The sequence below is a fragment of the Effusibacillus pohliae DSM 22757 genome (genome assembly GCF_000376225.1).
In the GTDB taxonomy this organism is placed as follows: domain Bacteria; phylum Bacillota; class Bacilli; order Tumebacillales; family Effusibacillaceae; genus Effusibacillus; species Effusibacillus pohliae.
On sequence record NZ_AQXL01000109.1, the window covers coordinates 1 to 41,967 of the forward strand.

General features: G+C 54.5%; 35 protein-coding genes and 3 riboswitches. Of the genes, 32 read left to right on the forward strand and 3 right to left on the reverse strand.

Features of this window, described 5'->3' with window-relative positions:
• Positions 1-541: 541 nt before the first annotated feature.
• The 5 genes from C230_RS19600 to C230_RS0105895 all read left to right on the forward strand — a co-directional run bounded on the left by C230_RS19600 (position 542) and on the right by C230_RS0105895 (position 8,521).
• Positions 542-2,401, forward strand: coding sequence for a site-specific DNA-methyltransferase (locus C230_RS19600; RefSeq protein WP_211208007.1), 1,860 nt, complete (start codon positions 542-544; stop codon positions 2,399-2,401).
• Between the two features lie 2 nt (positions 2,402-2,403).
• A complete protein-coding gene (locus C230_RS19605) occupies positions 2,404-5,031 on the forward strand; it encodes a DEAD/DEAH box helicase (protein WP_051074217.1) in 2,628 nt (875 codons plus the stop codon).
• Positions 5,032-5,600: 569 nt separating this feature from the next.
• Positions 5,601-6,686, forward strand: coding sequence for a fatty acid desaturase (locus C230_RS19610; RefSeq protein WP_051074218.1), 1,086 nt, complete (start codon positions 5,601-5,603; stop codon positions 6,684-6,686).
• A gap of 78 nt (positions 6,687-6,764) precedes the next feature.
• Positions 6,765-7,925 (forward strand): sensor histidine kinase, encoded by a 1,161-nt coding sequence (locus C230_RS0105890; protein WP_018131112.1) that lies wholly within the window; start codon positions 6,765-6,767, stop codon positions 7,923-7,925.
• On the forward strand, positions 7,922-8,521 hold the full coding sequence (locus C230_RS0105895) for a response regulator transcription factor (RefSeq protein ID WP_018131113.1): 600 nt from the start codon (positions 7,922-7,924) through the stop codon (positions 8,519-8,521). Before C230_RS0105890 ends, C230_RS0105895 begins: the two co-directional genes overlap by 4 nt.
• 307 nt (positions 8,522-8,828) lie before the next feature.
• Here C230_RS0105895 and C230_RS21875 read toward each other — a convergent pair whose 3' ends face one another.
• Complete coding sequence (locus C230_RS21875; RefSeq protein WP_083910472.1) at positions 8,829-9,038, reverse strand: hypothetical protein; 210 nt, start codon at positions 9,036-9,038, stop codon at positions 8,829-8,831.
• A gap of 287 nt (positions 9,039-9,325) precedes the next feature.
• Here C230_RS21875 and C230_RS0105910 point away from each other — a divergent pair, with 287 nt between their 5' ends.
• From C230_RS0105910 to C230_RS0105950, 9 genes are all read left to right on the forward strand, one after another.
• Positions 9,326-10,486: a murein hydrolase activator EnvC family protein gene (locus tag C230_RS0105910; RefSeq protein WP_018131116.1), complete on the forward strand. Its 1,161-nt coding sequence runs from the start codon at positions 9,326-9,328 to the stop codon at positions 10,484-10,486.
• Positions 10,487-10,702: 216 nt separating this feature from the next.
• The gene (locus C230_RS0105915; protein WP_018131117.1) at positions 10,703-11,692 is read left to right on the forward strand and encodes an AAA family ATPase; all 990 of its coding nucleotides are present in this window, start codon (positions 10,703-10,705) and stop codon (positions 11,690-11,692) included.
• A complete protein-coding gene (locus C230_RS0105920) occupies positions 11,693-12,919 on the forward strand; it encodes a DUF58 domain-containing protein (protein ID WP_018131118.1) in 1,227 nt (408 codons plus the stop codon).
• A complete protein-coding gene (locus tag C230_RS0105925) occupies positions 12,903-15,104 on the forward strand; it encodes a DUF4129 domain-containing transglutaminase family protein (protein WP_018131119.1) in 2,202 nt (733 codons plus the stop codon). Before C230_RS0105920 ends, C230_RS0105925 begins: the two co-directional genes overlap by 17 nt.
• 21 nt (positions 15,105-15,125) lie before the next feature.
• A riboswitch (purine riboswitch) is annotated at positions 15,126-15,227 on the forward strand.
• A gap of 158 nt (positions 15,228-15,385) precedes the next feature.
• A complete protein-coding gene (gene guaA, locus C230_RS0105930) occupies positions 15,386-16,921 on the forward strand; it encodes a glutamine-hydrolyzing GMP synthase (protein ID WP_026174168.1) in 1,536 nt (511 codons plus the stop codon).
• A 20-nt stretch (positions 16,922-16,941) separates the two neighbouring features.
• On the forward strand, positions 16,942-18,324 hold the full coding sequence (locus tag C230_RS0105935; RefSeq protein ID WP_026174169.1) for an NCS2 family permease: 1,383 nt from the start codon (positions 16,942-16,944) through the stop codon (positions 18,322-18,324).
• Positions 18,325-18,455: 131 nt separating this feature from the next.
• On the forward strand, positions 18,456-19,046 hold the full coding sequence (locus C230_RS0105940; RefSeq protein WP_018131122.1) for a Uma2 family endonuclease: 591 nt from the start codon (positions 18,456-18,458) through the stop codon (positions 19,044-19,046).
• Positions 19,047-19,202: 156 nt separating this feature from the next.
• Positions 19,203-20,288 (forward strand): flavodoxin-dependent (E)-4-hydroxy-3-methylbut-2-enyl-diphosphate synthase, encoded by a 1,086-nt coding sequence (ispG, locus tag C230_RS0105945; protein ID WP_018131123.1) that lies wholly within the window; start codon positions 19,203-19,205, stop codon positions 20,286-20,288.
• A 115-nt stretch (positions 20,289-20,403) separates the two neighbouring features.
• Positions 20,404-20,910 (forward strand): DUF6147 family protein, encoded by a 507-nt coding sequence (locus C230_RS0105950; protein WP_018131124.1) that lies wholly within the window; start codon positions 20,404-20,406, stop codon positions 20,908-20,910.
• A gap of 71 nt (positions 20,911-20,981) precedes the next feature.
• On the opposite strand, the gene C230_RS0105955 is transcribed toward C230_RS0105950, so the two are convergent.
• Both C230_RS0105955 and C230_RS0105960 read right to left on the reverse strand, forming a co-directional pair.
• Positions 20,982-21,770, reverse strand: coding sequence for a DUF4367 domain-containing protein (locus C230_RS0105955; protein WP_018131125.1), 789 nt, complete (start codon positions 21,768-21,770; stop codon positions 20,982-20,984).
• The gene (locus C230_RS0105960; protein WP_018131126.1) at positions 21,739-22,338 is read right to left on the reverse strand and encodes an RNA polymerase sigma factor; all 600 of its coding nucleotides are present in this window, start codon (positions 22,336-22,338) and stop codon (positions 21,739-21,741) included. Before C230_RS0105960 ends, C230_RS0105955 begins: the two co-directional genes overlap by 32 nt.
• Positions 22,339-22,421: 83 nt before the next feature.
• Here C230_RS0105960 and C230_RS0105965 point away from each other — a divergent pair, with 83 nt between their 5' ends.
• The 18 genes from C230_RS0105965 to C230_RS22410 all read left to right on the forward strand — a co-directional run bounded on the left by C230_RS0105965 (position 22,422) and on the right by C230_RS22410 (position 41,026).
• The gene (locus C230_RS0105965) at positions 22,422-22,712 is read left to right on the forward strand and encodes a hypothetical protein (RefSeq protein ID WP_018131127.1); all 291 of its coding nucleotides are present in this window, start codon (positions 22,422-22,424) and stop codon (positions 22,710-22,712) included.
• Positions 22,709-22,864, forward strand: a complete 156-nt coding sequence (locus C230_RS22405) for a hypothetical protein (RefSeq protein WP_018131128.1) — start codon at positions 22,709-22,711, stop codon at positions 22,862-22,864. The genes C230_RS0105965 and C230_RS22405 overlap by 4 nt, the downstream gene beginning before the upstream one ends.
• A gap of 111 nt (positions 22,865-22,975) precedes the next feature.
• A riboswitch (purine riboswitch) is annotated at positions 22,976-23,077 on the forward strand.
• Between the two features lie 214 nt (positions 23,078-23,291).
• Positions 23,292-23,780, forward strand: a complete 489-nt coding sequence (gene purE, locus C230_RS0105975; RefSeq protein WP_018131129.1) for a 5-(carboxyamino)imidazole ribonucleotide mutase — start codon at positions 23,292-23,294, stop codon at positions 23,778-23,780.
• Positions 23,777-25,105, forward strand: a complete 1,329-nt coding sequence (purK, locus tag C230_RS0105980; protein ID WP_018131130.1) for a 5-(carboxyamino)imidazole ribonucleotide synthase — start codon at positions 23,777-23,779, stop codon at positions 25,103-25,105. Before purE ends, purK begins: the two co-directional genes overlap by 4 nt.
• A 36-nt stretch (positions 25,106-25,141) precedes the next feature.
• A complete protein-coding gene (gene purB / locus C230_RS0105985) occupies positions 25,142-26,503 on the forward strand; it encodes an adenylosuccinate lyase (protein ID WP_018131131.1) in 1,362 nt (453 codons plus the stop codon).
• 20 nt (positions 26,504-26,523) lie between these two features.
• The gene (gene purC / locus C230_RS0105990) at positions 26,524-27,243 is read left to right on the forward strand and encodes a phosphoribosylaminoimidazolesuccinocarboxamide synthase (RefSeq protein ID WP_018131132.1); all 720 of its coding nucleotides are present in this window, start codon (positions 26,524-26,526) and stop codon (positions 27,241-27,243) included.
• The gene (purS, locus tag C230_RS0105995; RefSeq protein ID WP_018131133.1) at positions 27,240-27,488 is read left to right on the forward strand and encodes a phosphoribosylformylglycinamidine synthase subunit PurS; all 249 of its coding nucleotides are present in this window, start codon (positions 27,240-27,242) and stop codon (positions 27,486-27,488) included. The genes purC and purS overlap by 4 nt, the downstream gene beginning before the upstream one ends.
• Positions 27,489-27,492: 4 nt before the next feature.
• Complete coding sequence (purQ, locus tag C230_RS0106000; protein WP_018131134.1) at positions 27,493-28,173, forward strand: phosphoribosylformylglycinamidine synthase subunit PurQ; 681 nt, start codon at positions 27,493-27,495, stop codon at positions 28,171-28,173.
• Positions 28,166-30,544: a phosphoribosylformylglycinamidine synthase subunit PurL gene (gene purL, locus C230_RS0106005; RefSeq protein WP_018131135.1), complete on the forward strand. Its 2,379-nt coding sequence runs from the start codon at positions 28,166-28,168 to the stop codon at positions 30,542-30,544. The genes purQ and purL overlap by 8 nt, the downstream gene beginning before the upstream one ends.
• Positions 30,529-31,944 carry an amidophosphoribosyltransferase gene (gene purF, locus C230_RS0106010; protein WP_018131136.1) on the forward strand — a complete coding sequence of 472 codons (1,416 nt, stop codon included), beginning with the start codon at positions 30,529-30,531 and terminating at the stop codon, positions 31,942-31,944. The genes purL and purF overlap by 16 nt, the downstream gene beginning before the upstream one ends.
• Before the next feature lie 36 nt (positions 31,945-31,980).
• Positions 31,981-33,066, forward strand: coding sequence for a phosphoribosylformylglycinamidine cyclo-ligase (gene purM / locus C230_RS0106015; protein ID WP_051074219.1), 1,086 nt, complete (start codon positions 31,981-31,983; stop codon positions 33,064-33,066).
• Positions 33,063-33,791 (forward strand): phosphoribosylglycinamide formyltransferase, encoded by a 729-nt coding sequence (purN, locus tag C230_RS0106020; RefSeq protein ID WP_018131138.1) that lies wholly within the window; start codon positions 33,063-33,065, stop codon positions 33,789-33,791. Before purM ends, purN begins: the two co-directional genes overlap by 4 nt.
• Before the next feature lie 51 nt (positions 33,792-33,842).
• Positions 33,843-35,450 carry a bifunctional phosphoribosylaminoimidazolecarboxamide formyltransferase/IMP cyclohydrolase gene (purH, locus tag C230_RS0106025; RefSeq protein ID WP_018131139.1) on the forward strand — a complete coding sequence of 536 codons (1,608 nt, stop codon included), beginning with the start codon at positions 33,843-33,845 and terminating at the stop codon, positions 35,448-35,450.
• 437 nt (positions 35,451-35,887) lie between these two features.
• The gene (gene purD, locus C230_RS0106035) at positions 35,888-37,159 is read left to right on the forward strand and encodes a phosphoribosylamine--glycine ligase (protein WP_018131141.1); all 1,272 of its coding nucleotides are present in this window, start codon (positions 35,888-35,890) and stop codon (positions 37,157-37,159) included.
• A gap of 428 nt (positions 37,160-37,587) precedes the next feature.
• Positions 37,588-37,752: a C39 family peptidase gene (locus C230_RS23860; RefSeq protein ID WP_083910475.1), complete on the forward strand. Its 165-nt coding sequence runs from the start codon at positions 37,588-37,590 to the stop codon at positions 37,750-37,752.
• Positions 37,753-37,835: 83 nt separating this feature from the next.
• Positions 37,836-38,621 carry a hypothetical protein gene (locus tag C230_RS0106040; RefSeq protein ID WP_018131142.1) on the forward strand — a complete coding sequence of 262 codons (786 nt, stop codon included), beginning with the start codon at positions 37,836-37,838 and terminating at the stop codon, positions 38,619-38,621.
• A gap of 160 nt (positions 38,622-38,781) precedes the next feature.
• Positions 38,782-38,896: riboswitch (TPP riboswitch) on the forward strand.
• Positions 38,897-39,046: 150 nt separating this feature from the next.
• Positions 39,047-40,828 (forward strand): phosphomethylpyrimidine synthase ThiC, encoded by a 1,782-nt coding sequence (thiC, locus tag C230_RS0106045; RefSeq protein ID WP_018131143.1) that lies wholly within the window; start codon positions 39,047-39,049, stop codon positions 40,826-40,828.
• Positions 40,829-40,855: 27 nt separating this feature from the next.
• Positions 40,856-41,026: a hypothetical protein gene (locus C230_RS22410; RefSeq protein WP_018131144.1), complete on the forward strand. Its 171-nt coding sequence runs from the start codon at positions 40,856-40,858 to the stop codon at positions 41,024-41,026.
• Positions 41,027-41,967: the final 941 nt, after the last annotated feature.

Genomic DNA, 41,967 nt, shown 5'->3' on the forward strand with positions numbered 1-41,967 from the left:
GTGCGTTCATGGGTTCGCTCGTAGGGTTCCGCTTGGATCTGCTCCGATGCTTGCTTCTGTAAGAGTTGGTTCAAAAACGACTGCATGAGAGATGGAGCCAGTTTGCCATGTGTTGTAAGCAGTTGGTGTAATTCTTCTGCGGAAAGGGTAAGATGGAAGTGAGTCATTTCGATTCCTCCTTGGGATATTGTTGTAGACAAACTCCATGATTCCCAAAAAGAGGATTGAAATGACTCTTCCTATTTCAGATCCTTTTTACACATAATACCGGACACAACTTCGTATGTTCCAACGATGCACCCCAAATAACCGTCATCCGTGATGATTCTGGCTCGTTGTACGTCAAACCTTTTGCATAAGAACGTATCCGTTCCGCTTGCGTTTCCAAATCGTAGCCGTGTTCCACCTGTCCTTCCGTAGACATGCGGCAATAGCCAAAATAAACCTCCCTGCATACGTTCTTTGCGGCGAATTATGTAAAGCGCTTCTTCCTTCAAATCCGCATAAAACACGAGAATTTTAGTAAGGAACAAAAATTCATATGTTCTTTTTGCAAATTCATCGTAACACTCCGAAACGCTTCCAGTCTAAAGTGGGATTGCTGATAGGTCTGGAAGGTATTTCACCAATGTTGGCGAATAAAAAGCGATGTGGGTACATCTCGATTGAAATAATTGTATTATTATCAAGAGAGACTACTACTTCTTTAGGAAGGGTTGCAAATATGCCGACTTTAGATTGGATTGGAAAAAAAGCTGTTGTTAATCATCATAATCAGATTCATTATCACTTATTGAACGCCCAACCAGAATATTCAGTAAACCCCGAACAAGCCAATGGTAATTTACTTATTCATGGCGACAACTTAAAGGCGATTAAGGCATTACTACCTTATTATTCCAAAGAATGTAAGTTCATTTATATAGATCCCCCTTATAACACAGGTAGTCCGAATCAACTTTGGCATTATAACGACGATGTGGATAGTCCTGAAATACGTCAATGGTTAGGGGAAGTCGTTGGGCCGGACATGGAGGACTTATCCCGTCATGATAAATGGTTGTGCATGATGTACCCTCGTTTGAACTTACTTAAGAAATTACTCAGAGACGATGGATTTATTTGTGTGCAGATCGACGATAACGAAGCCGCAAATCTCAAGGCAATAATGGATGAAATATTCCTTCCTTCGAATTACCTAGCAACTATTTATGTGCAGGTCAGGTATGCTGATAAAACACTAACACAAGATATGGATTTCCATAAACAAATTGAACAGATTCTTGTGTACCGTGCTACACCAAAGGCTAAGCCAAAATTGATTGAGACGGAGTACAAATTAGATAAATTTAAGTGGTATGTTCGTGAGAAAGCTCCAGGTAGAAAAACAATAATTGGCGGCAAAGAAGTAGTGATTTTCAAAAGTAATGAGTACGAGATTTACGAAGGCGAACCTTCTCCCAAAGGGCTTAAGGAAATATGGGCTTCTGGTTCAGTTCTTAATAACAACTCATCAGGACGCTTCTTTAGAGATTACTTAAATGGTCGCAAGGATATTGACGGTCTTGGAGTTCTCTACAAGGTATACGGTATTGGTGATGACTCGTATGATTACCGCTACTTCACTGGCCCTAAGAGAGCGAATGCCATTAGAGGAAAGTATTATCAAGGTGTTCCAACTGATGTATTGGAGTCCGAAGGAGAAACTACAAATAAAAATCCAATACCGAATTTCTACGATATGGCTGGGGACTTCGGGAATTGCCGTCACGAAGGTGGGGTCGAGTTCAACGGAGGAAAAAAACCAGAACGGCTTCTGGCTATGCTGTTAAAACACTTCACCGATGAGGGTGATATTGTGGTTGATTCCTTTGCCGGTAGTGGAACAACCGCGGCCGTTGCGCAAAAGATGCGTCGTAGATGGATCGCCATTGAAATGACCGACATATGCTTCACACATACATTGCCTCGCTTAACAAGAGTGGTGAATGGTGAGGACTTCACAGGTGTTTCCAAGGAATATGAATGGGAGGGTGGGTCTGGTTTTGTCTTTTGTGAACTAGGTGAAAGCCTGTTTAACGAGGTCGGCCTCTTAAAAGACAGAGTGACCTATAAAGATCTGGCACGACATATCTTTTTCACGGAAACAGGGGAGCCTTTAGGGGATATTTCTGATAATCGTAATAACTTTATCGGAGAGTCAAAAGGGAAATTGTACTACCTCTTTTTCGACGAAAGTGGACAGGATACTTTCTTGACACAGGAAATAGTCGATAGTCTTCCCCCGTTTGATGGTAGACAAAGAATCATATTTGCAAACGGTTGTCGGGTCAGTTCCTCATTACTTAACGTATATGGAATAGTTTTTAAACAAATACCATATGAGATAAAGGTGAAATAAATATGTTGAATCTAAAGAAATATCAGGAAAGGGCTTTAAACACACTTTCTAATTATCTCAAACTCTCGAGGGCTGTGGGAGCAAGTGAGGCTTTCTCCCAAATAACTGGTCGACCTTACGTATCTGTCCCTCAATTACCGGGAATGCCTTATGTCTGTTTACGGATACCTACAGGTGGTGGAAAAACCCTTATGGGATGCCACGCTATCGACATTGTCAAGAGCGAATTCTTACACGTTGATCATGCTCTCGTATTGTGGCTAGTCCCTACAATCCAAATCCGTGACCAAACTCTTGCTGCTCTTAAAGACGAGAGTCACCCATACAGACAAGCACTTAAAGGTACCATTAACGGACCGATTACCGTTCTGGATATTACAGAGGCTTTGTTCGTTCAACGAAACGTGCTTGACAGTGAAACATGTATCATTGTATCCACGTTAGCAGCACTGCGTATTGAGGATACTGATGGGAGAAGGATTTACGACGAAAATGGCTCACTTATGCCTCATTTTACTGGATTAAATGATGCAGTTTTGGATTCGTTAGAGAAGAATCAGGACGGCAAAATTATTTATTCACTGGCAAATGTTCTGAGGGCTCGAAGGCCTATGGTAATCATGGACGAGGCCCATAACGCCCGTACAAACTTGTCTTTTGAAACTCTGGCAAGATTTAGTCCTTCTTGTGTAATTGAGTTTACTGCGACCCCTCAATCAACTCATCATCCTCAACGGGGTGAATTTGCTAGTAACGTACTTGTTAGCGTGTCCGCCGCTGAACTTAACGCTGAATCAATGATTAAAATGCCGATTAGGCTGGAGACTAAGAATGACTGGAAGGAAGTTATTGCGGATGCTATTGGAAAGCGAAAGCAATTAGAGAGTATAGCCCGCAAAGAGGAGCGGGAGACTGGGGAACATATTCGGCCTATTGTTCTATTCCAAGCTCAGCCTCGTTATCAAGATAGAGAAACGATTAATGTGGACATTTTATTGCAATCGTTAATGGAAGATTTCAAAATACCTAGGGATGAAATTGCGATTCATATTGGAGATCAAAAAGAACTTGACGGCGTCAATCTTTTTGACCCTACTTGCAAAATTAAGTTTGTAATCACGGTATCAGCACTTAAAGAGGGGTGGGACTGTTCATACGCTTATGTTCTCTGTTCCGTAGCTGAAATTGGTTCGGCTACTGCTGTGGAACAGTTGGTAGGGCGTATATTGCGTTTGCCAAATGCTAAAAAGAAAAATCACCAAGAACTTAATAAAGCGTATGCTTACGTTTCTTCCACAAAGTTTGCTGAGACGCTTGAAGCTCTTACTGACGCACTCATTGAAAATGGGTTTGAGAAATTTGAAGCACCACTCATGATCGAACCGCCGACACCCGAACCTGACTTGTTCGACTTTATTGTAACTTCGGAGATTGTAGAAGAAGAACCAGACCTTGACGATCTACCAGAGGAGATAAAGAAAAAGGTCACTTACCAATCAGAATCTAAAACCCTTGAATTCACTGGTTCAATGTCTGAGGAAGAAAAAGAAAAGATTGAGAAGTGCTTTAAAACTGAAAAAGGTAAGAAAGCAGTTTGGAATTTGTTTACGAAAAGTCGTAGAAAACCAAGTCCAAGTGATGGAACAGGTGAACCACGACCTGAGTTTCCAAAGCAACAGACTAAGACTACGTTTAGTGTCCCCTATCTGGTATATAAAAGCGGGGAGCAAATAAGAATTTTCGAGGAAACGATTTTCTTAAACACTAACTGGGAACTTGCCACTTGTGATTACAAGTTGTCCGAAGAAGATTTCTCTCTTAAACATAAAGGAATAGGCCAGGTTGGGGAAATAACGGTTACGGATCAAGGGAAGGTTGAAAGCAGGTTTATTGAAGATTTAACTGAACAGCTCTCTTTATACATCGATAATAGAGGATGGACGATTGCAGAGTTAGCTAACTGGTTAGACCGTAAGATTCCTCATCCTGATATTTCGATCAAGCAGTCTACGTTGTTTATATACAAGGTAATTCAATACCTGATCAAGAAGCGAGAATTCGATCTCGACACCTTAGTTTATTTCAAGTATAGATTACGTGACGCTGTGGAGAAGCTGATTGACCGTCATCGCCAACAAGTACGAAAACAAGCGTATCAGACTTGTTTAAATCTCGGGGATGATACGTTATTTGTGACAGACGAATTTGTTTTTACTTTTGATAAAGACGTATATCCAGCAAGTTGGTATTATGATGGGCATTTTAAGTTCAATAAGCATTACCATAAACTAGTGGGAGAATTGAAAAATACCGGAGAGGAGTTTCGCTGTGCCCAAATAATTGATTCACTCCCCCAGGTTAAGCACTGGATTAGAAATATTGACGGTCAAGAAAAGTATAGCTTTTGGTTACAAAAATCTAAAGGTCGTTTCTACCCGGATTTCGTTGCTGAACTTAATGATGGGCGGCTTTTAGTGGTTGAGTATAAAGGTGACCATATTAAGGACAACGAGGATTCGGAAGAGAAAAAGGCAATAGGGGAATTGTGGGCGGCAAGAAGTAATGGTAAATGTTTGTTCTATTGGGCAATAAAAGATAACGTTGAAAACCTTAGAACTTTTATTAGTTGAGCCTTGTGAAAGTCCCCAGAAAAACCAATATCTCGGATGGGAATGGTGACCGGATTATTTTTGTATTCTTGGAAGTTCGTTAAACTAAAATCACAAGCCCACATTCACAGACATCCACCTTTAGAAAGTTGACTAAACCAAAGAAGTGACTTAGTTAGAGCCTAAATGGAAGGATGATTTCCTAGGGTGAAGTAGAGATTATTCTTATCGGCGTGGAGTTAATTTCACCTTGATTTGCAAATCCAACTGCAAATCAAACGCCTACAAATGGTCGTGAAACAACGTGAAATCCAATCTAAAAACGCCCGAGAATACGGGCGTTTCGTGATCTTGAGCAATTCAATGTGTCTGCTTAAAATGTTCGCCGGACAAGGACATGATGTAATAATTTGAATTTAAAACGCAAAGGATCCGTAACGTTGTTGTACGACCTGTATGACATTTGTCATATGCTCCTCTTGACGTTTATGAATTCAGGAAAGCGCACATATTCCCCTATAATGAAGGAAAACAAAGAAATGCATCAATGCACGAATTCGCGCAACGGATTCGGTGGGGAGGATTACATCATGTCGGCATCCCATCTTGCCAACCTGAAAAAAGAAGTGAGCGCTTTTCAGAAAACCGATACGAAATTGAGCCTGCTGCAAGTCGTCAATACTGTCGTGCCGCTGGTTTTGCTCTGGTGGGCCGCGTACGCCAGCCTGTCCTTTTCGTACGGGCTTACGTTGCTGATCGCGGCCGTCGCTTCCGGCTTTTTGATTCGGACATTCATTATATTTCACGACTGCTGCCATCAATCGTTTTTCAAAAGCCGCAAAGCCAATGACATACTCGGCACCATTACCGGAGTGCTGACACACGTGCCCTACTGCCAATGGAAGCACGACCATTCTGTGCACCACGCGACGAGCGGCAATCTTGCCAAAAGAGGCATCGGGGATATTTGGCTGCTCACGGTGGAAGAGTATGCGGCTTCCCCCCTGTGGCGGCGCATCTTCTACCGTTGTTACCGAAACCCGCTCGTCATGTTCGGCTTCGGTCCGATTGCGGTGTTTCTGGTTCAATACCGGTTCAACCGCAGGGGGGCGCCTCGCAAGGAACGGATCAACACCTACTTGACCAATCTGCTGATTGCCGCCATGTACGCGCTGCTGTACCAAGTGGTCGGTTGGCAGGCATTGCTGGCCGTGCAGGGACCGATCTTTTTCCTGTCCGGCATGTTCGGTATCTGGCTGTTTTACGTACAGCACCAGTTCGAACGCTCCTATTTTGAAAAGGAAGAAGAATGGGATTATGTGCAGGCCGCCGTGGAAGGCAGTTCCTTTTACAAGCTGCCCCGACCTTTGCAGTGGATCACCGGCAATATCGGCTTTCATCACGTGCATCATTTGAATCCGAGAGTGCCGAACTACCATCTGGAAGAAGCGCATCTCGCTGTTCCATTCTTGCAAAAGGCGACCACGATTACGCTCGCCACCAGCCTGAAATCGCTGCGGTACCGGCTTTGGCATGAAGCCGAGAAAACGTTTGTAAGTTTTAAAGAGGCCGGACCCATAATCCGCGGTATTCGTGCTGCCGCTCCTGAACGCCCCAAACGCAAGGGCAAGGCGGCCGCCGCGGCAAAAATCGCCGCAGGAGCCCGGACGGACTGAGAGGGAAACCGCTGTAAAGTTTGTGTAGTATAATATACACACATGCTGTTTCAGCGAAAGAAACCGGAGGAAAACACCATGCGCACAGTGCTGCAAAAACTAAATGCCATGTTTCGAAAAAATACTGGGCTCAGCCCCTACGTGTGGATCGTTTTCTACATTCTTCCGTTTTACTTCATTTTCCGGACTTCTTCTCTTTATCAGGTGGCGATCGGCATCGCGATGGTCATCCTGTTTTTCGTTTGCTACCTGTTGTCCTTTTTTTCAAAAGGTTGGCTTGTGTATTTCTGGACGGGTGTGCAAATTGTCATCTCCACAGCGATGGGTTTTCTGTACGGTTACATTTATTTTTCGCTGTTTCTGGCGTTTTTCATCGGAAATTTGCGTAACCGGGCAGCGTTTTTCACACTGTATGCAGTGCATCTGATCAGCACGCTGGCCGCCGTCAACTATGGGTTTGCCAAGCAAGATCCCGAGTTCATCAAGCAGCTTCCGTTTGTACTGCTCAGCCTCATCGCCGTCATTTTGCTTCCAGTCAGTTCCTACAACAAAAACAGGGAGGACAGGTTAATCGGGCAGTTGGAGAACGCCAACAAACGCATCGCTGAACTTGTCAAACTGGAGGAGAGACAACGGATCGCCCGCGATTTGCATGATACACTTGGTCAAAAACTGTCTCTTATCGGATTGAAAAGCGATTTGGCCCTGAAATTAATCAGGAAGAATCCGAAACAGGCGGAAGCAGAAATGCGCAATGTGCTGGAAACGGCCCGTGCCGCATTGAAGGAAGCCCGGCAATTGGTGACACGAATGCGGGGAGCCAAGCTGGAGGACGAAATTGAGCGCGCCCGCCAACTGCTGACGGCCGCACAGATCGAATTTGAAGTGGAAGGTGACCCCAGTCTCACAAACACGTCTTTGATTAATGAAAATGTTGCGTGTATGTGCCTGAAGGAAGCGGTCACCAATATCGTAAAGCACAGTGGTGCGACCCGATGTACCGTTTCCATCGACTCTACCCCGATCGAACTGGTCGTTCGCGTCAGGGACAACGGTTTAGGTTTCGTCCCCTGGACAGCGAACCTCCGGGGGAGCGGACTGAGAGGGATGAAAGAAAGATTGGAGTTTGTCAACGGCAATCTCGACATACGTTCGGAGGAGAACGGGGAAGGAACGACGGTCATCATCACGGTGCCGAACATGCCGAAACGACCTATGGAACAGGGGGCGGGCGTATGATCCGGGTCCTTATTGCTGAAGACCAGAAAATGCTGCTTGGCGCGCTGGCCGCACTGCTGGAATTGGAAGAAGACATCGAGGTTGTCGGCAAGGCGGCTAACGGAGAGGAAGCGGTACGCCTCGCTTGTCTACTTCAGCCCGACGTTTGCATCATGGATATTGAAATGCCCGGCATGAGCGGTCTGGACGCCGCGGAGCAGTTGAAGGGAGCCGGGCACAAGGTGATTATTCTCACCACCTTTGCGCGTCCGGGGTACTTTGAACGTGCGGTGAAAGCGGGCGTTCACGCATATTTGCTGAAGGACAGCCCGAGCGAAGAACTGGCCGAAGCGATCCGCGGCGTGACGGTTGGCAAGCGGATTTTTGCGTCCGAATTGGTGGAAGTTGCCTATAACGACGACAATCCCCTGACCGAACGGGAACACGAAGTGCTGATGCTGATGGCCGAGGGAAAAAGTACAAATCAAATCGCAAGCGAGCTTTATCTTACCACAGGGACGGTGCGCAACTACATTTCCGTCATTCTCAACAAGCTGCATGTCAGCAACCGCATTGAAGCGATCAAACGCTTCAAGGAAAAAGGATGGTTCAAATAACGTGCGGAAAAAGCAGTTTTTCGTGCACGGTCTCGCTTTGCGTTACTCATCGTAATGGTATGGGAGGATAGCTGACAAGAATGGAGACCGCCGGCCAGCTGAATGGTATAGTTACGATAACCTCCACTTTTTCCTGTCGGTACCTGGTTCAGGTGCCGTTTTATTTTTTTACAAACATGTCTGACGGTATGACCATGCTATCGAACACAGAGGGGGCCCATCCCACGGTCATTCCGATCACTGTTGGGACAGCCCCATCTGGCTCACAAGAGGGGATCCGGTCCGAGCGTCAATTGAAGGTGTAGCGCTACAACCGTTCCTGCCGGTGTTCTGCAAGATCCCCAAGCGACAGCGGCCTTCTGATCTCCGCAGGTTCGCCCGCTTCCAGCGGACGGGTGATTTCCAGCATCGGCGGATCGTTGGTGGCACCTGTCAGATCTTCAATCGGACTCATTTCGGACGGAATGCCCAAGTTGAGCATCGCTTCTGGATACAACTCTTGTGGATCGCGTCCCAATTCCCTCACCCCCAAAACATATGATTCCCTCCAACAGGAGTGATATGAGAGCGGTTGCGCCGTCCGATCGGTTCCCGTTGAAAGAAACTGCAATTCCCACTGGTAATCACCAAAATTCGGCAGAAACAGACTTTTTTCGCCAAAAATGTGGCCGTTTTGCGAAAAAATTGGACAAACCGACAGGAGATTTGCGAAATCCGTCGAATACGTATCGATGTGTGAAAATTGAACCGCGATCGGGAGTCTGCTTTCGATGCGCTGAGAATCCAATGGAAAGGGGAGCGATCATGGCAGCAAAAAAGCTGATGGCCGGCTTTATCGCGGGCGCCATCTTACTGACGCCGCTTTTAACGACGGCGCAGGCCAGCATTGAATCGGACCAAAAACGACTCGACGAACTTCGTCAACAATATGACCAGCGTTTGAAGCAAATTGAACAGCTGCGTTCCAAGGAACAAGACTTGCAAAAGCGGTTGGCAGCCGTCAATCAGCAAATTGTCGAACTGAATCAACAGATCGATGCACTGCAAGCGGAAATCAACGCAGGGGCGGAGAAAATCCGCCAGATGGAAATAGAGATCCAAAAGACGCAGGAGAAGCTGGAAGCCCGCAAAAATCTGCTGAAAGAGCGGCTGCGCGTGGTGTATGAAGAAGGAGACGTTTCCTATCTGGAAGTGCTGTTTGCCTCGACTGACTTCAGCGATTTTATCGACCGGATCAGCACGCTGTCGCTGGTGGTGAACCAGGACAAGCGGCTGGTCGAAAGCATCAAGCGGGAGAAGCAAAAATTGGACGACATCCAGGCGGATCTGAAACGGGAGCAAGCGGCCCGCGAGGTGCGGCAGAACGCATTGCTTGCCGCCAAGGCGGAACAGGATAAAGCGAAGGCGGAACAACAGTCGCTCTTGGCACAGGTGCAGCAAGACCGCAAGATGACGGAAGAGCAGGCGCGGAAAGAAGCGGCTGAGATGCAGGCGATCGAGGCGCAACTGGTGGCCGCGATTCGGGCTCAGCAGCAAGCAACCGGCGGAAAGCAGATCGTGGCCAGCGGCAGCGGTTGGTTGTGGCCGGTGCCTTCATCCCATGTAATTTCCTCCGGATACGGACCGCGTTGGGGCAGTTTCCACAAAGGAATTGACATTCCCGGTCCAATAGGCACTCCGATCGTCGCGGTCGACAACGGAATCGTCCGTTTCGCCGGCACCGCATCCGGCTTTGGCCACTGGGTCGTGATCGAACACGCAAACGGCGTAATGAGTGTATACGGTCATATGTACGGCAACGGTATTTTGGTTTCGCCGGGGCAGGAAGTCAAGCGCGGCCAGCAAATCGCGCTGATCGGCAATGACGGCGAATCGACCGGCCCCCACCTGCATTTTGGCGTGGCGACCGGTATCAGCGGCAGTTCGATGAATTACGTCAACCCAATGGGGTATGTCAGTCCGTAACCGCACCACCCTCATGTGTGTCTCACATGGGGGTGGTTTTTTGTCGGCACATTTTTCCCGTAGGCGATACGGAGTCCGCCGTGGTAGGCTAATGGTAGCAAGCCATCCGTTTCTGCATGGAAATATTTTTCAAAAACCGGAAGGGATCGGCCGGAGAGAGAGCGAATTTTGAAACAGACAGATTTTCAGGTGAAATGACTGGGGGGATCGAGCAGCATGAGACTCGCTGAGGAACAACCGTTGGTGGATTCTAACTATGACCAACCGCACGCTTTGTTGCGGCAAGTGGCGGAAAATGTGGAACAGGTGATTGTCGGCAAATCGGACGCCGTACATCTCTGCCTGGTCGCCTTGTTAAGCGAAGGCCACGTATTGCTGGAAGATGTGCCAGGGGTAGGGAAGACGATGCTCGTTCGCGCGCTTGCCAAGTCGCTCGGATGCTCGTTCAAGCGCATCCAGTTCACCCCTGATTTGCTTCCGTCCGATGTGACCGGCGTCTCGATCTATAATCAAAAAACGCTGGAATTCGAATTCAGGCCCGGCCCGGTGATGGCCCATATCGTGCTGGCGGACGAGATCAACCGCACGTCGCCGAAGACGCAATCGGCGTTGCTGGAGGCGCTGGAAGAAGGCAGCATCACGGTCGACGGGGTCACGCACGAGCTGCCGAAGCCGTTCATGGTGATGGCGACGCAAAACCCAATCGAATACGAAGGCACGTTTCCTTTGCCGGAAGCGCAATTGGATCGCTTTCTGCTGAAAATCAGCCTCGGCTATCCGGCTCTCCGCGACGAGATCGATATTTTGGCAAGACAAGAAAAAGGACATCCGATCGAAACGATCGGGCAGGTGCTCGATCTGGAAACGCTGCGCCGGCTGCAGGAAGCGGTCCGGAATGTGTATGTCGAACCGAGCATCCGCGAATACATCGTCAACATTGCGGTCGCCACGCGGGAACATCGCGACGTCTACCTGGGCGTGTCGCCGCGCGGTTCGATCGCGTTGCTGAAAGCGGCGATGGCGCTGGCGTTTACGCTCGGCAGGGACTATGTGGTGCCGGATGATGTGAAACGGTTGGTGCCGATTACGTTCGGTCATCGCATGATCCTGAAAAGCGAAGCCCGCTTGTCCGGCGTCACGGTCGATCAAGTGTTGCGCGACGTGATGCGCGGTGTATCTGTACCGATAGCGAGGGAGCGAAGATAGGTGCTGAAAAGGGCAAGCACGTTTGGGCTTTGGCTGGTGATTCTCGCGTCCGCCTATTCCTACGCGAAATTTCAGGGCGGTTACGCATCGTGGTTTCTGTTTTTTGCAACGGTTGTCATCGCTTTATACGTGTTCCTGACAAGCCGTTTCGCCGGTCGTAGGCTGGCGAGCGAAAGGCATGTGTCGGCAACGAAATTGACGGCGGGCGGCGAACTGGAAGTCGATCTGGATGTGCGGTCGCACTCCCGGTGGCCGTTGGTCTGGTTAGCGATCGAGGACCAGCTGCCGCAGCGATTGCTGGTGTGGGGGGCGGAAAGCAAGCGGATTTTTTTCCCGGGATTTGAAAAACGGGTTCGCATGCGGTACACGATTCCGAATCTGCAGCGGGGAAAATACGTTTTGCAGGATACGGTTTTGCGAACCGGGGATCTGTTCGGGTTCTGCCGGAAACAGGTCGTGCATCGGCGAGCGGATGAGGTGACCGTCTATCCGAAGGTGGTTCCGATCCGCTCCTGGCACACGGTGAATCCGTTCAATGCCGGCATGTCGTTCTCCCAGAACCGGATGGCGGAGGATACGACCAACGTGCTGGGGGTGCGCGATTATGTGCCGGGCGACCGGCTGTCCCGCATTCATTGGCGGGCGACCTCCCGGACAGGTGCGATCAAGTCGAAAGAGTTTGAGCTGCATGTGACGAACGAGCTGATGTTTTTTCTCAACCGCAACAAAGCGGATTACGCGGCCGGCGGGGCGTCCGTGTTTGAAACGGCGGTGACCGCAACCGCCTCGCTGATCCGCTACGGACTGGAGAAAAAATATGCGGTCGGCCTGGTTTCCTACGGATGGGAACGAATGGTGCTGCCGCTGTCCCGCAGCCAGGAACATTTTGTCAGAATTATGGACCATTTGGCGCTGGTGCAGCCGGATTCCGCCCTGCCGTTTAAGGAAACAGTCTTGCAGGAAGTGAACTATCTGCCGCGCGGCTGCACGACCGTCATGGTTTCACCGGTGCTGAACGCAGAAATGGTAAGCCTGATCAGTTTTCTTGACTATCGGAAGATCAAGACCGAATTTTTCCTGCTCAAGAATGTGGCGATGATTTCCGCGGAAGAACGGCAGTGGATCGGAAAATTGGCCTTGTTCGGCGTGCACGTCCATCTGGCGGGCAGCGAACAAGAGCTGCAGGAAGCGGTAAGGGGGCCGGTGGCGCATGCGGCATACAACTAGATGGATCACAGGCACCTGGACGAGGGACTGGCTGCTGACAACCGCTTTATTCGTCTGGTTGTACCAACTGTTGTCCCCGCTTGGAAAGGCGGGCGGGGTGCCTGACATGTTCGGATTTTATCTGTTTGTCGGGCTGTGTCTGCTGTTTGACCTTTTGCTCCCCTGGCGGAGTGCCAGAATCGGTCTGAAACTGGCTGCCGTATTTGCGTTCATGCACCACTTTTATTACACCGGCTCACCGGTCTGGCGGCCGAACTGGCTGCTCGATGTGTTGCGAACGGCCGCCGACGGAGCGTGGCTGGCGTTGCAGCAGAAACTCGCGCAGGTGCCGGAGAATTCGCAAACCTTGTATTTCCTCCTGTTTCTCTGGCTGACCGCGTCGGTGTACCGCAATGCGCTGCAGAGCCGGGGCTGGCTGTTCGTGCTGCTGTTCATCGGCGAAGTGGTGATCGGCGTGATTGACACATTTTTTCCGCCCGACGCGTCCGGCTTTGTGGTTCGCTACTTCCTGATCGGGTTTCTGCTGCTGTCGCTGTCACAGCTTCCCGAATTGGAAAAATGGCTGCGGGTCTCCGAGCGAATGCGCGGGTGGCCGCTCAAATGGATCGCCTGGACGCTGGCCGTCACACTGGCCGCTGTCGGCAGCGGCATGGCCGCTCCCAAATATCCGCCGGCCTGGCCGGATCCGGTCTCGTTCCTCGAGAGCAAAACGTCGCGCGAAAATCACAGCGGACCGAAGAAGATCGGCTACGGAGCGGATGACAATCACTTGGGCGGTCCGTATGTGATGGACGATACGGTGGCGTTTACCGTCATTACCAATCAGTCCGGCTACTACCGCGGCGAGTCGAAGCTGATTTATACAGGTAAAGGGTGGTTGAACGGCTCAGGAGGCGGGTTTTCGCTGGATGATTTCGATTTCGCACGCGCGGCGAACCGCTTCCGAAATGGGTACGCTTTGAACGAGCACATCAAGACCAAAACGGTGGAGCAGGAGATCCGGGTGGAGAACGGACAGTACAGTACGCTGTTCGGACAGTATCAGGCGATGCAGGTTCAAGCAATGCCAGATGCGGGGAGCGGTCCCGAGTTCGCTTCGTTTTTCCCGATAGACTGGCGGCTTTCCGGTAATTTGCGGGCTGGGCAGACGTACAAGGTGGTGTCCCAGGTACCCTATTACGATCTGGATGGAGTTCGCCAGCGAGAAAGGACGGCAGGGCCGCTGCCCAACTTGCCTGAGCTGCTGCAGTTGCCGCCCAATCTGCCGCCCCGTGTCCATAATCTGGCCCTGCAAATCACGGCGGGCAAGGCGGGCGATTATGAAAAAGCGAAAGCGATCGAGCAGTACCTGCGCACCAATTATATGTACGAAACGCAGGATATCCCCTTCCCGGCTGACGACCAGGATTTTGTCGATCAGTTCCTGTTTGAAAGCAGGAAGGGATATTGCGACCATTTCTCCTCTGCGATGGTGGTGTTGGCCCGGGCGGCCGGGTTGCCGGCCCGCTGGGTGAAAGGATTCACGGAGGGCGAGCAGGACCCGATGTTCTCTGCAACGGACGGCCGGAAAAAATATGTCGTTCGCAACCGCAACGCCCACTCCTGGGCGGAAGTGTACATTCCGGGAACCGGCTGGCTGCCGTTTGAGCCGACGGCCGGTTTTTCGCAGCCTGTGGTGATGCAGGACCTGCCGGTTGCCGTGCCAAATACGCAGGCGGCAACGCCGCAGCAACCGGAACGCACGCAGAGGCCGGAAGTGCAGGACACCAGCGTCGACGTGTCGCATGAAATCGACTGGCAAACCGTCGGTACAGTCACTCTGTGGATCGCGGTGGTCTTGTTGGCGATCGGGTTTCTTTTCCGCAGGCGGTTGCTGGCAGCGTTTTATGTGCGGCACTTCGCGCGAAAAGAGGCCGATGAGAACTCACAGATCGTTGTCGCGATCGAACGGCTGCTGCGAGTGCTGCAGCGGTTCGGCTGGAAGCGGGAGCCCGATGTGACTGTGAGGGAGTTCGGGGCGGAATTGGCGGACAGCGGCTACAAAGGAAGCGAATGGGTGATGCTGGCGCGGATTTTTGAGCGGGTGCGCTACGGAAACAAGCGGCTGCCGAAAAAGGAAATTGGAGAATTGCGAGAATTGTGGGGACGGATCGTTCGGAAGATAGGGCGAACGAAGAAACGTTGACTTGGCTTGAATGTTCGCGTAAAATGATGTCGAAAACTGGCTCGTATAATTTCGGGAATAGGGCCCGAAAGTTTCTACCAGGTCACCGTAAATGACCTGACTACGAGGCGGCTGTTCGTACATAAAAGCCCAGCCATTCCGCGGTTGCAGGGGCGGGTTATTGGCGAGATGTACAACACCGGATGCCTCGTATGCGCCATTGAATCTTCGTGAATCCTAGTGAAGAGCGAGGCGGGCAACTGGTGTTTTTTATTTTGGCTGAGGGGTTGAGAGCGAACGTTATGAAACCGCATGAATCTGTTGTCGTACTGGATTTTGGCGGGCAGTACAACCAGTTGATCACCCGCCGGATTCGCGAACTGAACGTGTATTCGGAATTGTTGCCGCCGACTGTGACGGCCGAACAGTTGAAACAGATGGATCTGAAAGGGATCGTATTTTCCGGCGGGCCGAATTCGGTGTATGCGGAGGGAGCGCCGAAAGTCGATCCGGCCATTTTTGAGCTGGGGATTCCGATTCTCGGCATCTGCTACGGGATGCAGCTGATCGCCTATCACTTTAACGCAAAAGTGGAGCGGGCAGCCGTTCGCGAGTATGGAAAAGCGATCATGCACGTACAGTCTGATGCTGTTTTATATAAAAGGCAGCCGCGGGAACAGCAGGTTTGGATGAGCCACAGCGACCTGGTGCTGGCGCCGCCTGCCGGGTTTCAGGTGGATGCGTCCACCCAGCATGCACCGGTAGCGGCGATGAGTGCGCCCGATCGCAAACTGTACGCGGTACAGTTCCATCCGGAAGTGAATCACTCGATCCACGGCATGGACATACTGAGAAATTTCCTGTACGAAGTATGCGGCTGCCAAGGATTGTGGACGATGGGCTCGTATGTGGACGAAGCGATCGCAGACATTCGGGCGACCGTCCGTGACAAAAGGGTGTTGTGCGCGCTGTCCGGCGGCGTTGACTCGTCGGTGGCGGCCGTGTTGGTGCACCGGGCGATCGGCGACAATCTGACCTGCATGTTTGTCGATCACGGTCTGCTGCGCAAGAACGAAGCGGACCTGGTGATGCAGACGTTCGCCCAGGAATTCAAAATGAACGTCGTCAAAATCGACGCGCGGGAACGGTTCCTGCGGCGGCTGGCGGGCGTCACCGACCCGGAGCGCAAGCGCAAGATCATCGGCGAAGAGTTCATCCGCGTGTTTGAAGAAGAATCGAAGAAGCTGGGCCACTTTGATTTTCTGGCACAGGGGACGCTTTACACAGACATTATCGAAAGCGGTACGGCGACCGCCGCAACGATCAAGTCTCACCACAATGTGGGCGGTTTGCCGGAGGATATGCAATTTGAACTGGTGGAACCGCTGAAATCGCTGTTCAAAGACGAAGTGCGGGCGCTCGGCACCGAACTGGGAATCGCCGACGAGATCGTCTGGCGTCAGCCGTTTCCCGGTCCCGGATTGGCGATCCGGATTATCGGCGAAGTGACGGAGGACAAGCTTGAACTGTTGAAAGAAGCCGATTGGGTGGTCCGTGACGAAATCAAACGGGCCGGCTTGGATCGGGAGATCTGGCAGTATTTTGCCGTGCTGCCGGATATCAAGAGCGTCGGGGTGATGGGGGACGAACGCACCTACGCCTATACGATCGGCATTCGCGCCGTCACTTCCAGAGACGGAATGACTGCCGATTGGGCACGGATTCCGTATGAGGTGCTGGAAAGGCTGTCGACCCGCCTGGTCAATGAAGTGCCGAATGTCAACCGGGTCGTATATGACATTACTTCGAAACCGCCGGCGACGATTGAATGGGAGTAAAAGGAGGCGCAGAGCTTATGATGGAACGTCTTTTCCAACTGCGGGAGCACGGGACCAACATCCGAACCGAACTGATTGCCGGGGTCACCACGTATGTCACGATGGCCTATATCCTGTTTTTGAATCCATTGATTCTGTCCGCCACCGGCATGGACAAAAATGCGGTGTTTTTCGCCACGGCAGTCGGTTCGGCGCTGGTCACGCTGATGATGGGGCTGTTCGTCAACTTCCCGGTGGCACTGGCACCGGGCATGGGGTTGAACGCCTATTTTGCGGTCGTGGCGGCGCAACAGGGCGGTGTGGTGTCCTGGCAAGTGGCTTTGGGTGCGGTGTTTGTATCGGGGCTGATTCTGATTTTGCTGACCGTGTCCCGGATCCGGCAGCTGCTGGTGGTGGCAGTGCCGGATTCGCTCAAGTACGCGATTACGGTCGGGATCGGGTTGTTTATTACGATCATTGGGCTGAAACTGGGGGAAATCACGAACATCGTATACCTGGGAGGGCCGTCGGCCGGGGCGGTTGCCAAGGGCACGCCGGTCACGTTGAAATTTTTCGAGTGGAACCTGACAATCGCCCATTTTGTGGAAAATAAGGTGGCGCTGCTGACGCTGATCGGCTTGGTAATCACGGCCATTCTCGCGGTGGCGCGGGTAACGGGCGCTTTGCTGATCGGGATTTTGCTGACGACGCTGATCGGGATTCCGATGGGTGTTACCAATACGGAAGCGTTTTTCAAAACGCCCTGGATTCCGAACTTTTCGCAGTTGTATATCGGCAGCCTGGATATTAAAGGCGCCTTGACCGGCGGATTTTTCGAGATCGTGTTGGTGTTTACGTTCGTCGCTTTGTTTGACACGTTCGGCACGCTGATTGGCACGGCGGATAAAGCGGGCCTGTTGCATCGTCCCGATTCGGAGCAAAAAATCGGCCGGGCGATGGCAGTCGATGCGACCGGCGTATCGCTCGGGGCGCTTTTGGGCACGTCCACCATTACCGCGTACATTGAGAGCGCTTCCGGGATCGCGGCGGGAGGCCGGACAGGGCTCACCTCCGTGACGACGGCCATCCTGTTCCTGCTGTCGGTGTTCCTGTTGGGACCGCTCGTGGCGATCATTCCGGATGCGGCCACCGCACCGGTGCTGGTGATCGTCGGCGTGATGATGATGAGCGCCGTGAAAAAGATTGATTTTGATGAACTGGGGACGGCGATTCCGGCGTTTCTGACGATCGTCATGATGCCGTTCACCTATTCGATTGCCAACGGGATCGGCGCCGGCATTGTGTTCTACGTGGTGTTGAACGCGTTCCGCAACCTGTTCACAAAAGAGAAAGTGAAGATCCACTGGTTGATGTGGACGCTCGCAGTATTGATCGTATTGCGGTATATCTTTATTACCGAGTAGCGGACGGCCTGTTCTAGGCCGGTTGACGGTTCGGCTTTGTGCGCCGGACCGTTTTTTTTTGATGACCAAGCCGGTTTTCGTGATGCTCGCGCGACATGGTGTATAATACTGTCAAAAGGGAGGTGCGCGGGATGAGCATGCCGAAATTGGAACCGGAACGCAAATATTCCTACAGCGACTACTTGAAGTGGGATGACGGCGAACGCTGGGAACTGATCGACGGGATTCCCTACAACATGACGCCGGCGCCGGCGGAAAAGCATCAGCGGATTCTGGGGGAACTGGTCACTGAATTTGCAACGTATCTCAGGGGCAAGACCTGCCGGGTGTACGTGGCCCCGTTTGATGTCCGCCTGTCGGAAGCGGACGATGACGACCAGACCTATAACGTGGTGCAGCCGGATCTGGTGGTGATTTGCGACCGGAACAAAATCGACGAACGGGGATGCAAGGGGGCGCCCGATCTGGTCGTTGAAATTTTGTCACCGGGATATGCGGCCAAGCGGGACAAACTGCACAAGTTTCACCTGTATCAAAAATATGGGGTGAAGGAATACTGGATCGTCGATCCCTTGCATGAAAATGTGGACGTTTACCGGCTGGAAAACGGAAAATACGGCGAGCGGCAAGTGTATACGAAAGAGGAGCGGGTGCCGGTCGGCATCTTTGAGGATTTTGCAATCGACTTGCAGATTGTGTTTGCGGGCGGGGAAGCGGAGTAGGCTTCCTTTTTTGATCAAGAATGATCAACTCGGCTTTGCCCGCATGGACGCGGGCGCTGTTAGCCGAGTTTCTTCTATTGGCCGCTGCCTCTGGCCCGATTTTTCCGGAACGGGTATAATAGGTACGGACATCTTACAGATGGGAGACTGTACGGTATGTATCACAGAAAAGAAACGCGTCCCGTGAAAGTGGGCAATCTGACGATTGGCGGCAGTGATCAGGTGATCATTCAGAGCATGACGACGACCAAAACGCACGATGTGAAAGCGACGGTCGAGCAGATTCATCGCCTGGAGGAAGCCGGCTGTCAGGTGGTTCGCGTAACAGTGAACAATGCGGAAGCGGCCAAAGCGATCAAAGAGATCAAGCGGGAAATCTCGATTCCGCTGGTGGCCGATATTCATTTTGACTATAAATTGGCGCTCCGAGCGATCGAAAACGGGATCGACAAGATCCGCATCAATCCGGGCAACATCGGCCGCCGCGAGAAAGTGGAAGCGGTCGTGAAAGCCTGCAAAGAGCGCAACATTCCGATCCGTATCGGTGTCAACGCGGGCTCGCTGGAGAAGCACATCCTCGAAAAATACGGCTATCCGACGGCGGAAGGAATGCTGGAGAGCGCGCTTCACCACATCCGCATCCTGGAGGAACTCGATTTTCACGATATCGTGGTGTCGATGAAGGCGTCGGATGTGCCGCTGGCGATCGAAGCGTACAAGAAAGCAGCGGAGTCGTTCAACTACCCGCTGCATATCGGAATCACGGAGGCGGGCACCCTGTTTTCGGGGACCGTCAAGAGCGCTGCGGGTCTTGGCACCCTGCTGTGGATGGGGATCGGGAACACCATCCGCGTATCGCTCAGCGCCGACCCGGTCGAGGAAGTGAAAGTCGCCCGGGAACTGTTGAAAACGTTCGGGCTGGTCTCGAATGCGGCGACACTCGTATCCTGTCCGACCTGCGGCCGGATCGAGATCGACCTAATCAGCGTCGCGAACGAGATTGAAGAATACCTGGCGAAGATCAAAGCCCCGATTAAAGTTTCGGTGCTCGGCTGTGCGGTGAACGGTCCTGGCGAAGCGAAAGAAGCGGACATCGGAATCGCCGGCTCCGTCGGCGAGGGGCTGTTGTTCCGGTACGGCGAGATCATCCGCAAAGTTCCCGAAAAGGATCTGGTGACGGAACTGAAAAAAGAAATCGACCTGCTGGCGGAAAAATATTATAAAACAGGTTCACTGAAGTAAACGGACGGCACCTTGCAGTACTGGGGTGCCGTTTGCTGCACCAACCGAACGTGGAAGCAGGAATGATTCGGATGTGCGCAGAAAGTAAATGAAAAATCCGCAAGGAGGGACATGCATGGCCAGGTGGAAACGGATGGTCATCTGGATGTTTGCGGTGGGATTGGCTGCGCTTCTGCTGCAACCGGCAAGCGGCTTGGCGGCCGGGAAAAAACCGCCCGCTCCGATGGAAGGCACGCCGGCCAGCCAGCCGCATTTCGGGTACGGCAGCCTGTCATTCGGTTCATTCACGATTCAATCCACTCAATATTTGCAGAGCGGGGAAACGTTTATCGGAGCTTCCGGCACCCGCGTGACGGTCAGCGGCAACACGCAAGCCTACACGGCGGTGGATACGATCGCGATCGACCTGTATCTGCAAAAGTGGGATGCCGCCCAAGGGAGATGGACGGATGTGGCGTATGTCGGCCAATTTAAGGACTATGCCTCTTCGTTCGTATACGGTGCAAAGGATCTGTATGTAACCGGTGGGTACTACTATCGAACCCGTGGTGTGCACTGGGTGAATGAGGCTGGGGTGATCGAGCAGGGGGGTAGCGTCTCGACCTATATTTATGTGCAGTAAACGTTTCATTGATGCAGGGTGAAACCGGGTGTAACAGGTGAAGCGGGGCGCCGCAAGGCGCCCGCCGTCTCTCAGAGAGATTCTGCGATCTGCAGAATCTCCTGTTTGGTGAGGTTGCCTTCGATTGAAAAGTAGGTATCCTGTGTCACCCAGATCAGCTCGGTCACCCCGTTTTTGTATGTCAGCAGAACTGCTTTCTGCCCGTGTACGGTGACATCTTCCACTTTCGTATCGTCCCGGTCGACAAACGCTCCGGCGCCAAATTGCGGCCCTGTCATTTTTTCGTTGATGTGGAACCGTCTCTGAGATCCTGCGTAGTTCAGGTAGATTTCCTGGCTTTTTTCCGTCCGTTTTTTCAGTACCGTCACGTCTTTCAGTGTGAATTCGGCAGGCACCTGCTGCGGTAGCCGGATCGGGAACCCGGCGGCTTGCCGCGCTTGTTCCAGGCTCATGTGCAGCGATTGAATTTCCGACCCTTCGATGATCCTGGCATTGGCAGCGGATGGATCGTCCGGCGGCGTATCCGCCTGTTTTGGTTGCGGATCCCCCGACCTGATAAACAACTGCACGACAGACCCTTCGATGCGGTGGAAAATGTCGGACAACCGGGCGAATGCGAACCCCTGCTGCGGCAGCCAGGCGGTTGCCGCGAATAGGGCCAGCAACACGGCGGCGGCGTAGACCGCTTTTTTTCGCCCGGGAAACATCGCCCCGGACATCCGGCCGGTTCCGTACAGACGGCTCCGCACCTGTTCCCACGCTTCCGATACCGGCACGGGGGGCGGCGTGTCGGCGCGGATTTCCTCCTGCACCAGTTCCTGCAGCAAACTATCGAGATTGGGCTTTCGTGAAGTGGCCATTCGAATCACCTTCCCTCTCATTCCACCGTTTTTCAACGGCCAGTTTCAATACCTGTCTGGCCCGGCGAAGCCGCGTTTTGACCGTGCTGACACTGACGTTCAACGCGTCGGCGATTGCTTGTTCTTTCCACTCATACCCGTATTTCAAAATCAGAACCTGTGTGTATTCCGGTTTCAGCTTTGCCAGTTCCTCCCGCAATATCTCTTTTATGATGTTCTGTTCAACGATCGTCTCCACCGGCAGCTGGAATTCGTGTTGTGAAGCCATCTCATTTATATAGACGTCATCTGCGACAAAATCGGTTCGTCTTTTTATTTTTCGCAGATGGTCGAGCGCCGTCCGGGTGGCGATGCTGATCAGCCAGGCTTCCATTTTGTTGCCGTCTTTCAGTTTGTGGATCTGGCTGAACGCTTTCAAGAATGTTTCCTGCACGATGTCCTGGGCGAGGTGCGGATCCCTGACCATCAAATAGGCGGTGTTGTACACCCGCTGGTAAAACATTTCGAATAGAATTCGCTCGGATTGTGTGTCTTTTTTGCGCAGTTTGGCAAGCAGGCTCTTGATCAAGTGTATCCCCTCACAGTCAACCTTCCGGTCCAATGGAACGCCCCGGCGCATTTTCTGTCCATAGCGCGGGATGAGTGTGCCTTTTGTATTCCACTTGCTGCAGCGAAATCCTGCCAGAATTCGGAAAAATGGGGGATTCCCGCCGTCACGGCAATATTTCTCTCATTATACCATGGATGGTTGGTCCGTTTTGGAAATTGTTTTCCTCTTCATTGTTTTTGGGGCGAGGTGGCAACCGTCGGTCTGATCAGCCTGGTGCGGACGCTGCCGATGCTGTGGAACTCTTTGGCCGTGACTTGGACGAGCCGAAAGCGATGCTGATGAAAATGATCGTGGAAGGCATTATGAACACCAACATGCTGTGGGATGTTTGATTGCCGGCAAATCGCTGATCGGGATTCTGATCGTCGGATTGGTGAGCATGAAAACGCCGCTGCCGGAGTTGAAACTGTTGGGGCAAACCGGCGCGCTGGTGCTGTTCCTGCTGCTGGCCGTTTGGGTCGGCTGGGTGGCAACCCGCGGGTAAACTGGCTGCGGTGAACAAGGTGCATTACGAACGATTTCCTTATGCGTGAAAACAATGTTCGTATTTTCATTGACACCGCTTCCTGCGATTGGTACACTGTGATTAGGGAAGCCGACAAACGAATAGGACTCTCGTATATCCTCGGGAATATGGCCCGAGAGTCTCTACCCGGTTACCGTAAATAACCGGACTACGAGTGAAAGCGGATCTAGGGTTCCGGTCGATGCCGCCAAAATGACGTCGCTCTGTCCATTTTGGCGGAATTGATGCTGGTCCGAGCGATTCGCATGCCGTGTTGCGGCATGACACCGAAGGGACAAAAGCCCAGGCGGGCAGGTTTCGCTCGCTCACGAGAGAAACTTGCTCGTGCCGGGTTTCTTTTTTTGTGACATGCAATAATAAGGGTGAGACGGATGGAGGTGCCAACATGCAAACACCGCTGGTGGGCGTGATCATGGGCAGCCAGTCGGACTGGGAAACGATGCGCGAGGCGTGCACGATCCTGGATGAATTGGCGGTTCCTTACGAGAAAAAAGTGGTCTCGGCGCATCGGACGCCGGATCTGATGTTTGAATATGCGGAGACAGCGGTGGAGCGCGGTTTGGAAGTGATCATTGCCGGTGCGGGAGGAGCGGCCCATCTGCCGGGCATGGTGGCGGCGAAGACGGTGCTGCCGGTGATCGGCGTCCCGGTAAAATCGGCCGCGCTGAACGGGCTGGATTCGCTGCTGTCCATCGTTCAGATGCCGGCGGGCGTGCCGGTGGCAACGGTGGCGATCGGCAAGGCGGGAGCTGCCAATGCGGGTTTGCTGGCGGCTCAGATTTTGGCTGCCACCCGACCGGAACTCCGGCAGCGGCTGGAAAGACGGCGGGCGGACATGCGGCAGCGGGTAATCGAAAGCGGGGATCTCACATGACCGATCGGACGATATGCGTTTCAGGCGAAGGACAGGCCGGGTGTTTACAACAAGAGCAGCGGCTTGGCGAGAAGGAGCGTCAGGCGGAGGATGAGTACACGGGGCGGAACAAGCGATCGGCTCAAGTTGATGGGCGGACGCCCCGGCAGATTCTCCCCGGTGCCACCATCGGCATCCTTGGCGGCGGTCAATTGGGCCGGATGATCGCCCTGAAAGCCCGCGAGATGGGCTATCGGATCGTCACCCTCGATCCGGCTGCCGACTCGCCGTGCGGGCAGGTGGCCGATGTGGCGTTCACCGGGCCGCTCGACGATTTGGCGATCGCCCGCGAGATGGCGCGCGTTTCTGATGTCCTCACCTATGAGTTTGAAAACGTGAGCGACGAGTTGGTGCAGGTATTGCAGCGGGAAGCATACCTGCCGCAAGGAGGAGAGATTCTCCGGACGACCCGCCACCGGATCCGGGAAAAAACGGCACTGCAGGCGATCGGTATCCCGGTGGCTCCCTGGCGGCCGGTCGGTTCGCGCGAGGAATTGCGGCAGGCGGTGGCGGAACTGGGGCTGCCGGCCGTATTGAAGACGGCGACCGGCGGCTATGACGGAAAAGGGCAGTACGTCCTGGGAGAGCTGTCCGACATCGAAAAAGCCTGGCAGACACTGGGCAGTGCAGGACGGGCGGACTGGTCGAAGGAAGAGACCGGAGTCGAGACCCAGTCAGCCGCAAGCGGGTCGGAGCTGGTGCTGGAGGGGTGGGTCGATTTTGCCAAGGAACTGTCGGTGATCGCCGCCCGCAACCCGAACGGCGAAGTCCGCACGTTTCCGACGGCGGAAAACATCCATCGTGAAAATATTTTGCATCAATCGATCGTGCCGGCGCGGATCCCTGCAGAAACCGATCGGGCGGCGCAGGAGCTGGCCAAACGGATCGCGGAAGAACTGGACGTGGTCGGCCTGATCGCCGTCGAGATGTTCTGGCAGGAAGGCAGCCTGCTGGTCAACGAACTGGCACCGCGTCCGCACAATTCGGGCCATTACACGATCGATGCCTGTGCGACCTCCCAGTTTGAGCAGCATGTGCGAGCGATCTGCAATCTGCCGCTGGGCGAAACGCGGCTGTTAACGCCGGTTGTCATGGTCAACATCCTCGGCGAACATGTGGAGCCGGTGCTGGCCAAGGCCAACCGGCTGGGCGACGGGATCAAGCTCCACCTGTATGGCAAAGCCGAGGCCAAGCGGAAGCGAAAAATGGGGCATCTCAACGTGCTGGGGCGAACGGTCGAAGAGGCACTGGCGAAGATCGAACAGCTCGGGATTTGGAACGGTTGATCCATCATACGCGAATGCAGGGAAAGGAAGTTGCAGATGGCGATAAAAGCAGTCTCCCCACTGGACGGCCGCTATCGGGAACAGTTGGCCGGCCTGGAAAACTACGTATCGGAATGGGCGCTGATCAAGCACCGCGTGCACGTGGAAGTCGAGTGGCTGGTCAAGATGTCGGAAACTGCGGAGATCCGGGATGTGCGCCCGTTTACGCAGCAGGAGACCGAGTTTCTGCGGCGGCTGGCGTCCGATTTTGATGAGGCGGCCGCGCTGGAAGTGAAGGAAATCGAGGCGACCACCAAGCATGACGTAAAAGCGGTGGAGTACTACATCAAGCGGCGGATCAGGCAAACGACGCTGGCGGACGTGGCGGAGTTCGTGCATTTTTGCTGCACGTCGGAAGACATCAACAACCTGGCTTACGGTTTGATGATACAGGGCGCCATCCGGCAGATCTGGCTGCCGCTGGCGGAAAAATTGGCGGAGGCAGTGGCCGACTTTGCCGATCAGACGAGAGACGTGCCGATGCTTGCGCATACGCATGGGCAGCCGGCCAGTCCGACCACGGTCGGGAAGGAACTGGCCGTTTTTGTCCGCAGATGGCAGCGGCAGTTGGCGCAGATTCGCAATCTGGAGTACCTCGGCAAGTTTAACGGCGCGGTCGGTAACTTCAACGCGCACGTCGCGGCCTATCCGGACGCTTCGTGGGAAGAGATTGCCCGCTCGTTTGTCGAGGGATTGGGATTGACCTATAACCCGCTGACGACACAGATCGAGTCGCACGATTATCTGGCGGAAGCGTTCATGGCGATCGCCCGCTTCAACAGCATCGCGATCGATTTTGACCGGGACATCTGGTCGTATATCTCGTTCGGCTACTTCAAACAGCAGGCGGTCGCGGGGGAGGTCGGCTCGTCGACGATGCCGCACAAGGTGAACCCGATCCATTTTGAAAACTCGGAAGCGAACCTCGGCATGAGCAACGCCGTGCTGGAACATCTGGCGCTGAAACTTCCCGTATCGCGTATGCAGCGCGATCTCACCGATTCCTCCGCCTTGCGCAACATCGGGGTCGGCATCGCCCATTCCTGCATCGCCATCCAGGGAGCGCTGCGCGGGCTGAAACAACTGTCGGTCAACGAACAGGCGCTGGCGAAGGATCTGGACGAAAATTGGGAAGTGATCGGCGAAGCGGTGCAGACCGTGATGCGCAAGAACGGGCATGAGAATCCTTACGAGAAACTGAAAGACCTGACCCGCGGCGTGAAAGTGGACGCCGACGTGATGCGCTCCTTTATCGAGGGATTGGAACTGCCGGCTGATGACAAAGCCCGCCTGCTGGCGATGACACCGGCCACGTACACCGGACTCGCAAGCAAGCTGCTGCGTCATATCGGCAAGTAATGCAGAGAGGGGGAACGGCGATGCCGGTGAAAGGCGAGCTGTTGTACGAAGGGAAAGCGAAAAAGGTGTACCTGACGGATCAAGCGGATCAGGTGATCGTTGCGTACAAGGACGATGCGACAGCGTTTAACGGCGAGAAGAGAGGGACAATCGCCGGCAAAGGGGAGATGAACAACCGGATCGCTTCGATTTTTTTCCGGATGCTGGAAGCGAAAGGGATTGCCACCCATTACATCGGCACCTTATCGGAACGGGAGATGCTCGTCAAAAAAGTGCGGATCCTGCCGCTCGAAGTGGTGGTCCGCAATATCGCCGCCGGCTCGCTCGCAAAGCGGATCGGCTGGGAAGAGGGGACGATCCTGCCGAAGACGGTGGTGGAATTTTATTACAAAAACGATGAGTTGGGAGACCCGCTGGTCAACCGGTCGCACATCGAGGTGCTGCAACTGGCTACACCGGAACAGGTGCAGCAGCTGGAGGAATTGGGACGGCAGATCAACGTCTATTTGAAAGGATTTCTGGCCGACAAAAATCTGCTTTTGGTCGATTTCAAGCTGGAATTCGGCATCGACGTGGACGGCAACCTGCTGTTGGCGGATGAGATTTCGCCTGACACCTGCCGGTTCTGGGATGCGGACACGAAGGAGCGGCTCGACAAAGACCGGTTCCGCCGCGATCTGGGAGCGGTCGAGGAAGCGTACGAGGAAATTTTGCGACGACTGGGAGGATATGAGCGATGATCCTGGCAAAAATTCATGTCACACTGAAGCCGTCCGTGCTCGATCCGCAAGGGTCGGCCGTCACCAAGTCGCTGCATGCGCTTGGCTATGACGAGGTGGAGGACGTGCGGATCGGCAAGTTCATGGAAGTGAAAGTAAACACGAACGACCGAAAGACGGCGGAAGAACGCATCACCGAAATGTGCGAAAAGCTGCTCGTCAACACGGTGATCGAGTCTTACACCTTCGAATTGACGGAGGTGTGAGCGCGTGAAATTTGCGGTGATTGTGTTTCCTGGCTCCAACTGTGACGTCGATGCGGTGAAAGCGGTGGAGGATGTGCTGGGCGAACCGGTGGAGATGGTGTGGCACCATGCGACCGACCTGTCCGGTTATGACTGCATTGTGCTGCCGGGCGGATTTTCCTACGGCGACTATCTGCGCTGCGGAGCGATCGCCCGCTTCTCGCCGGTGATGGAAGAAGTCAAGAAAGCGGCGGCCGACGGCCGGCTGGTGATCGGCATCTGCAACGGATTCCAGATTCTGACCGAATCCGGCTTGCTGCCGGGGGCGCTCAGGCGCAACAACCATCTGCAGTTCAACTGCGAGATCTCCCCGCTGGTGGTGGAGAACGCCGATACCCCTTTTACCCGGGACTACAAACAAGGGCAAGTGATCCGCATCCCGATCGCGCACGGCGAAGGCAACTATTACGTGGATGACGAGACGCTCAAGAAGTTGCAGGCGAACAACCAGATTGTGTTTCGCTATTCCGGCAAAAATCCGAACGGTTCGGTCGACAACATCGCCGGCATCTGCAACGAAGCGGGCAATGTGCTGGGTATGATGCCTCACCCGGAACGGGCGGTGCACGACTGGCTCGGCTCAAGCGACGGCCGTGCGCTCTTTACATCGATTTTGCGGAACTGGAGGGAAAAGCACGGTGCCTAATACAGCGAAGCAGGAAACGGTTCGGCAGGAACCGACCCCGCAGCAGATCGTCGACGAGAAAATCTATCGCACATTCGGACTGACGGATGACGAATATCAAAAAATCGTTCAGCTGCTGGGACGGCAGCCCAACTATGTGGAGACCGGTATCTTTTCCGTCATGTGGTCGGAACATTGTTCGTACAAAAGCTCGAAACCGGTGTTGAAGCGGTTTCCCACATCCGGTCCGCGGGTGCTGCAGGGTCCCGGCGAAAACGCCGGCATCGTCGACATCGGTGGCAACCACGCCGTCGTCTTCAAGATCGAATCGCACAACCATCCGTCCGCGATTGAACCGTATCAGGGGGCTGCCACCGGTGTCGGCGGCATTATTCGCGACGTGTTCACGATGGGCGCCCGGCCGATCGCGCTGCTCAACTCGCTGCGCTTCGGCCCGATCGAAAACAGTGCGCGCAACCGATATCTGTTCGGCCATGTGGTGGAAGGCATCGCCGGCTACGGAAACTGCATCGGCATTCCGACCGTTGCCGGGGAGGTTGTGTTCGACGAACGGTACACGCACAACCCGCTGGTCAACGCGATGTGCGTGGGGATTATCGACAAGGACAAGATTACGAAAGGCAAGGCGTCGGGCGTTGGCAATCCGGTGATGGTGGTCGGAGCCCGCACGGGCCGCGACGGGATCCACGGGGCGACGTTCGCGTCGGCGGAAGACCCGCATGCGAAAGAACGTTCCGCCGTGCAGGTCGGCGATCCGTTCATGGAAAAATTGCTGCTGGAAGCCTGCCTGGAACTGATTGCAACGGGAGCGGTCGTCGGCATCCAGGACATGGGCGCCGCCGGCATGACCTCTTCCTCGTCCGAGATGGCTTCCCGCGCGGGCTCCGGGATTGAACTGGATGTGGCGCTCGTCCCCCGCCGCGAGGAAGGAATGACGCCGTACGAGATCATGCTGTCCGAATCGCAGGAACGGATGCTGGTGGTGATGGAACGAGGAAAGGAGGCGGTCGCGCAAGCGATCTTCAAAAAATGGGGACTGGAAGCGACCGTCATCGGCCGCGTCACGGACGACGGCATGCTGCGGGTGAAGGAAGGCGCGCAGGTGGTGGCGGAAATACCCGTATCGGCGCTGGTCGATGACGCGCCCGTCTACAATCGTCCTGCGAAGCGGCCCGCCTATCTGGACGAGACGGAACCTTTCGATATAAACAGCCTGCCGGTTCCGAACGACCTGAACGAGACGCTGCACACGCTGCTCCGCCAGCCGACGATCGCCTCGAAAGAGTGGGTGTACCGGCAGTATGACTATATGGTACGGACGTCGACAGCCGTTCGTCCCGGATCGGATGCGGCAGTCGTGACGATTCGCGGCACGCGTAAAGCGCTGGCGATGAAAACGGACGGCAATGGCCGATACGTCTACCTCGATCCGGAAACGGGCGGCAAGCTGGCGATTGCGGAAGCGGCCCGCAATGTGGTCTGTACGGGGGCGGAGCCGCTGGCGGTGACCGACTGCCTGAACTATTCCAACCCGGAAAAGCCGGAGGTCTTCTATCAATTCGAAAAATCGGTCGATGGCATGGCGGAAGCGTGCCGCGTGCTGGAAACGCCGGTGATTTCCGGTAACGTATCGCTCTACAACGAAACGAATGGAATCGACATCTACCCGACCCCGATCATCGGCATGGTCGGTCTGGTACACGACGTTGACCATATCACCACCTCCGACTGGAAAGAGGAAGGCAATGTCCTCTATGTAACGGGAGTGACCAATCCGGATATCGGAGGATCGGAATATCTAAAGGCGGTGCACGGCCGGGTGGCAGGCAAACCGCCCGCAATCGACCTTGCATTGGAAAAATCGGTGCAGCGCTTCACGCTCGCCGCGATTCAACAGGGACTCGTCCGCTCGGCGCACGACTGCGCGGATGGCGGTTTGGCAGTGGCGCTGGCGGAATCGGCAATCGCCGGCGGTAAGGGAGCGGTGGTCGAACTGGCGATTGGCGATGCGGCGGCGACCACGGGATCCGACGCTGCTGGTTCGGTGACGCAGCCGGCGGGTGCAGGGAAAGCGGGCGAGGGAGCGGCCACCACAGTATCGACGCCACAGGCGGTCGGATTTGCGCCGGGGCTGCGGCCCGATTTTGCCCTGTTCGCAGAAAGTCCGTCCCGCATCATTCTGGAAGCATCGCCCGCGCAGGCGGAAACACTGGAACGGTTGGCCCGCGAGCACAATGTTCCGCTGACCCGCATCGGCCGCGTGGAAGGCGCAAAACTGGTGATCCGCGTCAATGGCGAAACGGTGGTTGACGAGCAGGTGGAACGGTTGGCAAGCACATGGAAAGGAGCCATCCCATGCATCATGCAATGATGTCTGACAAATGGCACGAAGAGTGCGGCGTGTTTGGGATCTTCGGGCATGACAAGGCGGCCGAGCTGACCTACTACGGTCTTTACGCCCTGCAGCACCGCGGGCAGGAGAGCGCCGGCATCGCCACGGTCGACGGCCGCAAAATGTATTCCCATAAGGGCATGGGGCTTGTGGCCGAGGTGTTTGACCAGGACGTGCTGCGATCGCTGAAAGGGCATGCGGCGATCGGACATGTGCGCTACTCGACGACCGGCGATTCCTCCGTTGCCAACGCGCAGCCGCTGACGTTCGGTTTCCAGCGGGGCAACATGGCGCTCGCGCACAACGGCAATCTGATCAACGCCCATCAGATCCATGGCCGGCTGGAGCGGCAGGGCAGCATTTTCCAAACCACCAGCGACACCGAGGTCGTCGCCCATCTGATCGCCAAGTCGGGGCTGCCGACGATCGAGGAGAGCATCAAGGAATCGCTGTCGGTCGTGAAAGGCGCGTACGCATTTTTGATTCTGACCGACGACAAGCTGCTCGCCATGCGCGATCCGCACGGACTGCGGCCGATGGCGCTGGGCCAGTTTGAGGGGGCGTATGTGGTCGCTTCTGAAACCTGCGCCTTCGATACGATCGGCGCGGAATACATCCGGGACATCGAACCGGGCGAGATGCTGGTCATCGACCGCGACGGCATGCGGTCCGAGCGATTCGCCAGCGTCGGCAAAACGGCCATGTGCACGTTCGAGTATATTTATTTCGCCCGTCCCGATTCGGACATTGACGGGTTCAACGTGCACTCCGTCCGTAAAAAATTGGGCAAACTGCTGGCGGAAGAACATCCGGTCGACGCAGACGTGGTGATCGGCGTTCCCGAGTCTTCGATTTCGGCCGCGATCGGCTATGCAGAAGCGACCGGGATTCCGTACGAGATCGGCTTGATCAAGAACAAGTACATCGGCCGGACGTTCATCCAACCCAGCCAGGAACTGCGCGAACGGGGCGTGAAGCTGAAGCTGTCAGCCGTCCGCGGGGTGGTGGACGGCAAGCGGGTCGTGCTGATCGATGATTCAATCGTGCGCGGCACGACTTCCAAGCGGATCGTCCAAATGCTGCGGGAAGCGGGAGCGAAAGAGGTTCACCTGCGCATCTCCTCGCCTCCGGTCACGCACGGCTGCTTCTACGGCATCGACACGTCCGCCCGGGAAGAGCTGATCGCGGCCAACAAATCGATCGAGGAGATCCGCGAATACATCGGTGCCGATTCATTGGCCTACCTGTCGGAAGCGAAGATGATGCAGGCGTTCGGCGTGGAGGACTTGTCCCAGCACAAATATTGCAACGCCTGTTTCACCGGGCGGTATCCGACCGAGATCTATGAAGGCCTGCAAAAACATGTGTTGGAAAGGTAGGGGGCGAACGTGTCGGGACACAACGATATTCGCGATTTGCAAACCAACCGCGCAGCCGGTTCGCAGCAAGCTGCCGGAGTCGATGCCTATGCCCGGGCAGGCGTGAACATCGATGCCGGGAATGAAACGGTCGACCGGATCAAGCCGCACGTGGCCCGCACCATGCGGCCGGAAGTGATCACCGCTCTGGGGGGATTTGGCGGTGGATTTCGACTGGACCTCGGCAAATACAAGGAACCGGTGCTTGTATCGGGAACCGACGGGGTTGGCACCAAGCTGAAAATCGCTTTTCAGATGGACAAGCATGACACGATCGGCATCGACGCGGTGGCGATGTGCGTCAACGACATTTTGGTGATGGGGGCCGAGCCCCTTTTCTTTCTGGATTATCTGGCAACCGGCAAACTGGTGCCGGAGACGGCGGAACAAATCGTCAAGGGAATCGCAGATGGCTGCGTCCTGGCGGGGTGCGCGCTGGTCGGCGGCGAGACGGCCGAGATGCCGGGCATGTACGCGGACGGGGAATATGACGTGGCCGGTTTTGCGGTCGGCATCGCCGACAAAAGCAAGCTGATCGACGGGACGCGGGTGACGCCGGGCGATGCGGTGATCGGCTTGGCTTCGAGCGGTTTGCACTCGAACGGATTTTCTCTGGTGCGCAAGGTGCTGCTGGAAGAGGCCGGATATTCGCTGGACGCGCAGCTTCCGGGACTGACCAGGACGCTTGGCGAAGAACTTCTGACTCCCACCCGCATTTATGTCAAAAATGGGCTTGCGCTCTGCGAACGGTTCGATGTGCGGGCGATGGCCCATATCACCGGCGGCGGCTTTCTGGAAAACATCCCGCGCGTACTGCCGGAGGGATGCGCTGCCGAGATTCGTCCGGGATCCTGGCCGGTGCTGCCGATTTTTGAGCTGCTGCAGCGGGAAGGCAACCTGTCCGCAAGCGATATGTACCGTACGTTCAATATGGGGATTGGCCTGGTGGCGGTGGTTCCGGAGACGCAGGCGGACGATTTTATCCGGGAGGCGATCAGCCTTGGGGAACGGGCGTACCGGATCGGAAGCATTGTGCCAGGCAACCGCCAGGTGCGAATCGACGGGGTTGGAGGAACGGCATGAGCGAGGAAATGCGGGGAACAGCAAGCGGGGATTCCTTTTCGGGAGCCGCGTCCGGTGAAGGGGGGCCGGTGACGGCTTTTGACGGGGGGCCAGGGATTGAAAACGCAACCGCCGGCAAGCGGATCGCCGTGTTTGCGTCCGGGACCGGGAGCAATCTGCAGGTTCTGCTGGATCGGGCTGCTGCAGGCGAGTTGGGTGGTGCCCGGATCGTCCTGGTCGTCTGCGACAAGCCGGGAGCGAAAGCGATCGAACGGGCGGAACAGGCCGGCGTTCCGGCACTGGTGCTGGTTCCGAAGGAATTTCCTGACAAAGCGGCTTATGAAACGCGAATTTTAGAGGAGTTGCGGGCGAAACGGGTGGATTTTATCGTGCTTGCCGGTTACATGCGGCTGGTCGGACCGACGCTGTTGGAACCGTACCGGGGGCGGATTCTCAATTTGCATCCCTCGCTATTGCCGGCGTTTCCGGGCAAGGATGCGATCGGCCAGGCTTTGCAGGCAGGGGTGTCATATACGGGGGTAACGGTTCATTTTGTCGATGAGGGGATGGACACGGGGCCTGTGATTGCACAGGAAAAAGTGGCGATTGAGTCAAACGAGACGAGAGACACCCTGACGGCGAAGATTCAGGCGGCGGAACACCGGCTGCTGCCGCAAGTGGTGCGTGATTTTGCGAACGGACGGATTCTGCTCCGCGGCAATGAGGTGGAGTATTGGATTGGATAGGCAAGAGACTAACCATAACGTTGCAGTTTGGGAACGGGGGAATCAAACAACATGAGACGAGCATTGATCAGCGTATCGGACAAGACCGGCATCGTCGATTTGGCCCGGGCGCTCGTTCGGCACAACGTGGAGATCGTATCGACCGGCGGTACTGCCAAACTGCTGGAGCAGGCGGGGATTCCGGTGACCGGGATTTCGGATGTGACCGGATTTCCGGAGATTATGGACGGCCGGGTGAAGACGCTGCATCCGAACATTCACGGCGGGCTGCTGGCAGTGCGGGACAATGAGGAACATATGCAGGCGATCGGGCGGCTGGGCATCCGGCCGATCGATCTGGTGGTCGTCAACCTGTATCCGTTCAAGCAGACGATTCTAAAGCCTGGCGTGACGCATGAGGAGGCGATCGAAAATATCGATATCGGCGGGCCATCGATGCTGCGGGCGGCGGCGAAAAACTACCGGGACGTGATCGTTCTTGTTGACGCGGCCGACTACGGTCTGGTGATCGAAAGCCTCGACGAAGGCAAACCACTGCCGGTGACTACGCGGCTGGCGCTGGCGGCGAAAGTGTTCCGCCACACTGCCGCTTACGACGCGCTGGTGGCCCAGTACATGACCCGCCAGGTGGGCGAGGAATTCCCGGAAACGATCACATTGACGTACGAGAAGGCGCAGGATCTTCGCTACGGGGAAAATCCGCACCAGCAAGCGGCGTTCTATCGGGAGCCGGCAGCCGGAGCCGACACGATCGCCGGCGCGAGACAACTGCACGGCAAGGAATTGTCCTACAACAATATCAACGATGCGAATGCGGCGATGGCGATTGTCAAGGAGTTCACGGAACCGGCGGTGGTTGCGGTAAAACATACCAATCCGTGCGGCGTCGGGACTGCCGATACGATTTTCGGCGCCTGGCAGAAAGCGTATGAGGCGGATCCCGTCTCGATTTTTGGCGGCATCATCGCGTTGAACCGAACGGTCGACGCTCCGACCGCGCAGGCGATGGCGGAACTGTTTTTGGAGATCATTATTGCGCCCGGTTTCGAGCCGGAAGCGTTCGAGATTTTGACGCAAAAGAAAAATCTCCGCTTACTGGAAGCCGCGATCGGACCGAAAGCGGATAATGCTTTGCGGATGCTGGAGACGGTCGAAGGTGCAACTGCGCAAGCGGGAGAGCAGTCCGCATCTCCGTTGGCCAATCAGCTCACCACACTGAAAGTGGCGGGCGGGTTACTGGTGCAAGAACTGGACCTGAAGACCGTTTCGCCGGACGACCTGCAGGTGGTCACTCGCCGGCAACCGACGGAAGAAGAATTGGGGCAGCTGTTGTTCGCCTGGAAAGTGGTCAAGCATGTGAAGTCAAACGCGATCGTTCTGGCGCGGGAGAACCGCACGATCGGCATCGGAGCGGGGCAGATGAACCGGGTCGGAGCAGCGCGGATCGCGATCGAACAGGCTGGCGAGCTGGCGAACGGAGCGGTGCTCGCGTCGGATGCATTTTTCCCGCTGCCCGATACGGTGGAAGAGGCGGCGAAAGCGGGGGTTACCGCGATCATCCAGCCGGGCGGCTCGATCAAGGATGCCGCGTCGATCGAAGCGGCCGACCGCCACGGAATCGCGATGGTATTCACCGGCATCCGCCATTTCAAGCATTGATCGTGTGCGAACTTTCCATGCGGGGCGGAGTACGGCACACAAAAAGGATACGTGTGTGCGAAGGTATCTTTCGTATGGTGAACCTTCGACGCTTGTTTGGGAAAATTTACGCGTCGAAACGGGTGTCGAATTTTCGCATTCGACAAGGAGCGGGAAAATCGGTTACGATCTGACAGGCAACCGCCCGGCAAGCTGGGTGGCATCGGCAATCGTTGGTGCGGGACAGGTCAGACCGATTGTTCCGGACAAATGGCTGCACCGTGCGACATCGTTTGACATGAGAATTCCTGCGGCCGTTGCGGTAAGTGGAGGCGAAGCGGCAAATATCCGGTCAGACCTTATCGGGCTGTAGGCGCGTACGGAATAACAGGTCCGGCGCGCCTGCAGGCAAAGGTCAGACCCTGTCTGTCGAACAAACGGGAAGGAGGGCGATTGATTTGAAGGTGCTTGTGATTGGCGGCGGCGGCCGCGAACATGCGCTCGTCTGGAAATTGGCCCAGAGTCCGCGCGTGCGGAAGGTGTACTGCGCACCCGGCAATGCCGGAATTGCCCAACTGGCGGAGTGTGTGCCGATTGCCGCCGATGCGGTCGAGCAGTTGGCCGATTTTGCGGAACGGGAAGCGATCGATCTGACGGTGGTGGGGCCGGAGGCGGCGCTGCTGGCGGGCGTGGTCGATGCGTTTGAAGCGCGCGGGCTGCGCATTTTCGGCCCGCGGCGGGAAGCGGCTCTACTGGAAGGAAGCAAGTCGTTTGCAAAAGATCTGATGCTGACGCACGGAATTCCGACCGCCAAGTATCAAGTGTTTACGGAAGCGGAACCCGCTTTGCAGTACGTTCGCGAACAGGGGGCGCCGATCGTCGTCAAAGCGGACGGGCTGGCGGCAGGTAAGGGCGTGATCGTGGCGAAAACGGTGGCGGAAGCGGAAGAGGCCGTGCGGTCGATTTTGCAGGCGAAGACGTTCGGGGAAGCGGGCAGCCGCGTGGTGATCGAACAGTTTCTGGCGGGCGAGGAAGCCACCGTCCTCGCGTTTGTGGACGGCAAAAACGTCAAGCTGATGGTGCCGTCCCAGGATCATAAGCAGGTATTTGACGGCGACCAGGGACCGAATACAGGCGGGATGGGCACGTATGCTCCGGTGCCTCGCGTGACGGACGAATTGCTGCAGGGAATCGAGGCGACGATCGTCCGACCGGTGGCGGAAGCGATGGTGGCGCGGGGCACGCCGTACAAAGGGGTGCTGTACGCCGGGCTGATGCTGACCGCGGAAGGCCCGAAGGTGATCGAGTTTAACGCGCGGTTTGGCGATCCGGAGGCGCAGGTGGTACTGCCTTTGCTGGAAAACGATCTGGTCGACGTGATCGATGCGGTGATCGACGGACGCCTACAGGACATCCGGCTCGCCTGGAAAAATGGGGCGGCCGTCTGCGTGATTCTAGCGGCGCAAGGCTATCCGGGAGCCTACCGGAAAGGGGACCCGATCGAGGGGCTTGACCGGCTGCCGGAGCAGGTTGTCGTGTTTCATGCGGGAACCGATTTTGTGGAAGGCCGATATGTCACCAACGGCGGCCGGGTACTCGGCGTGACCGGGTTCGGCGCCGACCTGAAAGCGGCGAAAGAAGCGGCGTACCGCGGGGTGCAGGCGATTCATTTTGCCGGCATGCACTACCGGAAGGACATTTCGGACAAGGCGTTTCGAGGAGAAAAATAGAGAGCCGCTGAACCGCTTGAGTTCTAACAGAGAACGGTCACAGCAATCACGGTAAATAGAATACACATCCGTCAAGGCCGGTGACTTTGTCACCGTTACACGGGTGATCCATCGAGGGTTTGCGTGATGACGCAACCCTTTTTTTCGTCTTGGGCGGGGGCTTTCCTGCCGAGAGATTGTCATAAACGACTTCGAGTGAGTTAAAGGGGAAAACGGATTTATAGAAATAGAGTTGAAATTCTGACTACCTGGTATTATATTGAAATTGTAGTCGAGTTTGCCTACAAAAATCTATTTCGAAAGGGGGAAGATTATTTGGGAGCCAATGCCACACAAACCGATATTGTCGTATACGTTAAGGGGTCTGCTGTAAACGAACCAGGTACTGTCTATGACATGCAAAAAGGTTTGTCAAAGTATAAAATCAGATAAACAATGGGGAACCAATAATCGCACTTATTACATGGAAGGGGGGGAGTGGTACTGGTCACGTATTTGTAATTCGTGGCTATTATCAGGACACGTCGGTACCGAAGTCTGATGTGTATTATATTGATCCTTTGGATGCATCGTACAACATTAAGGCATTATAACGACTTTGTTGATAACGCTCAGTGGACCTGGGTGAACACCCTTTACTACATTTACGTATATGTAGTAAAGAAGGGAAACCATTATGAAATATAACTTTGCACGTCTTGTGATTTTGATGTTCATCGCATGTATGCTTTTGGTTCAAAATCAATCCGCTCTTGCTGACAATGATCCAATAACTCAGTACGCAAATAAAGGTGTAAAATCAATGATTGAAGCTGATTTTTTGAACTATCAAAAACCTTTGGATGCTGCGAAGGATAACTTTGGGGTAAACGCTGATGATTCGTTTGCGAATGCTCAACTGGGAGACGGAATACCGTATTTTGTTGTTTCGAACAAAATCGAAGCGAACGGTAACAGTTTTACATTTGGCGGATATATTTTTCCGATTCGAGTAAATGGTAAGCCTGCCGGTATCGTGTTTGCCACTGAAGAAAACGGAAAATGGAGCATTTTCAACATCAAAAATAATACTAGCTTCGAACAAGACCTCCAAGACGCAAAGAAACTGCTAAAAGATACAGACAGCGCAAAACTCTTATACGATCAACGATTTGGTCTGTATATCTTTGCTGTCCAACACGTGACAGGTGAAAGTAGTATTGTTCCGATGAGGGATCATGAATTTTTAAAACTGAAAAAACATAGCTTCGTACCGATGGCGGATTTCGAAGCGAAACTTGATAAATTGAAAAAAGAAAAGGCATCGGAGAGCAAAAATGGAGCGGTGCAAGCAGGTGGTGCGGTCTTGAACTCAGACTCAAGCAATGCGGGAAGCAAATACTATCTTCCGATTGGCGGAGGGTTAGTTGCTCTTGGCACGTTCGGTTATGTCATGGTAAGAAAACGCAAGCAAGCCAACTAATTTATCTGTGGACAAGGAACTCAAACTCCCTCTACATGGTGACATTTTCACAGACGAGTTACAGGGTGACAATATCACTGACGAACAACACAGTGTCGCGGTTTCCCCTTGCCAAACGGGACTGCATCCGGTATGCTAAAGTTGTAAAAATTCAATACGATGTTGCTACTAGGGGTGCCCATGAGCCTGGGCTGAGAGAGGGACGCGATGAAGTTCCTTAACCCTCAGGACCTGATCTGGATAATACCAGCGTAGGAAAGTAGTTGGCTACATACATCTGCGGTTCGGGCATCATGCACAGCCGACTTCAGTCGACGGCCGGGTCCTCATCAGGTAGGATCCGGTTTTTTGCTGCAGCCGATGCGCCAACCGGTCGGGTCCTGGAATCCACGTCATTTTGTTTGGGAAAAAAAGGAGGTCTCACCATGTCGCAAACAATGGAAGGGCAACAAAACATCGCTTTGCTAACGTCGTTTCCGGGCAGCAAAAAAGTGTACGTGCAAGGTTCCAGACCTGATTTGCGCGTGCCGATGCGCGAGATCGAGCTGCATCCGACATCGACACCAACCGGTGAAGTACCGAATGAACCGGTCCGCGTGTACGATACGAGCGGTCCCTATACAGATCCGGCCTATAGGGTGGATATCCGGCAAGGGCTGCCACCGATCCGCCGCAACTGGATCCTGGAACGGGGCGATGTAGAAGAGTATGAGGGACGCGAAGTGAAGCCGGAGGACGACGGCTATCGGGCGGGTGACCCGCGGGCCAACCGGCAGGTGTTTCCGGGGGTGAACCGGCGGCCGTTGCGGGCAAAACCGGGACAAAATGTGACGCAGCTGCACTATGCCCGCAAAGGGATCATTACGCCGGAGATGGAATTCATCGCGATTCGCGAAGGCGTCTCCCCTGAATTCGTGCGCGACGAGGTGGCGCGCGGCCGGGCGATCATCCCGGCGAACATCAATCATCCGGAAAGCGAACCGATGATTATCGGCCGCAACTTCCACGTGAAAGTGAATGCGAACATTGGCAATTCGGCGGTCGCCTCCTCGATTGAGGAAGAAGTGGAGAAAATGACATGGGCGATTCGCTGGGGAGCCGACACGATCATGGATCTGTCCACCGGCAAGAACATTCACACGACCCGTGAATGGATCATTCGCAACTCGCCGGTGCCGGTCGGAACGGTGCCGATCTATCAGGCGCTGGAAAAAGTGGGGGGAGTCGTCGAAGACCTCAGCTGGGAGGTCTTCCGCGATACATTGATCGAACAGGCGGAACAAGGCGTCGATTACTTCACGATCCATGCGGGTGTGCTGCTGCGCTACATCCCGTTGACGGCAAAGCGGGTGACCGGTATCGTCTCCCGCGGCGGCTCGATTATGGCGGCCTGGTGTCTGGCGCATCACAAGGAGAATTTTCTGTACACCCACTTCGAAGAGATTTGTGAGATCATGAAAGCGTACGATGTCTGCTTCTCGTTGGGGGACGGCCTGCGGCCGGGCTCGATCGCCGATGCGAACGACGAAGCCCAGTTTGCGGAACTGCGGACGCTGGGCGAGCTGACCCGGATCGCCTGGAAGCACGACGTGCAGGTGATGATCGAAGGTCCGGGGCACGTACCGATGCACAAAATCAAAGAAAACGTCGACTTGCAGATGGAAATCTGCCAGGAGGCACCGTTCTATACGTTGGGGCCGCTGACGACCGACATCGCGCCCGGCTACGACCATATTACTTCAGCCATCGGCGCAGCGATGATCGGCTGGTTCGGCACCGCCATGTTGTGTTATGTGACTCCGAAGGAACACCTTGGCCTGCCGAATAAAAACGATGTCCGGGAAGGTGTGATTGCCTACAAGATCGCGGCGCATGCGGCCGACCTGGCGAAAGGCCACCCGAATGCGCAAAAACGGGACGATGCGCTGTCCAAAGCACGCTTTGAATTCCGTTGGCGCGACCAGTTCAATTTGTCGCTCGATCCGGAACGGGCGATGGAGTACCATGACGAAACGCTGCCGGCGGAAGCGGCCAAAACGGCCCACTTCTGCTCGATGTGCGGGCCGAAGTTCTGCAGCATGCGGATTACGCAGGATATTCGCGAATATGCGGAAGCGAAAGGGCTCGCCCTGGAAACGGCGATCGACATGGGATTGGAAGAGAAAGCGAAGGAATTCCGTGAAGCGGGCAACCAGATTTACCGCTAACAGCTGTCGGTTCGGGAGGGCGCATCGATGAACCGGGTGCAGCAGATCGAGCGGGAAATCGCGGAGCTTTCCAACCGGATCTATCAATTGAAAATCGAGTTGGAAAAGATCCGCAAGACGTGTGCGCATGAATTTTTGGAAGACCGGTACACGCAAACCTGTATCAAGTGCAACCTTGCCCAGTCACTGTATTATTGATGCCGGCCAAAACAATAAGAGAGCCACTTGCTTTTCAGGCAGTGGCTCAATTTTTTCGACGTTCTGCGGACATCGAAACACCAGGGCGAAAGACATGACTGGGAGTGGACGTGCCCGGTGTGTGGCAAAATTCATTGATCGGGTCGTCAACGTCGCGCAAAACATTCTGCGCGAAGGTTTGCGCCTTCGTGATCTGTCCGCCTAAGCGGACTCAGCCGCGGGGTCAACGGGGATCGCTTGAGACGCAAGTCAGAACTCTCAGATACGGGAGTACTCCCAGGCATCACACGCCTGGAGGCGTGCGGAGTGTCAACGTGTAACCTTTTCGGCCTGTTTGAGTCATGCACTGAGTCTTGCCCACGTTATTGAAGATGGAGTCAGTGCAGTCATGAGACAGGGTATCCAATCAATTGGACCCACTTGACACAGACAAGGTCATTTGAAATTGAAATGGGGGAACTGACAATGAAGGCTAAGCTGGTTATCGGCGGGCTTGCTGCATTAGCCTTGGCTGTGGGCAGTTATCAGCATTTTCTATCCTTATTTGCCGTAAAAGAACCGTCTTTAGCGGCTTTTTAAGTGGCGTGCCCAGCCAAAGCACGCGTTATCTAGCCGGTGAAAGTCCGGTCGGGGGAAGTGCGGTTTGATGAGGAGGGGGTGGATAACCACCCCCTCACTCTAGCTGTAGACTCTCGGAATTAAAATTTCCTTACAGGCTCTAGTCTCTTGACTAGGGCCATTTATTGTTTCACCCCCAAAACAGGAGTGCGAACAAATTTTCCTCTTGACTTTTTCAAATCACCCCAACAATCGCGATGGAGGCATCTAATTGCCTACTACTAGACGGTTTGGGTGATGTTCATGATTCCCGTTGCTCGTTCTCATGAAGCCTACCTGCAGTTCGTTGTTGAACAACTTGATGTAGAGTACAACAATCCCGC

Coding starts and splice junctions, on each gene's coding strand:
- C230_RS19600 (WP_211208007.1), top strand. CDS start 542: ATGTTCTTTTTGCAAATTCATCGTAACACTCCGAAACGCTTCCAGTCT.
- C230_RS19605 (WP_051074217.1), top strand. CDS start 2,404: ATGTTGAATCTAAAGAAATATCAGGAAAGGGCTTTAAACACACTTTCT.
- C230_RS19610 (WP_051074218.1), top strand. CDS start 5,601: ATGTCGGCATCCCATCTTGCCAACCTGAAAAAAGAAGTGAGCGCTTTT.
- C230_RS0105890 (WP_018131112.1), top strand. CDS start 6,765: ATGCGCACAGTGCTGCAAAAACTAAATGCCATGTTTCGAAAAAATACT.
- C230_RS0105895 (WP_018131113.1), top strand. CDS start 7,922: ATGATCCGGGTCCTTATTGCTGAAGACCAGAAAATGCTGCTTGGCGCG.
- C230_RS0105910 (WP_018131116.1), top strand. CDS start 9,326: ATGGCAGCAAAAAAGCTGATGGCCGGCTTTATCGCGGGCGCCATCTTA.
- C230_RS0105915 (WP_018131117.1), top strand. CDS start 10,703: ATGAGACTCGCTGAGGAACAACCGTTGGTGGATTCTAACTATGACCAA.
- C230_RS0105925 (WP_018131119.1), top strand. CDS start 12,903: ATGCGGCATACAACTAGATGGATCACAGGCACCTGGACGAGGGACTGG.
- guaA (WP_026174168.1), top strand. CDS start 15,386: ATGAAACCGCATGAATCTGTTGTCGTACTGGATTTTGGCGGGCAGTAC.
- C230_RS0105935 (WP_026174169.1), top strand. CDS start 16,942: ATGGAACGTCTTTTCCAACTGCGGGAGCACGGGACCAACATCCGAACC.
- C230_RS0105940 (WP_018131122.1), top strand. CDS start 18,456: ATGAGCATGCCGAAATTGGAACCGGAACGCAAATATTCCTACAGCGAC.
- ispG (WP_018131123.1), top strand. CDS start 19,203: ATGTATCACAGAAAAGAAACGCGTCCCGTGAAAGTGGGCAATCTGACG.
- C230_RS0105950 (WP_018131124.1), top strand. CDS start 20,404: ATGGCCAGGTGGAAACGGATGGTCATCTGGATGTTTGCGGTGGGATTG.
- C230_RS0105955 (WP_018131125.1), bottom strand. CDS start 21,770: ATGGCCACTTCACGAAAGCCCAATCTCGATAGTTTGCTGCAGGAACTG.
- purE (WP_018131129.1), top strand. CDS start 23,292: ATGCAAACACCGCTGGTGGGCGTGATCATGGGCAGCCAGTCGGACTGG.
- purK (WP_018131130.1), top strand. CDS start 23,777: ATGACCGATCGGACGATATGCGTTTCAGGCGAAGGACAGGCCGGGTGT.
- purB (WP_018131131.1), top strand. CDS start 25,142: ATGGCGATAAAAGCAGTCTCCCCACTGGACGGCCGCTATCGGGAACAG.
- purC (WP_018131132.1), top strand. CDS start 26,524: ATGCCGGTGAAAGGCGAGCTGTTGTACGAAGGGAAAGCGAAAAAGGTG.
- purS (WP_018131133.1), top strand. CDS start 27,240: ATGATCCTGGCAAAAATTCATGTCACACTGAAGCCGTCCGTGCTCGAT.
- purF (WP_018131136.1), top strand. CDS start 30,529: ATGCATCATGCAATGATGTCTGACAAATGGCACGAAGAGTGCGGCGTG.
- purN (WP_018131138.1), top strand. CDS start 33,063: ATGAGCGAGGAAATGCGGGGAACAGCAAGCGGGGATTCCTTTTCGGGA.
- purH (WP_018131139.1), top strand. CDS start 33,843: ATGAGACGAGCATTGATCAGCGTATCGGACAAGACCGGCATCGTCGAT.
- C230_RS0106040 (WP_018131142.1), top strand. CDS start 37,836: ATGAAATATAACTTTGCACGTCTTGTGATTTTGATGTTCATCGCATGT.
- thiC (WP_018131143.1), top strand. CDS start 39,047: ATGTCGCAAACAATGGAAGGGCAACAAAACATCGCTTTGCTAACGTCG.
- C230_RS22410 (WP_018131144.1), top strand. CDS start 40,856: ATGAACCGGGTGCAGCAGATCGAGCGGGAAATCGCGGAGCTTTCCAAC.